Annotated in this window: 56 protein-coding genes and 2 pseudogenes (2 of these 58 running past the window's edge); 35 read left to right on the forward strand and 23 right to left on the reverse strand. The window is 61.6% G+C overall.

Going from position 1 to position 55497, the window contains the following annotated elements:
* Both LB553_RS02195 and LB553_RS02200 read right to left on the reverse strand, forming a co-directional pair.
* Positions 1-395, reverse strand: partial view of a glutathione S-transferase gene (locus LB553_RS02195; protein WP_224510127.1) — the 5' portion only. 217 nt of this gene lie to the left of the window's left edge; the window shows 395 of its 612 coding nt (coding positions 1-395); it begins with the start codon at positions 393-395; its stop codon lies off the left edge, out of view.
* Positions 396-442: 47 nt separating this feature from the next.
* Entirely contained in the window at positions 443-1066 is a 624-nt protein-coding gene (locus tag LB553_RS02200; RefSeq protein ID WP_224510130.1) for a thermonuclease family protein, read from the reverse strand.
* Positions 1067-1142: 76 nt separating this feature from the next.
* Between LB553_RS02200 and LB553_RS02205 the strand changes: the two genes are divergently transcribed.
* Positions 1143-2666 carry an ATP-binding protein gene (locus tag LB553_RS02205; RefSeq protein WP_224510133.1) on the forward strand — a complete coding sequence of 508 codons (1524 nt, stop codon included), beginning with the start codon at positions 1143-1145 and terminating at the stop codon, positions 2664-2666.
* Positions 2667-2684: 18 nt separating this feature from the next.
* On the opposite strand, the gene LB553_RS02210 is transcribed toward LB553_RS02205, so the two are convergent.
* A complete protein-coding gene (locus tag LB553_RS02210; RefSeq protein WP_224510136.1) occupies positions 2685-3680 on the reverse strand; it encodes a nicotinate-nucleotide--dimethylbenzimidazole phosphoribosyltransferase in 996 nt (331 codons plus the stop codon).
* Between the two features lie 167 nt (positions 3681-3847).
* Here LB553_RS02210 and LB553_RS02215 point away from each other — a divergent pair, with 167 nt between their 5' ends.
* Positions 3848-4078, forward strand: a complete 231-nt coding sequence (locus LB553_RS02215; RefSeq protein ID WP_224510138.1) for a DUF1289 domain-containing protein — start codon at positions 3848-3850, stop codon at positions 4076-4078.
* Positions 4079-4088: 10 nt separating this feature from the next.
* Positions 4089-4793, forward strand: coding sequence for a TIGR02281 family clan AA aspartic protease (locus LB553_RS02220; RefSeq protein WP_224510141.1), 705 nt, complete (start codon positions 4089-4091; stop codon positions 4791-4793).
* Positions 4794-4888: 95 nt separating this feature from the next.
* Here LB553_RS02220 and dusA read toward each other — a convergent pair whose 3' ends face one another.
* The gene (dusA, locus tag LB553_RS02225) at positions 4889-5887 is read right to left on the reverse strand and encodes a tRNA dihydrouridine(20/20a) synthase DusA (protein ID WP_224510144.1); all 999 of its coding nucleotides are present in this window, start codon (positions 5885-5887) and stop codon (positions 4889-4891) included.
* Positions 5888-6365: 478 nt separating this feature from the next.
* Here dusA and LB553_RS30750 point away from each other — a divergent pair.
* The 13 genes and pseudogenes from LB553_RS30750 (at position 6366) to LB553_RS02285 (ending at position 18147) form a co-directional block, all read left to right on the forward strand.
* Positions 6366-7122 (forward strand): annotated as a pseudogene (locus LB553_RS30750) (tyrosine-type recombinase/integrase).
* A gap of 354 nt (positions 7123-7476) precedes the next feature.
* Entirely contained in the window at positions 7477-7599 is a 123-nt protein-coding gene (locus LB553_RS30430; RefSeq protein WP_263483882.1) for a hypothetical protein, read from the forward strand.
* A 671-nt stretch (positions 7600-8270) separates the two neighbouring features.
* Positions 8271-8633: a helix-turn-helix domain-containing protein gene (locus tag LB553_RS02235; protein WP_224510147.1), complete on the forward strand. Its 363-nt coding sequence runs from the start codon at positions 8271-8273 to the stop codon at positions 8631-8633.
* Between the two features lie 340 nt (positions 8634-8973).
* Positions 8974-9696, forward strand: coding sequence for a heme-binding protein (locus LB553_RS02240; RefSeq protein WP_224510151.1), 723 nt, complete (start codon positions 8974-8976; stop codon positions 9694-9696).
* Positions 9693-11567, forward strand: a complete 1875-nt coding sequence (locus LB553_RS02245; RefSeq protein ID WP_412033166.1) for a methanol/ethanol family PQQ-dependent dehydrogenase — start codon at positions 9693-9695, stop codon at positions 11565-11567. Before LB553_RS02240 ends, LB553_RS02245 begins: the two co-directional genes overlap by 4 nt.
* The gene (locus LB553_RS02250) at positions 11548-12417 is read left to right on the forward strand and encodes a substrate-binding domain-containing protein (RefSeq protein WP_412033168.1); all 870 of its coding nucleotides are present in this window, start codon (positions 11548-11550) and stop codon (positions 12415-12417) included. Before LB553_RS02245 ends, LB553_RS02250 begins: the two co-directional genes overlap by 20 nt.
* Positions 12414-12947: a c-type cytochrome gene (locus tag LB553_RS02255; RefSeq protein ID WP_224510154.1), complete on the forward strand. Its 534-nt coding sequence runs from the start codon at positions 12414-12416 to the stop codon at positions 12945-12947. The genes LB553_RS02250 and LB553_RS02255 overlap by 4 nt, the downstream gene beginning before the upstream one ends.
* Positions 12944-13957, forward strand: coding sequence for a cytochrome c oxidase subunit II (gene coxB / locus LB553_RS02260; protein ID WP_224510157.1), 1014 nt, complete (start codon positions 12944-12946; stop codon positions 13955-13957). Before LB553_RS02255 ends, coxB begins: the two co-directional genes overlap by 4 nt.
* Positions 13954-15930, forward strand: a complete 1977-nt coding sequence (gene ctaD / locus LB553_RS02265) for a cytochrome c oxidase subunit I (RefSeq protein ID WP_224510160.1) — start codon at positions 13954-13956, stop codon at positions 15928-15930. The genes coxB and ctaD overlap by 4 nt, the downstream gene beginning before the upstream one ends.
* Positions 15927-16532, forward strand: a complete 606-nt coding sequence (locus tag LB553_RS02270; RefSeq protein ID WP_224510163.1) for a heme-copper oxidase subunit III — start codon at positions 15927-15929, stop codon at positions 16530-16532. The genes ctaD and LB553_RS02270 overlap by 4 nt, the downstream gene beginning before the upstream one ends.
* A gap of 1 nt (position 16533) precedes the next feature.
* Positions 16534-16875: a hypothetical protein gene (locus tag LB553_RS02275; protein ID WP_224510166.1), complete on the forward strand. Its 342-nt coding sequence runs from the start codon at positions 16534-16536 to the stop codon at positions 16873-16875.
* On the forward strand, positions 16872-17750 hold the full coding sequence (locus LB553_RS02280) for a cytochrome c oxidase assembly protein (RefSeq protein WP_224510169.1): 879 nt from the start codon (positions 16872-16874) through the stop codon (positions 17748-17750). Before LB553_RS02275 ends, LB553_RS02280 begins: the two co-directional genes overlap by 4 nt.
* Entirely contained in the window at positions 17731-18147 is a 417-nt protein-coding gene (locus LB553_RS02285; protein ID WP_224510172.1) for a c-type cytochrome, read from the forward strand. The genes LB553_RS02280 and LB553_RS02285 overlap by 20 nt, the downstream gene beginning before the upstream one ends.
* Here LB553_RS02285 and LB553_RS02290 read toward each other — a convergent pair whose 3' ends face one another.
* From LB553_RS02290 to LB553_RS02330, 9 genes are all read right to left on the reverse strand, one after another.
* Positions 18148-18954: an ABC transporter permease gene (locus tag LB553_RS02290; protein ID WP_224510176.1), complete on the reverse strand. Its 807-nt coding sequence runs from the start codon at positions 18952-18954 to the stop codon at positions 18148-18150. It lies immediately after the preceding gene.
* Entirely contained in the window at positions 18951-19676 is a 726-nt protein-coding gene (locus LB553_RS02295) for an ATP-binding cassette domain-containing protein (protein ID WP_224510179.1), read from the reverse strand. The genes LB553_RS02290 and LB553_RS02295 overlap by 4 nt, the downstream gene beginning before the upstream one ends.
* Positions 19673-20635, reverse strand: coding sequence for a PQQ-dependent catabolism-associated beta-propeller protein (locus tag LB553_RS02300; RefSeq protein ID WP_224510182.1), 963 nt, complete (start codon positions 20633-20635; stop codon positions 19673-19675). Before LB553_RS02300 ends, LB553_RS02295 begins: the two co-directional genes overlap by 4 nt.
* A complete protein-coding gene (locus LB553_RS02305; RefSeq protein ID WP_224510186.1) occupies positions 20623-21846 on the reverse strand; it encodes an ABC transporter substrate-binding protein in 1224 nt (407 codons plus the stop codon). The genes LB553_RS02300 and LB553_RS02305 overlap by 13 nt, the downstream gene beginning before the upstream one ends.
* 161 nt (positions 21847-22007) lie before the next feature.
* Positions 22008-22517 (reverse strand): ferritin-like domain-containing protein, encoded by a 510-nt coding sequence (locus LB553_RS02310; protein ID WP_224510190.1) that lies wholly within the window; start codon positions 22515-22517, stop codon positions 22008-22010.
* A 74-nt stretch (positions 22518-22591) separates the two neighbouring features.
* Positions 22592-23458, reverse strand: coding sequence for a DUF3618 domain-containing protein (locus tag LB553_RS02315; protein WP_224510193.1), 867 nt, complete (start codon positions 23456-23458; stop codon positions 22592-22594).
* Positions 23455-23847: a phage holin family protein gene (locus LB553_RS02320; protein ID WP_224510196.1), complete on the reverse strand. Its 393-nt coding sequence runs from the start codon at positions 23845-23847 to the stop codon at positions 23455-23457. The genes LB553_RS02315 and LB553_RS02320 overlap by 4 nt, the downstream gene beginning before the upstream one ends.
* On the reverse strand, positions 23844-24452 hold the full coding sequence (locus LB553_RS02325; RefSeq protein ID WP_224510199.1) for a hypothetical protein: 609 nt from the start codon (positions 24450-24452) through the stop codon (positions 23844-23846). Before LB553_RS02325 ends, LB553_RS02320 begins: the two co-directional genes overlap by 4 nt.
* A 242-nt stretch (positions 24453-24694) precedes the next feature.
* Positions 24695-25276, reverse strand: a complete 582-nt coding sequence (locus LB553_RS02330) for a hypothetical protein (RefSeq protein ID WP_224510202.1) — start codon at positions 25274-25276, stop codon at positions 24695-24697.
* A gap of 113 nt (positions 25277-25389) precedes the next feature.
* Between LB553_RS02330 and LB553_RS02335 the strand changes: the two genes are divergently transcribed.
* Positions 25390-25716: a low affinity iron permease family protein gene (locus tag LB553_RS02335; RefSeq protein ID WP_224510205.1), complete on the forward strand. Its 327-nt coding sequence runs from the start codon at positions 25390-25392 to the stop codon at positions 25714-25716.
* 436 nt (positions 25717-26152) lie between these two features.
* On the opposite strand, the gene LB553_RS02340 is transcribed toward LB553_RS02335, so the two are convergent.
* From LB553_RS02340 to LB553_RS02350, 3 genes are all read right to left on the reverse strand, one after another.
* Positions 26153-26356 carry a hypothetical protein gene (locus LB553_RS02340; protein WP_224510208.1) on the reverse strand — a complete coding sequence of 68 codons (204 nt, stop codon included), beginning with the start codon at positions 26354-26356 and terminating at the stop codon, positions 26153-26155.
* A 442-nt stretch (positions 26357-26798) separates the two neighbouring features.
* Entirely contained in the window at positions 26799-27188 is a 390-nt protein-coding gene (locus LB553_RS02345) for a response regulator (protein ID WP_224510211.1), read from the reverse strand.
* 68 nt (positions 27189-27256) lie between these two features.
* Positions 27257-29215: a sensor histidine kinase gene (locus tag LB553_RS02350; RefSeq protein WP_224510499.1), complete on the reverse strand. Its 1959-nt coding sequence runs from the start codon at positions 29213-29215 to the stop codon at positions 27257-27259.
* 469 nt (positions 29216-29684) lie between these two features.
* On the opposite strand from LB553_RS02350, the gene LB553_RS02355 reads away from it, so the two are divergent.
* The 4 genes from LB553_RS02355 to LB553_RS02370 all read left to right on the forward strand — a co-directional run bounded on the left by LB553_RS02355 (position 29685) and on the right by LB553_RS02370 (position 32182).
* Complete coding sequence (locus LB553_RS02355) at positions 29685-30617, forward strand: NAD(P)/FAD-dependent oxidoreductase (RefSeq protein ID WP_224510214.1); 933 nt, start codon at positions 29685-29687, stop codon at positions 30615-30617.
* 5 nt (positions 30618-30622) lie between these two features.
* Positions 30623-30928 (forward strand): hypothetical protein, encoded by a 306-nt coding sequence (locus LB553_RS02360; protein WP_224510500.1) that lies wholly within the window; start codon positions 30623-30625, stop codon positions 30926-30928.
* 180 nt (positions 30929-31108) lie between these two features.
* Positions 31109-31321: a hypothetical protein gene (locus LB553_RS02365; protein ID WP_224510217.1), complete on the forward strand. Its 213-nt coding sequence runs from the start codon at positions 31109-31111 to the stop codon at positions 31319-31321.
* A 288-nt stretch (positions 31322-31609) separates the two neighbouring features.
* Complete coding sequence (locus tag LB553_RS02370) at positions 31610-32182, forward strand: DUF1003 domain-containing protein (protein WP_224510220.1); 573 nt, start codon at positions 31610-31612, stop codon at positions 32180-32182.
* Between the two features lie 385 nt (positions 32183-32567).
* On the opposite strand, the gene LB553_RS02375 is transcribed toward LB553_RS02370, so the two are convergent.
* Together LB553_RS02375 and LB553_RS02380 are read right to left on the reverse strand one after the other, a co-directional pair.
* Positions 32568-32822, reverse strand: coding sequence for a DUF6894 family protein (locus tag LB553_RS02375; protein WP_224510223.1), 255 nt, complete (start codon positions 32820-32822; stop codon positions 32568-32570).
* 365 nt (positions 32823-33187) lie between these two features.
* A complete protein-coding gene (locus LB553_RS02380; RefSeq protein WP_224510226.1) occupies positions 33188-34288 on the reverse strand; it encodes a mandelate racemase/muconate lactonizing enzyme family protein in 1101 nt (366 codons plus the stop codon).
* A 157-nt stretch (positions 34289-34445) separates the two neighbouring features.
* Here LB553_RS02380 and LB553_RS02385 point away from each other — a divergent pair, with 157 nt between their 5' ends.
* The 7 genes from LB553_RS02385 to LB553_RS02415 all read left to right on the forward strand — a co-directional run bounded on the left by LB553_RS02385 (position 34446) and on the right by LB553_RS02415 (position 42668).
* Positions 34446-35192 carry an FCD domain-containing protein gene (locus LB553_RS02385; protein WP_224510230.1) on the forward strand — a complete coding sequence of 249 codons (747 nt, stop codon included), beginning with the start codon at positions 34446-34448 and terminating at the stop codon, positions 35190-35192.
* A gap of 24 nt (positions 35193-35216) precedes the next feature.
* Positions 35217-36878, forward strand: a complete 1662-nt coding sequence (locus tag LB553_RS02390) for a GMC family oxidoreductase (RefSeq protein WP_224510234.1) — start codon at positions 35217-35219, stop codon at positions 36876-36878.
* Between the two features lie 58 nt (positions 36879-36936).
* Positions 36937-37917: an ABC transporter substrate-binding protein gene (locus tag LB553_RS02395; RefSeq protein WP_224510237.1), complete on the forward strand. Its 981-nt coding sequence runs from the start codon at positions 36937-36939 to the stop codon at positions 37915-37917.
* A 59-nt stretch (positions 37918-37976) separates the two neighbouring features.
* Entirely contained in the window at positions 37977-39530 is a 1554-nt protein-coding gene (locus tag LB553_RS02400; RefSeq protein ID WP_224510241.1) for a sugar ABC transporter ATP-binding protein, read from the forward strand.
* A gap of 5 nt (positions 39531-39535) precedes the next feature.
* The gene (locus tag LB553_RS02405; RefSeq protein ID WP_412033175.1) at positions 39536-40531 is read left to right on the forward strand and encodes an ABC transporter permease; all 996 of its coding nucleotides are present in this window, start codon (positions 39536-39538) and stop codon (positions 40529-40531) included.
* Between the two features lie 4 nt (positions 40532-40535).
* Positions 40536-41504: an ABC transporter permease gene (locus tag LB553_RS02410; RefSeq protein WP_224510244.1), complete on the forward strand. Its 969-nt coding sequence runs from the start codon at positions 40536-40538 to the stop codon at positions 41502-41504.
* Positions 41505-41705: 201 nt separating this feature from the next.
* Complete coding sequence (locus LB553_RS02415) at positions 41706-42668, forward strand: manganese catalase family protein (protein ID WP_224510247.1); 963 nt, start codon at positions 41706-41708, stop codon at positions 42666-42668.
* Positions 42669-43272: 604 nt separating this feature from the next.
* Here LB553_RS02415 and LB553_RS02420 read toward each other — a convergent pair.
* Together LB553_RS02420 and LB553_RS02425 are read right to left on the reverse strand one after the other, a co-directional pair.
* Positions 43273-44157, reverse strand: a complete 885-nt coding sequence (locus LB553_RS02420; RefSeq protein ID WP_224510249.1) for an SIR2 family NAD-dependent protein deacylase — start codon at positions 44155-44157, stop codon at positions 43273-43275.
* Positions 44158-45155: 998 nt separating this feature from the next.
* Complete coding sequence (locus tag LB553_RS02425; protein ID WP_224510252.1) at positions 45156-46073, reverse strand: hypothetical protein; 918 nt, start codon at positions 46071-46073, stop codon at positions 45156-45158.
* Between the two features lie 312 nt (positions 46074-46385).
* On the opposite strand from LB553_RS02425, the gene LB553_RS02430 reads away from it, so the two are divergent.
* On the forward strand, positions 46386-47558 hold the full coding sequence (locus tag LB553_RS02430; protein ID WP_224510255.1) for a glycosyltransferase: 1173 nt from the start codon (positions 46386-46388) through the stop codon (positions 47556-47558).
* Between the two features lies 1 nt (position 47559).
* Complete coding sequence (gene glf, locus LB553_RS02435; RefSeq protein WP_224510259.1) at positions 47560-48696, forward strand: UDP-galactopyranose mutase; 1137 nt, start codon at positions 47560-47562, stop codon at positions 48694-48696.
* Here glf and LB553_RS02440 read toward each other — a convergent pair.
* The gene (locus LB553_RS02440) at positions 48693-49859 is read right to left on the reverse strand and encodes a beta-glucosidase (protein ID WP_224510263.1); all 1167 of its coding nucleotides are present in this window, start codon (positions 49857-49859) and stop codon (positions 48693-48695) included. The genes glf and LB553_RS02440 overlap by 4 nt on opposite strands.
* A gap of 521 nt (positions 49860-50380) precedes the next feature.
* Between LB553_RS02440 and LB553_RS02445 the strand changes: the two are divergent.
* Positions 50381-50717, forward strand: a pseudogene (locus LB553_RS02445) (transposase); the annotation flags it as partial.
* Between the two features lie 461 nt (positions 50718-51178).
* Here LB553_RS02445 and LB553_RS02450 read toward each other — a convergent pair.
* Positions 51179-51364 carry a hypothetical protein gene (locus LB553_RS02450; RefSeq protein ID WP_224510266.1) on the reverse strand — a complete coding sequence of 62 codons (186 nt, stop codon included), beginning with the start codon at positions 51362-51364 and terminating at the stop codon, positions 51179-51181.
* Between the two features lie 395 nt (positions 51365-51759).
* Here LB553_RS02450 and LB553_RS02455 point away from each other — a divergent pair, with 395 nt between their 5' ends.
* From LB553_RS02455 to LB553_RS02470, 4 genes are all read left to right on the forward strand, one after another.
* A complete protein-coding gene (locus LB553_RS02455) occupies positions 51760-52335 on the forward strand; it encodes a response regulator (RefSeq protein ID WP_224510269.1) in 576 nt (191 codons plus the stop codon).
* Between the two features lie 519 nt (positions 52336-52854).
* Positions 52855-53640, forward strand: a complete 786-nt coding sequence (locus LB553_RS02460; RefSeq protein ID WP_224510273.1) for an SDR family NAD(P)-dependent oxidoreductase — start codon at positions 52855-52857, stop codon at positions 53638-53640.
* 84 nt (positions 53641-53724) lie between these two features.
* On the forward strand, positions 53725-54903 hold the full coding sequence (locus LB553_RS02465; protein ID WP_224510277.1) for a zinc-dependent alcohol dehydrogenase: 1179 nt from the start codon (positions 53725-53727) through the stop codon (positions 54901-54903).
* 49 nt (positions 54904-54952) lie between these two features.
* Positions 54953-55192, forward strand: a complete 240-nt coding sequence (locus tag LB553_RS02470; protein WP_224510282.1) for a hypothetical protein — start codon at positions 54953-54955, stop codon at positions 55190-55192.
* Positions 55193-55202: 10 nt separating this feature from the next.
* Here the strand turns inward: LB553_RS02470 and LB553_RS02475 are convergent, their stop codons facing one another.
* Positions 55203-55497, reverse strand: partial view of a hypothetical protein gene (locus LB553_RS02475; protein ID WP_224510285.1) — the 3' portion only. The gene runs 11 nt beyond the window's last position; only the last 295 of its 306 coding nucleotides appear in the window; the start codon falls outside the window, past its right edge; the stop codon is at positions 55203-55205.

Below are 55497 nucleotides of genomic sequence, written 5' to 3' on the forward strand. Positions count from 1 at the left end.
TCGCCCCATTCCGGAATTTGCGGCACTTCCCATTCCTTCATCGCCGGATGGATGTGCCGGAATGCGGCTGCGACGCTGGCCATCAGGTTCAGTTCCATGCGTCTTTGCCACATCTCGACGACGGCCTTGCCGAGCGCGCCCTTGCCGAACAGCGCGGGCTCGGGATGCAACTCCTCGAAATAGCGGCAAATGGCAATTGATTCGGTGATGATGGTGCCGTCGTCAAGCTCGAGCACCGGCAGGCGCCGCAGCGGATTGCGCTCAGCCACCTGCCCGCCGCGATGCTCCAGCGCGCCCATGTCAACCGGCACCAGCGGCACCGTCAGCCCCTTCTCGGCAAGGAAAACACGCACGCGCCGGGGATTGGGCGCGCGGCCACCGTCGAACAGCTTCATTCCATCCTCCAGCTTCTCCACCGGATCATAGGGCGCTGGTCCACCCATCACCAGAAGCGAACAAATTCCCGCAACGCATCGCCGAACGAGGCCAGCACGCCGTGCCTTCTCTCGACCGGCGCGTCATGATGGCTGTTGCGCCAGTCCTGCGGCTCCTCGAAAGTGCCTGCCCAGATGCCGAGCTTGGCCGCTCTCGCCACCGCTTCCTCGGTTTCGAAGCCGCCGAAGGCAACCGCCCATCCGGCCTGCACTTGGGCCCGGTTTAGGTCGGTGTCGCCTGCCCTGCAATCGCCGAGCAGCCGGCCATAGCGGTCGCGCTGCCAGCCGCTGCAGAAAACAGGCCTGCCGGCGATCAGCCGCACCAGCGATTGCCGCGCCAGCTTGCCGCAGGGATAGTCGGCGCCCGCCTTTCGGCAGGTCTGGTGATATTCCGGAGCGTCGATGCCGCGCATGCGGATGCGCTCGGTCCCGAGCGTGATCGAATCGCCGTCATTGATGATTGCCGTGCCTTGCTCCTTGCGTGTCTCGAAGCGATCGAGCCGCGCCGCCACCAGGATGAGCAACCCGAGCAAGAGGAAGGCCAGCCCATAATCCAGCAGCTTGCGCCAGAGGCTGCGCGGCGGGCTCGCCACATAGCGGCGGCGCGGTCCTCTCGGCCCGAAACGGCTCATATGGCAAACAGTCTCTTAATCATTCGAACGTAGCTTAACGAACCGGAAGTCGCTGCGCGCAGAAATTGAAGTCTGTATGCCTTTGCAACGCTCGAACACAGCGGATAAATTTATTGTGGACCGCCGTAAACCGCACCGCAACAGCGATGTGGCGCGCGCGGTGCGCAAGACGCGCGACCGCCTTTCGCAGCAGGCGGGCAGCCTCGATTTCGACCGTGAACTGCTGAAGCTGCATGCGCGCGCCATGGCGGTCAGCGCGGTCGCGATCCCGTTGCTCGTGCTCGCCGTGGCAGCCATCGGCCGGCTGGCGGGTCTGGACAGCCAGATCGCCATCTGGGCCCTGTCGACGCTGCTTTGCTACACAATCGTCGCTTTCATGGCGCGTCGCGTGGAGCGGACCGAGGCGGTCGAACTCGACCCGGTGCAGACGCGTCGCGACTTCCTGATTGGCCATTTCCTCTGTGGCCTTGGCTGGGCGTGGTTCGCCTGGTTCGGCTGCGCCACATGCCAGGTCGACCAGTTCCATGTGGCCAAGGCCATGGTGCTGCTGATCGCCATGGCGACGACCGCCGTGATGGCCTCCTCGCTTGGCGGCGCGCTGTTCGCGACCTTTGCCATTCCCGTTGCCGTTTATGCCTACACCGTCATGCGCCTGTGGACGCCTATCGAAGCCACGATGGCGGCCCTGCTCATCGCGGCGCTTCCCTTCTTCGGTTACGTCGCGCGTCATCTCAATCAGGCTTCGTTGATGGTGCTGTCCTTCCGCTCGGAGAAGGACGCGCTGATCGCCGAGCTGGAGACGGCGAAATCGATGTCGGACGAGGCGAGGCGGCGGGCCGAGGACGCCAATCTGGCGAAATCGCGTTTCCTCGCCTCGATGAGCCACGAGCTCAGGACGCCGCTCAACGCCATCCTTGGCTTCTCCGAAGTGATGGCCAATGAAGTGCTGGGGCCGATGAACAATCCGACGTACCGCGACTATGCCCATGACGTGCACGAGTCCGGCCAGCACCTGCTCGACCTGATCAACGAGATCCTCGACCTGTCGCGCATCGAGGCCGGCCGCTACCAGCTCAACGAGGAGCCGGTCGTGCTGGTCACCATCGTCGAGGACTGCTGCCACATGATGGAGCTGCGTGCCCGCAACAAGGACATCCGCATCATCCAGGAGTTCGAGGAGACCTTGCCGCGCCTCTTCGCTGACGAGCGCGCCGTCAGGCAGATCACGCTCAACCTTCTCTCCAATTCGATCAAGTTCACCCCGTCCGGCGGCGAAGTGCGCGTGCGTGTCGGCTGGACCGCCGGCGGCGGCCAGTACATTTCGGTCAAGGACAACGGCCCAGGCATACCGGAAGAAGAAATCCCCGTGGTGCTTTCCGCTTTCGGCCAGGGCTCGATCGCCATCAAGAGCGCCGAGCAGGGAACCGGCCTCGGCCTGCCGATCGTGCAGGGGCTGCTTGCCATGCATGGCGGCGAGTTCGAGCTTCATTCCAAGCTGCGCGAAGGCACCGAGGCGATCGCCATCTTCCCGTTGAGCCGGGTGATGGAGGAATTGCCGGCCTTGCCGACCAAGACGGTTGCCGCGCGCGGGCGCCGCTGAAGCAATTTCCGCCGGGCGCTAAAGCCGGACAGCCATCGCCATGCCGGAACTGGTCAATGCCGCGGCTTTGACGATACCGGCGGCGAGAGCGGCCCCTACCCCTTCGCCATGGCCGATGCCGAAATCGAGCAGCGGCCTCAGCCCGAGCCTTTCGGCCGCCTTGGCGTGGCCAGGCTCTGGCGACAGGCTGGCAAGCAGGCAATGATCGAGCGCGCCTGGATTGCCCGCATAAAGGACAGCGGCCGCCGCCGTCGCCACGAACCCGTCGAGCAGGACAGGGATCTTCTCCATGCGCGCCGCGAGAATGGCGCCGCAGATCGCCGCGAACTCACGCCCGCCGACCCGTCGCAAGGCCTCGAGCGGATCGCTCAGACCCGGGCCATGGAATGCCAGCGCCCGATCGACAACCTCGGCCTTGCGCGCGATCATCGCTGCGTCTGCGCCCGCGCCTGGGCCAACCCAGTCGATGCCGCTGCCGCCGAACAGCGCGGCGCAAAGCGCGGCGGCTATCGTCGAATTGCCGACTCCGAGATCGCCAAGGCACAGAAGGTCGGCGCCGCCCGCGACCGCCTCCATGCCGAAGGCCATGGTTGCGGCGCAGCCGCGTTCATCGAGCGCGGCCTCCTCGGTGATGTCGCCTGTGGGGATATCCAAAGCGAGATCGAAGACTTTCAGGCCGAGATCGTTGGCGATGCAGACCTGGTTGATCGCGGCGCCGCCGGCCGCGCAGAGCTCGACCTCATTGGCGGTTGCCGCCACCGGCAGCGGCGAGATGCCGTGCCTGACGGCACCATGATTGCCGGCGAAGATCGCCATCAGCGGCCGGTTGATCGTGGGCGGCGCGCGCCCGCTCCAGGCGGCAATCCAGGCCGCGATGTCCTCGATGCGCCCAAGCGATTCTTTCGGCTTATCCGCCTTGGCTAACAGCGCGCGGACACGCGTGCCCGCCGCATCATCGGCCGGCGGCAGGGCCGCCAGGAGGCTTCGGAAATCGTCGAAAGGCTTAGCAGGCATTTATATCCGGTCGCGCTTCGTTGCGGAAATCGCAAGCGGCATAGCCGCCTTCTCCAACCGGCACAACCGCCTGGACGATGCCGCGAACGCGCTGCCTTGCGGCGCAATGCGGAGGGCTTGCATTGCTCCGGCGGTTGCACCATGTGGAATAAAGCCAAGAGAACAGCATGACCGCCATCGAATCCCCCTGCATCCTGGTCTGTTCGATCGATATGAAAACCGGTTTCTGCTTCGGTTGCGGCCGCACGCGCGACGAGATTTCCGCCTGGCTCGCGATGACCGCCGAAACGCGCCGGGCGGTGATGGCGGAACTGCCGGCACGGCTCGAAACGGTGGAGCGGCGGCCGCGCCGCGAAACCCGCCGAACCCGCATGGCGCGCGAGCGCGGTGTTTTGTGAGAAGAAACCGATGAACCGGCTGTTCTGGGTCATCATGGCGGTGATCGGCGCCGGGGTTGTGCTGCTCATGCTCAACAATTCGGCCGGCCACACCTTCGGCATGAACAACAACGATTTCGGCCGGCTGATCTGGGTCGGCGTGCTGGTGATGGTGATCGGTGCGAGCCTGCTCCGCTCCGGCCGGCCGCTGGGCGACATGGCACGCAATATCGGTGTCTGGGCCGCACTGATCCTCGTGCTGATCGCCGGCTACCAGTATCGCTACGAGTTGCAGGATGTCGCGAGCCGCGTGACCGCCGGCTTTGTCCCGGGCAGTCCGCTGGCGCTCGGCGTGGAGAATGGCCGCCCGACCGTCACGCTCGACAAAGCCGACAACGGCCATTTCGAAGCTCGCATCCTGGTCAACGGCACGCCGGTGCGCGCCGTGGTCGACACCGGCGCGACCAGCACGGTGCTGACATCGGAAGATGCCCAGGCCGCGGGGTTCAACCCGGCGGCGCTCAGCTACAGCGTGGATGTCGCCACGGCCAACGGCATGGCGCGCGCGGCGATGGTCAGGACCAACGAGGTGGCGATCGGCGGCATCGTGCGCAAGGACATGTCGGTGATGGTCGCGGCGCCCGGCATGCTGGACCAAAGCCTGCTCGGCATGAACTTCATCGGCTCGTTGTCGGGTTTCGACGTGCGTGGCGACCGCATGATCCTGCGGGACTAATATTGCCGAGAAAGTGCGCAGCGGTTCTGCGGCGACGACATGCCTTGCGACACATCGTCTGAATCTGTTTCGGCACAGCGTTTGTTCAGCCGAAGTCAGGCTGCTTCGGCTTCCGCCGCATCGAAATCGACTGCGGAAAACGCGCTCCGCAACACCTCCGCCCCGGCTCCGGGCTTGTTCGCGTCGGTGGAAAGAATCTGCCGGAAGCGGCGGGCGCCGGGCAAGCCGTGGAACAGTCCGACCATATGACGGGTGATGTGGCCGAGCCGCCCGCCCCGCTCGATATGGCGCGCCGCATAGCCGGCCATGGCGTCGACCAGCGCCAAATAATCGAAGGCGGCAGGCGCCTCGCCGTAGAAGGCGGCATCGACGCCGGTCAGGATCCCCGGCGTATGATAGGCCGCGCGGCCGAGCATCACGCCATCGACATGGGAAAGATGCGCCGACGCCCCGGCGAGCGACTGGATGCCGCCGTTGATGCCGATGAATTCGTCCTGCTTTCTGGCCTTCAACCGGTAGACGCGCGGATAATCGAGCGGCGGGATCTCGCGGTTCTCCTTGGGACTGAGCCCTTCCAGCCAGGCCTTGCGGGCGTGCACCCAGAGCGCATCGGCGCCGGCGGCCAGCACGCCGTCGGAGAGCGTGTCGAGAGCGGGTTCCGGGTCCTGATCGTCGACACCGATACGGCATTTGACCGTGACGGGGATTTTCACCGAAGCTTTCATCGCTGCGACGCACTCGGCGACCAGAGCCGGCGTCTTCATCAGGCAGGCGCCGAACGTCCCCGACTGGACGCGGTCGGACGGGCAGCCCACATTGAGGTTTATCTCGTCATAGCCGAAGGTCTCGCCGATCCGCGCAGCCTCGGTAAGTTTTACCGGATCCGATCCGCCAAGCTGCAATGCAACCGGGTGCTCGACATCGTCGAAACCGAGCAGTCTTTCGCGCGCGCCATGCATGACCGCGTCCGCCACCACCATCTCGGTGTAAAGCAGCGCGCGGCGCGTCAACTGACGGTGGAAGAACCGGCAATGCCTGTCCGTCCAATCCATCATAGGCGCAATGGCCAGTCTATGGTCTTGATTTTTCGCCATTTTTTGTTTAACATCAAATTGTTAGCACTTTGCGCGCCAACCCGAATTTACGCCAGAATACGACCCTTTTCGCCACGTTTCGATCTCTCAGTGCACACGGAGCGCACACGAAAAAATGGCCACCTACACAAAGCTCTCGTCCGGTTCCTGGCGCGTGAAAGTCCGTCGCAAAGGTCGCTACGTCAGCGAGACCTTCCTGCGCCGTGACGACGCACGCCGCTGGGCGACCGAAACCGAGCGCCAAGTCGATCGTGGAGAGACGCCGACCAAGTCCCGCATAGCGCGTCTTAAGACCTTCGGCGAGCTCATCGACCTCCATATCGACGACATGTGCGAGGTAGGCAAGTCCCCTCGCCGCTCTAAGGCCGCGGCCCTCGATATGATCCGGAGACATCTTGGCAAGACCAGCATCGCAGCGCTCGATCGCGAACGGCTCATTCAGTTCGGCCGCGAGCGCGCCGCCCAGGGTGCCGGCCCGATGACGCTCGGTATCGACATCGGCTTCATAAAGCTTGTCCTGTCTCATGCTGCGGCCGTCCATGGGCTACCGGTCAAGATCGAACCTGTCGATCTCGCGCGCATCGCACTTAAGCGCCTCGGACTTCTCGGCAAGGGATGTGAGCGCGAAAGGCGGCTGACCCAGGATGAACTCGACAGGCTAATCGCTCACTTCGATGCAAACCCTCTCCAGAGAGGGCCGGTCGGCCAGATCATACGGTTCGCCGTTGCAACCGCGATGCGCCAGGAGGAAATTTGCAGGGTTCGTTGGTCCGACTTGGAGAACCGCACGCGGATGCTTCTCGTTCGCGACCGGAAAGACCCGCGCACAAGAAAGGCAACAATCAGCGCATACCGCTATTCGCGGCAACTGGATACGATGCCTGGGCCATCGTTGAGGAACAGCGCGCAAAGCGAAGCAATGACGATAAGCGAATTTCCCATTCAATCACAAATCAGTCGGCACCGCTTTCCGTCGAGGATGCGCCGACCTGCATTTCCATGACTTGCGTCATGAGGGCACAAGCCGCCTTTTCGAGGCGGATTTCACGATTGAACAAGTAGCTCTGGTGACCGGGCATAAGGACTGGAAGATGTTGAGACGGTACACCCATTTGAGGCCTGAAATGCTTCACACTATTCCAACATCGAGGGTAGCGATGACGCAAGTGATCCGATCGCCTTTGGAGGATGCCATTGAAAACGTGATTCAATGGATATTCGCGCTAGGAAGATGAATTTCAGCGTCGTCCGCTTGCAGGAGATTATGAAGAAGACCGCCATCACAGGGTCCGCTCGGGAGTGGCATCGAAAGTTCCGGAAAAGTCTGTCGCGATGCGACAATGGGTCAGCGCCGCCGTGAAAATCCTACTCTCAAGCTCGCGTTCTATTCTACACTTGCTACAAGGCCGATCAGACCCCTTGATCGAAATGTCGTCGTCTAAATCGCCACGGCGCCCTACGGCCATGTCAACGCCAGCGCGTTCTTTTGCCCTCCTAGCGCCCTCCTGGCGAGCACTACGCGACGACGGTTGCCGGATCGATGTCACAATGGCGAGCAAGGTCATCAAGCACCGAACGGATATGGGGCCATGGAAATCATCTGGAATTCCCACTTTTTCGTGGACCGTCGCGTTGAACTCGGGCGTGTAGAACTGGAAATTGTCGCGGCCGAGCTCCTTGGCCCCGTAAATGTCCACATCGGCATTGGCTAGCAGCAGGTCGGCATCAGCCCGTCCTTGGGGTAGCTCGCCACGCCCATGCTGGCTTTCACCCGCCCAGCAGGGCACAGCCCACGCCGGAAACGAACTCAAAACTGGATAGAAACTGGGGGCAAGGTCATGCTCGTGCCATCAACGAACGCGAGGCTAAGCACGATGTCATGAAGCAACGAGCAATCCTGCGAGACGTCAATTGATCAACGGAACCGGAGCAAATCAGCGCCGACTCCGCACCCTTGGGCCCATAATGGGCCCAAAACGTTTTGGGCCGAGGGCAATTTTCATCAATGAATTTAAAGGTCATGGGCCCGGAGGGGGCGTCGAAGTTCTTGATTTATCGCGGGCGAATATCAGAAGCTCTCCAGGATGGCTACGTGTGGCTCGGCCCTACCTTTTGAATGGCGATTTAGCCATGAAAGCTACCAATGCGTCCCCTGGACCGCACCACACACGCAATTACATACAGTGGCAAATCCTAACAAGGAAAAATACGCCCACTCCATAAGGGATGACGAGGAGTCCGAGGGCGATCCAATAGCCCGGTTGCGCTATTGCCGCGAAATCTGAGCGAAGCTGTTGCATTGCCACCAAACGATGCGCCGACATCGTTGTTCCAAGGGGGCAACGGTCCGAGCGCATCATGACGTTCCCGATTTTTGCCAGCAATGGAACATGTTCTTGAGTTTTCAATTCATGGCAGGATCAAAAAGCAGTGGAGATGTTTGGTGGCTCCTCTAACGCCAGAGCAGGTGACGGCGGCTCGGGCCCTGTTGAACTGGTCTCGGGTCAGCCTCGGGGCCAAGTGCGATTTGAGCGAGGCGGATATTCGCGAATTTGAGCGTGGTGGCCGTCTCCCCTCGCCAGAAAAGCTGCTTGCCGTGCGCCAGGCATTCCGGGCCGCCGGTATCGTGTTTTTCGGCCAGGACAGCTCGGGCAAACCTGTCCTCCGGTTGCAAATACCGGCTCGTGTTCCGGTCACCAATCGTAGTGATGGCGGGGCCGGGATAGTCGGCAACAGCGAAATGTAGCCGCTCTTCATCCCGATCGGGGCGAGCGGTTCGGGGAAATCGCCTCTCAGACAGGTCGAGATAGCTTTGCAAGCCTGCCGCAGCCGCAAAACAGCCGAGCTTGCCAACGCCATGATCCGACCTGTCGCGGACGCATTTGGTGCGGCCGGTGATCCAAACTGGTTCCGCTGCCGCGGCGTCCTTACAGGCCAGCGGACTTGGTCGGCTACAAACCTCTTCATGAAGGAGGAACAAAGCAGCCGGTTGTCAGTTCGGTAACATTCAACAAATGTTCCGGATCATGGCTCATCGTCGGTTTTCGTTGCTAGCTTTGGGCCTTCTGGTCTTGGCGTTTGGCTCGATGCAGCAAAACGCCGCTCACGCGCAGGCGCCCTGCCCTGCCGATCACGACAAGCTGCTTTCGGCCTTGAAGGCCAACGTGAAGGCGAGCGGCGGCCCGGCGAATGGCGGCTTCGACACCAACGAATGGGCGGCAATCGTTGCCCGCGACGGCACCGTCTGCGCCGTTGCCTTCAGTGGACCCGCGGCCGATGCGCAGTGGCCGGGCAGCCGGCTGATCGCGGCCGAGAAGGCCAACACGGCCAACGGGCTCAGCCTGGCGAACATGGCCCTTTCAACAGCCAATCTCTATGCCGGGGTGCAGCCGGGCGGGCCGCTGTTCGGTCTGCAGACCACCAATCCCGTCAACCAGGCAACGGCTTACGCAGGCGACCCCAAGACGTTCGGCAGCGCCAACGATCCGCTGATCGGCAAGCCGATCGGAGGCGTCGTCGTGTTCGGCGGGGGCCTGGCTCTCTACGACGGCAAGGCGATCGTCGGTGGCCTAGGGATCAGCGGCGATTCGTCCTGCGCTGACCACAACGTCGCCTGGCGCGTTCGCGCCGCCCTGGGGCTCGATAAGGTTCCGGCGGGCGTCAATCCCAACCGCAAGGATGCCATCATCTACGATCTCGATCCCGGCGGGAAAAGCGCCTCGGGCTGGGGCCACCCGCTTTGTGCCGGGCACGAGGCCGATATAGCGGCGGAAATCGGTTCCGGCGTCGGAGGTTCGACGCCGAAATGAAGCAAGCAGCGCAACCGGCACGATCCTGCGGGGACGCCCCGATGACCAAACGCTCGTCGGCACTCCGAAGATATTCACCCGGCCTTGCAGCGATGCTGTTGGTCTGCGCCCCCCTGCTGACAGCCGCTTCGGAACCGTCGCCGGCACCCGCGATCTCACCGCCTGCCGCGGCCGCACCGCCCGATGACGGGCAATGGACGATGCCCGCCAAGAACTACGCCTCGACCCGCTATAGCGAGCTCGCCGAGATCAATGAAGGCAACGTCAAGAATCTGCAGGTCGCCTTCACCTTTTCCACCGGGGTGAACAAGGGCCAGGAAGCGGCGCCGCTGGTGGTCGGCAGCACGATGTACATCGTGAGCCCGTTTCCCAACATCGTCTACGCGCTCGACCTTTCCAAGTCTGGCGCGCCGATAAAATGGAAATACGAGCCCAATCCTGAGCCTGCCGCGCAAGGGGTTGCCTGCTGCGATGTCGTCAACCGCGGCGCTGCCTTCGCGAATGGACGCATATTCTTCAACACGCTCGACGGCCATACCATCGCGCTCGATGCGAACACCGGCCAGCCGGTCTGGAACGCCCATGTAGGCAACATCAATATCGGCGAAACCATCACCATGGCGCCGCTTGTGGTGAAAGGCAAAGTGCTGGTCGGCAATTCCGGTGGCGAGATGGGCGTGCGCGGCTGGGTCAAGGCGCTCGACGCCGGCGACGGCCATGTCGCCTGGACGGCTTACAACACGGGCCCCGACAAGGACGTGCTGATCGGCCCGGACTTCAAGCCGCATTACGACATGGACAAGGGCAAGGATCTCGGCGTCACGACATGGCCGCCTGAAGCCTGGAAGATCGGCGGCGGCAATGTGTGGGGCTGGATTTCCTACGATCCGGATCTCAACCTTATCTTCCACGGCACCGGCAATCCCGGCCCCTGGAATCCCGATCTGCGGCCCGGCGACAACAAGTGGACATCGGGCATTTTCGCCCGCGATCCCGATACCGGAGCGGCGAAATGGTTCTATCAGTGGACCCCGCACGATCTGCACGATTATGACGGCATCAATGAGCAAATCCTGCTCGACATGAACTGGCAGGGCAAGCCGCGCAAGGTGCTGGTCCGGCCGGAACGCAACGGCTATCTCTACGTCCTTGATCGAACCACCGGCGAGGTCCTGTCTGCAAAACCTTATGGCCCCGTCAACTCCAGCAAGGGCGTGGACCTCAAGACCGGCAGGTTGATGGAAAACCCGGACAAGGTGACGGGCACCGGCAAGGTCGTCCGCGACATCTGCCCGACCGCGTCGGGCCTCAAGGACTGGCAGCCTTCCGCCTTTTCTCCGAAGACCGGCCTAGTCTACATCCCGCACAACAATCTGTGCATGGACGAAGAAGGCGTCGAGGTGAACTACATCGCCGGCACGCCCTATGTCGGAATGAACGTCCGCATGATCCCGGGGCCGGGCGGCAATCGCGGCGCCTTCACGGCGTGGGATATCGCGGCCGAAAAACCCGCCTGGAGCCTCAAGGAGAATTTCCCGGTGTGGAGCGGCGCTGTCGTCACCGCCGGCGACGTGGTCTTCTACGGAACGATGGACGGCTGGTTCAAGGCGGTGAGCGCCAAGACCGGCGACCTGCTCTGGCAGTTCAAGACCTCGTCCGGCATTATCGGCCAGCCCATCACCTATCGCGGCCCGGACGGCCACCAATATGTCGCTGTATTGTCCGGCGTCGGCGGCTGGGCTGGCGCCATCGTGTCGGGCGACCTCGACCCGCGCGACGCCACCGCCGCGCTCGGTTTCGTCAATGCGATGAAGGACCTGAAGAACGCAACCACGGCGGGAGGCACGCTCTATGTGTTCCGTCTGCCCTGATGTATTCGGCGTGATCCACAACGTGGCGCGAAAGGCTTTCCCGCCGTTAGCGCTCGGCATCACCGCGCTCACCTTGCTGCTCTTTCCGGCGGCGGCCGGCGCTCGTGAACTCAGGGTCTGCGCCGACCCGAACAATCTGCCCTTTTCCAATGCAGCCGGACAGGGATTCGAGAACAGGATCGCCGAAATCATCGCCGCCGATCTCGGCGCGAAGCTGACCTACACCTGGTGGGCGCAGCGCCGCGGCTTCGTGCGCAACACGCTGAAAGCGGATCTCTGCGACCTCGTGCCCGGCACGCCGGCCAATCTCGAAATGCTGCGCACCACGAGGCCTTACTACCGCTCGTCCTATGTCTTCGTGACCCGCCAGAACGACCCCGACGTCGCCTCCTTTAACGACCCGCGGCTGCGCGACATGCGCATCGGCGTTCAACTCATCGGCGACGACGGCGCCAACTCGCCTCCGGTCCAGGCTCTCGGTCGTCGTGGCATAGTCGGACACCTCGTCGGCTATCCGGTCTATGGCGATTACTCCGCCCCCAATCCGCCGGCCCGCATCGTCGAGGCGGTGGCGAGCGGCGAGATCGACCTAGCCGTGGTATGGGGCCCGCTTGCCGGCTATTTTGCCCAGAAGCAGAAGGTCCCGCTGCGGATCACGCCGGTTGCGCCTCGCATCGACGGACCGCAATTACCCATGATCTACGATATTTCGATGGGCGTGCGGCGCGAGGACGACGCGTTGCGCGGCGACGTGAACAATGCCTTGGCCAAGCACAAGGCGGAGATCGACGCATTGCTGGCGCAGTATGGCGTACCGCGCCTCGATGCCTCGGGGAGCACGGTGCGATGAGGTGCGCTGTCGCTGTGCTCTTTCCCGTGGTGCTGATGCTCGTCGCCTGCCAGCGCGAGGAGCGGGACACGCGCCCGCAATCGGCCCTCGGCTCGGGCGAGCAGCCGACGCCGGTGACAACTCTGGTACCCGGCGGGCAGCGGCCCTCTCCCACAGACAACAAAGCGGCGAGCTTCGAGGCCAATGCCTTTCATCTGAGCGAAGGCAAGCGCCTGTTCGGTTGGTTCAACTGTTCAGGATGCCATGCCAATGGCGGCGGCGGCATGGGCCCGGCGCTGATGGACGAGAAATGGATCTATGGCAGCTCGATGGAAAGCATTCACGCCACCATCCGTGACGGGCGGCCGAACGGCATGCCCAGCTTCCGCGACAAGATCCCGGACGACCAGATCTGGGAGCTTGCGGCCTTCGTTCGCTCGTTGAGCGGCAAAGCGCCTTCCTCCGCCGCGCCGTCGCGCAATGACGACATGATGGCGCACCCATCGGAAAACCGTATGCCGAATGCCGCCACGCTGGGGAAGTCGCCGTGAAGCGCTTCGCCTCGATTGCGTTCGTCACGGCAATCGCCCTGTTTCTTCAGGGATGCGCCGGCTGGCAATCGGCGCTCGACCCGAAAGGTCCCGCGGCAAGCGAGCTCGCATGGCTGATCTGGTTCTTCACCGGCCTGTGCGCGGCGGTGTGGGTGCTGGTGATGATCGCCCTTGCCTTGCCATTGATGATGCGGCCACGAGAGCGCGCCGAGCCGCTTGTAGTCGACGCCGATGCCGACAATCGCAAGCTGCGTGTGGTGTTGACCGCGGTCGGGCTGACCGCCGTGATCCTGGTCGGGCTCACGCTGCTCAGCTTCTTTGCCAACAGGACGCTTGCGGCGATCGGCTCGGATGCCGCGTTGACCATTCGCGTCACAGGTCATCAATGGTGGTGGGAGGTGCGCTACGAGGATGCCACACCGAGCCACATCCTCACCACGGCGAACGAGATCCATATTCCCGCCGGTGAGCCGGTGCGGCTTCTTCTCACTTCGACCGACGTGATCCATTCCTTTTGGGTCCCAAGCCTTTCCGGCAAGCTCGACCTCATTCCCGGCCGCATGAACGTGCTCGACATCAAAGCGGACAAGCCCGGCGTCTACCGGGGCCAGTGCGCCGAGTTCTGCGGCGCGCAGCACGCCAACATGGGCACCTTCATCATCGCGGAACCGCGCGAAAAGTTCGACGCCTGGTGGAACGATCAGTTGGAGCCGGCCGCCGCGCCAATGAGCGACGAGGCCAAGACCGGCGAGAACCTCTTCCTCAAACGCCCCTGCGTGATGTGTCACAAGATCGGCGGCACCCCCGCAGGCGGAACGGTCGCGCCCGATCTCACCCATATAGCCAGCCGGCAGACGCTTGCGGCCGGAACATTGACGATGAGCCGCGGCAATCTCGCCGCCTGGATAGCCGATCCGCAGGGCGTGAAGCCTGGATCGCATATGCCGGTGGTCGATCTCAACGGCGACGAGCTCAACGCCATCGTCGCTTATCTTGAGGGGCTGAAATGAGCAGCGCCGATATCACCAGCGAACGCGATCTGCCTCCCGAAAGCGAAGCGTCCGCCAAAGGCGATGTCGCCCCCGAACGTGACGGACCGCGCGACACCGGCTTGGACGATGCCAGCCTGCATCGGTGGCTGGCGCGGACGTGGCGCACGCCTCCCGGTATCATCGGCGCGCTATCGAGCGTCGACCATAAGGTCATCGCCCGCCGATACCTGATCACCGCCTTCCTGTTTCTGTGTTTGGGCGGCCTCAACGCCGTTGTCATGCGCATCCAACTCTCGGGTCCGCGGCGCGGCCTGATCGGGCCAGATCTCTACAACCAGCTGTTTACGATGCATGGCGTCACCATGATGTTCCTGTTCGCTGTGCCCATCGTCCAGGCGACAGGAATCTATCTGGTGCCGTTAATGGTCGGCACCCGCAACATCGCCTTCCCGCGCCTCAATGCCTTCAGCTATTGGGTCTATGTCTCAGGAGGCCTCTTCGCCTGGGTGTCCTTCGCCCTGTCGATGGCGCCGGATGTCGGCTGGTTCGCCTATGTGCCGCTGTCCGGGCCGGAATACGCTCCAGGCAAGCGCGCCGACGTCTGGGCGCAGATGATCACCTATACAGAGGTGTCATCCCTGGCGGTCGCCGTCGCGACAATCGTCACCGTGTTCAAGCACCGGGCACCCGGTATGTCGCTCGACAAGATCCCGCTCTACGTCTGGGCATTGCTGGTCACGTCCTTCGTCGTCGTCTTCGCCATGCCGGCGGTAATGGTCACCTCGACCTTCCTGATTCTCGACCGGCTGGTCGGCACGCATATCTTCAACCCGGCGGAAGGCGGTGACGCGCTGCTGTTCCAGCATCTCTTCTGGTTCTTCGGTCATCCCGAAGTCTACATCATTTTCCTGCCCGCGACCGGCATGGTCTCCGCCATCATCCCGGCCTTCGCCCGGCGCCCGATGTTCGGCCATCTCGGCTTGGTCCTGTCGTTGATCGCCGTCGGTTTCCTGTCGTTCGGCCTCTGGGTCCACCACATGTTCGCGACCGGGCTGCCGAAACTGGGGGCCAGCTTCTTCACCGCCTCGAGCATGATGATCGCAATCCCCAACGGCGTTCAGATCTTCTGCTGGCTGGCGACTCTCTGGGACAGCAGACCGGTGATCCGCACGCCGCTGCTGTTCGTCTTCGGCTTCTTCTTCATCTTCGTCATCGGCGGCCTGACTGGCGTCATGCTTGCCTCCGTGCCGCTCGACCTGCAGGTGCACGACACCTATTTCGTCGTCGCTCACTTCCATTACGTTCTGATCGGCGGCTCGGTCTTTCCGCTGCTCGGAGCTGCCTATTTCTGGTTTCCCAAAATCACCGGCCGCATGATGAGCGAGCGCCTCGGGCGTTGGCACTTTTGGCTGGCGATGGTCGGCTTCAACGCGGCTTTCTTCCCCATGCACATCGTCGGCCTGTGGGGCATGCCGCGCAGGGTCTACACCTATCCGGCCGAGCTCGGCTGGGGGAACATCAATTTCTTCATCAGCGCCGGCGCGGTGCTCTTCTTCCTGAGCTTCGTGCTGTTTGCCTTCAACCTCGTCCACAGCGCATTGAGGGGTGCGCCTGCCGGCGACAATCTCTGGGACGCCGGCACGCTTGAATGGGCGACGTCTTCGCCGCCGCCCAGCTACAATTTCGCGCGCATTCCGATCGTGACGAATGTCGAGCCGCTCTGGGCCGAACGCGAGGCGCTCCCCGTCGCGACCGGGCTTCGCGTCGACGTGCGCGAGTTGGTCGTCTCGACGGTGGCGGAAGCCCATCCCGACATCCGCGAGAAATCGGCGACGCCGTCGATCTGGCCGCTGCTGGCGGCGATCGCCGTCGGCGGCACTTTCCTCTACTCGATCTTCACGCCCTGGGCGATCGTGTGGGGCGCCGCGCCGATCGCCATCACCTTGATCGGATGGTTCTGGCCCAAGGGCGATCCGGAGGACGAGGAATGAACCAGCGCCCCGCGATGGATCTTTCCGGCCTCCCGACCTTTGGACATGGCCCGCGCAGCCCGACCTGGTGGGGTACGCTTGGCTTCATGGCGTTGGAGGGCACCGGCTTTGCGCTGGCCGCCGGCGCCTATCTCTATCTCGCGACCTTGTGGCCCAACTGGCGGCTAAGCGCTCCGCAGCCCAACCATTGGCCCGGAACGATCGTGACGCTGCTTCTCATCGCCAGCCTGGTTCCCAACCACATACTGAACGGCTACGCGAAGCAGTGCGCTATAGGACCGGTGCGGATCGGCATGGTGGTGATGTCGCTGCTCGGCATCGCGCCGCTCGTCGTGCGCTGGTTCGAGTTTCCGGCGCTGAACATCTATTGGGACACGAACGCCTACGGCTCGATGCTGTGGGTGCTGCTCGGTCTTCACACGACGCATCTCATCACCGATGTCGGCGACACAATCGTTCTGACGGTGCTGATGTTCACGCACCATGGCTACAGCGGCCGGCGCTTCGGCGACGTCGGCGACAATGTCTTCTACTGGGATTTCGTGGTCCTCACCTGGATCCCAATCTACCTGCTCATCTACTGGCTACCAAGGTGGGGCTGAGATGCGCGCGCTGCGACTGGGCACGTCCTGGGGAGGTTTGTTGTCGGGGCCCTTGGCCTGGGCAATCTCGACGCAGCTGAACTACGCACTCGTGCACTGGCAGTGCAATCGCCAGGTGCAGGTCGTGCTCCCGTTGGCGCTGTTGCTCGCGCTGTTTTCGCTGCTCGGCGGCGCGCTGTCATGGCGGGCGAAGCGGCAAGGCGGCGCCGCCTTCAAGCCGGAGCGCACGCGCAGTACCGAGCGTTTCGTCGCCGATCTCGGCATGCTCGCGGCACTGCTGTTCGCCCTCGTCATCCTCATGCAGGGTAGCGCGGCGCTTATTCTCGACGAGTGCCTGCGATGAGCCTCGAGGCCTTCTTTTCGACCTCGATCTGCTATGGCGCCGGCGCACCCGAGGCCGGATGGACGTTGGCGTTTCCCATCACGCTTCCCTTGGCAATGCTCGCGCTTATTTATGCGCTCGGCGCAAGCCGGCTATGGCGTCGCAGCGGCCGCGGCCGACCCGAGCGGCTACGCCAAGCTCTATTGTTCGCCGCCGGCTGGGGAGTTTTGACGGGAGCGCTGGTCAGCCCGATCCATGCGCTCGGCGAGCGGGTGTTCTCAGCCCATATGATCGAGCACGAGTTGCTGATGGCCGTAGCGGCGCCGCTTCTTGTCGCCGCCTGCCCCGGCGCGGCCTTGATGTGGGCGTTGCCGGCCACACTTCGCCGAGGGACGGGAAAGCTCACCCATGGCAATGTGCTGCAGGCGCTCTGGGCCCTCGCCGCGCGCCCGCTCAGCGCGACGGTCCTTCATGGGATAGCAATCTGGACCTGGCACGTTCCGGCGCTGTTCGAGGCAGCGCTGCAGCAGGGGGTGTTGCACTACGCGCAGCATGCGAGTTTCCTCGGCACTGCCTTGCTGTTCTGGTGGGCGCTTCTGCCACGCTCTGGCCGACGGCAAACCTATGGCAGCTCCGTCATGCATCTTTTCTTCACCTCGCTGCATACCGGCCTGCTCGGCGTCCTGCTGCTGTTATCGCCAAAACTCTGGTATCCGGCGAATGCCTCCGGCGCGGCGCTCTGGGGCCTGAGCCCGATCGAGGACCAGCAGCTCGCCGGGCTAGTAATGTGGGTTCCGGCCGGCTTGATCTATGGCGGAGCGGCCTTGCTGCTCGCCGGCCTTTGGATAAGCAACAGCGGAACCAGGGAGGCAACGCATGCGCTCCGACCTGGCTAGGCTGATCGGCGGCGCCCTTGCCGCGATCCTCCTGCTGGCCGCGGCAGTCGGCGCAGCGGCCTTATGGACCGACCGGCGCGAGCGCGTCCGGCACGAGTCGGATGTGGCGACCGGCGGCGTGGGCGCACGCGCCATTCCGATCATGACCGCGAATGGCTGTTCCGGCTGCCATACGATTCCCGGCGTGCCGGGAGCGCAAGGCCAGGTCGGGCCGCGCCTCGACGGCAGCCTAGCCGGCCGTGTCTATATCGGCGGCGTTCTGGCAAACAATCCGGAGAACCTGATCCGCTGGATCCGGTCGGCAAGGGAAATCAACCCGCACACCGCCATGCCGTCGACAAGGATCACCGAGCAGCAGGCGCGCGATATCGCGGCCTATCTCTATGCCCTCAGATAATCAGCCTTCGCCGCCGCGCCGGGACCACAGGCCGCGGCCTGGATCGTAGCCGACCACCGCCGCCAGGAAGAATGCCCCAAGGCAGGCAACAACGACGAGCATGGAAACCACATCGAACCGCAGGTAGAGCGCGAAGCGGATCAGTTCGACCGCCGAGCTGAATGGGTTCCAGGCGGCGATCGTCGCCAGCACCGGGCCGGCTTCGGCGAGCCGCCAGATCGGATAGAGCGCCGTCGAGGCAAAGAACATCGGGAAAATGACGAAGTTCATCACGCCGGCGAAGTTCTCCATCTGGGTCGAGATCGAGGACACCAATAGGCCGAACGCACCGAGCATCAGACCCGACAGCACGAGCGCCGGAAACACGGCGACATAGCCCAGGATCGGCGGCCGCACGTCCCAGAAGCGCGCCACGAAAAGGAACAGGTAGATCAGCGGCAGGCCGACGATCACGCTGGCCAGCAGGCGCGCGGCAAGCAGGTACCAGCGCGGCAAAGGTGCCGTCAGCAGCAGGCGCATGCTGCCCATCTCGCGGTCGTAGACCATGGCCAGCGAGCTTGCCATGGCATGAAACAGCAGCATCATGGCCACCAGCCCGGGCACAACATAGACCTCGTAGAGGACATAAGTCTGGTAAGGCGGCGTAATCGACAGGCCGAGTACCGAGCGAAAGCCGGCCGCGAAGATCGCCAGCCAGACAAGCGGACGGACCATCGCGGAGAACAGGCGCGCGCGCTGCCGCAGCGTGCGCAGCATTTCCCGCTGCAAGATGCCGTGGAGCGCCCGCAATGCGTGATGCGTCTTCATGGCGACCCCGTCAGCGAGGCGAATGCCTCCGCGATGCTTTCGACCCCAAGCTCGGTGGAGATGCGATCAGCGCGACCGGCCCAGCGCACCCTGCCCTGATCCAGCACGACGATGTCGTCATCGGCTCCCACTTCTTCGAGGAAATGCGTCGCCCACAAAACGGCAATGCCGCGCTCGCGGCAAAGCTCTCTCACATGCCGCTCGAGCGCGCGCCGTCCCGGCACGTCGAGCCCGGCGGTCGGCTCGTCGAGCAGCAGCAGGCGCGGACCATGCATCAGCGCCCTTGCGATCTCCACGCGTCGGCGCTGACCGCCGGACAGCGCGCGGGTGAGATGATCGATCCTGTCCAGCACTCCCAGGCGGCTGAGTTCCTCCCTGGAGCGCTGCTTGCTCAAGTCTGCGGGAATCCCGTGCAGGGCCGCGTGGTAGCGCAGGTTCTCCCCCGCCGTCAGGTCGAGATCGAGCGTCGGCAGTTGGAAAACGATGCCCATTTGCGCGAGCGCGGCGGATGGGTTCGCCTCCATCGCCTGGCCAAAGACATGCACAGATCCTGCCCGCGCGTGATAGAGACCAGTGATCAGCGAGAACAAAGTCGTCTTGCCGGCCCCGTTGCGTCCAAGCAGGACGCACATCCTCCCTTCAGCCACAGCGAACGAGACCCCCTGGAGAACCGGCCGGTTTCCGAAACTGTGGCCCAGCTCCTCGACCGACAGCGCGTTCATGGGCCGATCACGACGCTCCATGGGCCGCGCCCCACCGGCAGCGATTTCACCACCTCCTGATTCTCCAGGTCAATGAAGGAGATATCGCCCGAGTTGCCGTTGGCGCTGATCAGGCGCTTCTGGTCGTCCGAGAGCGCGACATGCCAGGGCCGCTGGCCGACGAGGTAGAGGTGCCGGACCGCGAGGGTCTTGGTATCGACCTCGGCAATCCTATTGGCCGGACCGAGCGCTACATAGGCGTTCGCGCCGTCGCGCGACATCACGATACCGACCGCCTGCACGCCCTCGCGCCGAATACCCGGCACCTCGAACTCGATCTTGCCCGTTTGAGCGCGCGTCGCGGCGTCGAACACCGTGGCGGTGCCGCGGATTTCGGACGACACCCACAATTGCTTGCCGTCCGGCGAGAACGCCGCCGCGCGCGGCCGCGTGTCGATGAGCAGGTTGTCGATGAGCTCGAGCGTGGCGGCATCGATAAGATGGACCATGCTCGTGGTCTCGGAGGTGCAGGCGACCGTGCGTCCGTCCGCACTAACCGCCATGCCTTCCGGCTCCACCCCGACATCGACGGTGCCGATAACCTTGGCCGCCGCGATATCCACGACCGAAACCAGATTGTCGTTCTCATTGGCCACAAAGAGCCGTTTGCCATCCGGGTGGACGACGAAGAATTCCGGGTCGGCGCCCGAAGGCAATCGACCGACCACTTGCCGCCTGGCGAGATCGATCATGTCGATGCGGTTGTCGTCGCCTTCGGCAACGAACAGCGTCTTCTTGTCGATCGAAAGCGCCATTCCGCGCGGACGCCGGCCGACTTCGATCGTGTCCTGAAGGGTCATGGTCGCCCCGTCGACGACCGCGACGGTGTTGTCCTGCTCGTTGGAGACATAAATCGTCTCTGCCGAGGCGGAACGAGCGAGGATCAACATCGAAAGGACGAGCGCGATCAGAACTTGCACGTGCTCTCCTCCAGATCGATGCCCAGAGTGTCCAGCGTCGAACGCTGGTGCAAGAAGCCCGGCTGTGGCGAGCTCGAGACGAGCAGGCGAGGACCAGCGATCAGGATGGGCTGGCGCATCTGCCCGTCCCACGGACGGAAACTCAGCCCCTGTCCCTTGAAGCCGGCGAGAAGGAAATCGTCGCTGCGCAGATAGTTTCCGATCGCGGTTGGATCGAGACTGTGCAGCCGCGTTGCCGCCTCGCCAACGCTTTTGACGGCAAGCCAGGCGGCGTAGTCGCTGGGCAGCATCCAGCGCCCAGCCAGCTTGTGGAAGCGATCCTGGAGCTGCGTAGCGCCCCACTCCTCGTTGACCGCACTCCAGCCGGTTGCGACCAGCCCTTGCGTCCCGGCCACCGGTCTCGGAAGAGCGGTGCGCCCCTCGAGATAGGCGCCGAATTCATCGGCTTCGTCGGCAATGACGAGCACATCATAGTCGCTAACTTGCGTGGCGGCGGGGATCTCGGTCTGCAGCGTGACGTGCCCCGTGTCCGCGCGGCCATTGGCGGGCCGGAACGTCCAGGGCTGGTCGACCGTGATTTCGGCTCCGAAGCGCGTCGCGGCGCGCCGGAAGGCGGCCGCCATCGCCTGATCCTGCGGATGCGGGCCGACCAGCAGGAACCAGTGCTGCCAGCGTTTCCAGACCAGATATTGCGCCAGGGCGTCGGCGAGCATGGCGTGGCTCGGAATTGTGTGCAGCACGTTCCTGCGGCAATCCTCCTGACGCAGGCGATCATCGGGTGCGCGGCTGTTGAACAGCGTCATCCGCTCGGCGCCAGGAGCTGCGCTCGCCTGCAGCAATTGGAGCGCATCCAGATCGGCAACCACAAAGCTGATGCCGGCGGCCGCGAATTCCTTGATCGCTTCGGCTGGCGTCTCGCCGAACTTGAGGATGACTTGCTGTAACCGGAATTGCTGGCCGAGAAAGCGGCCAGCGCCCGCGTCGTCGCCAATGCCCAGCCGGGCACCTTGGAGGCCATCGTCGGTGACCGTCTGATCGAGAGGTCCCAGCGGCAAAGGCGGAGTCCGCTGTTGGCCAAGATAGCCGATCACCATAGTATGCGGCTCGGCAAGCCCTGGGACGGGTGCCGCGAGGAGGAGCATGACCAATGCCAGCGCCAGCCTTATCCGGCTCAGGTCGCGCAAGCGAAGCTGAATGTTCGAAATCGCCACGGGCACTCCAGGACGGCAGCGACCCTAATGCTTTGGATGAAGGAATGTTCCTGGATTCAAGCGAGCTGAGCCCGCCCCAGTCGCACAACGGGGCGGCTCCAAGCCTTCGACCGGTGGGGGAGCGCCGACGGCGGCCCTAACTCATTGTTCCTGATCCCAGGTCAGCGTTTCGCGCTGTCGCTGTCTACGTCTGCCCGCGTCAGGAACTGTTCCGTGACCTGCGGCAGGTTGCTCTTCAGCCACTCGGCCATGGCTTCCTCCTCACGCAGGTTCTGTTCGCACACGCGGGCAATCTCTGCCTCGCCCGCGGCATTGGCCGCGGCGATGAGGATCGTATAGGACGCGATTTCCATGTGTTCGAACGTGTAGCTCGCAAGCGAGCCTTTCATGACCTCGTCGCCGGCGAACACGCCGCTGATCGACTGCGCCGTGGCGGTCAGCTTGCCGCCCGCGTCCTTCAGCATGGACGATCCTTCGTCCATGCCGTCCAGGCAGGTCTTCAGCCGCCTGGCCTGCTCTTTCGTTTCTTCCAGATGAGTGCGAATTCGCTCGCTGAGTTCAGGGTAGCTCTCAATCCGGCTCAATTGCCCCGACAGCATCGTCTCTGCCTGTTCCTCCATGGCGTGAGCGTCCCTCAGCCATTGGACAAGCCATTCGCGCGATTCAGCCATTGCGGTGTCTCCATCTATCTGACGCCGCCCGAACCGAGGGAGGCGCGCATTGTTCCTTGGTGTTGCAAAAGCGGCTACGATTTCCCGGACGAGGACGCGTCGGAATCGGAAAGTTTCTCGCGCACCGATTCGTCGGCCTTGTCGGCCGCGGCTTTGAAGACCCCGCCGACCTTGTCGGCCAGCCTGCCCTCGCTCGACGCCTGCCGTCCGGCTTCGTCGCTTGCCGACTGGTAGGCTTCCGCCGCGACTTGCGTTGCCGCGTCGAGGCCTTCTTTCAAAGTGTCTTGGGCACTGTCCCTAAGCCTCTCGCGATAGGCGCCCAATCGCTCATCCTCGACTTCAGTGTGGGGCAGCATGGCGCCGATCGCAGCTCCGATGGCGAGGCCTATGGCGGCCGCGGCGAGAGGTTGCTCTTGGAGCAGACTATGCGCCGATCGGCTGGCGCCCGTCGCCATATCGGCCGCAGCTGCCGCCGAACTCGCCAGTGCGTCGGCTGCGCTGCTTGCCATGTTCGACACTGTGCCGGCCGCTTCGCTTGCCACTCCCGAGACAGTTCCGGCCGCCCCGCGCGCCGCTTCGGCGACAGAACCTGCCGCATCCGAGGCGGTCGAACCCATCCTAGCGCCGAACGCTCCATGATCGAGGCCAGGACCGCGCCGCGTCACGCCATCGGTACCAGCCGGGGTGGCGGAAGCGCCGCTGCCCAACATCAGCCAGGCCAGGCCCGCGCCGATCACCGTCAGCGGCAACGGATTGTCCCGTACCTGGGCCTTGAGGTTGTGAAGCATGTCGGAGCCCGCGCCGCCTTTGAAAAGCCCAGTGAACTCATCGAAGAGCTGCCCGGGGGTCATCTTGTCGCGAATGGAGTCGGCGGTCGCCACCACCCTCGCGCGCGTGGCTTCGGCCTCGCGTTCGAGCTCGGCTGCGGATCTCTCGGTCATCTCGCTTGTTCCTTAATCACGTTCACGTCACGCTTGAGCTGTTCCTGTGTGCGATCCGGCGCGAGCTCGGAAGGCGCCATGCTCGCCATGCCCGTCCGCAACAGGATCACGCCCAGCACGGCAACGACCACGCCGACGAGTAAAGCGGACCACCCGGCGCCCAGACCAAGGCGGGCCAGGGCGATCACAAGCGCCTGCAATAAAATCAGCAGCGCTGCCAGCAGGCATATCGCGCCGCCCAGCACCTCGACGGCGCCTGCGCCAGCCTTGGTCGCGTTCTCCGATATCTCTGCTCTTAGGAGCCTCGCCTCCGTTTGCACGAGCGTGCTCACCTCTTGCGCCAGATCGGCGACCAGCGTGCCGAGACTTGGATTATCCTGAGTGCTCATTTCTTCAGCTCCGCTGCCTTGCCGGGTATGCCGCCGTCGGAACCCCAATTTGCTGGAACGCTACCCCGGCGCGCGCTCGTTTCCGTTTGTCCGGGGTATTCGGGCGTGGTGGCACCCTGCGTCGGGTGGCGCGAGCCGGGCGGCGAAGCCTTTATGAAGCGGCCAAGTGCCAATCCCGCCAGAACCGAACCGGCAAGAAGCGCTCCAGGATTCTGGCGGCCAAAAGACTGAACGTCTTCGAGCACTTGTCCGAACGGCTTCTCCTTCAACGAGGAGGACAGCCGCTCCAGGCCGCTTGCGGCCTCTTGCATGAACTTCGAGGCCGCACTCTGGTCGCTGTTAGCCAAGTGATCGCTCGCGGCGCGCAAAGCGCCGCCGAAAGCAGACAGACTCGATCCGATATCGCGCTGCGTCTGCTCGGCCTTTTCGGAGACGGCTTGCTGGGCTTCGGCGGCATAAGTTCCAGCCCTGCGGGCAACCTCGTTGCGGGCGTCGTGGAGAGCTTCGCCGGCGCTTTGCGTTTCTTGCCGGATTCGGTCGGAAACTTCGTCCTTCGCTTTGGCAAAGTCGGCGGACTCGGGGCCCCGATCAGTCTCGCGCTGCATGGTGCCCTCCTAGTGAAAGCCGAGGAAGGAAAGCACTGCTAGCACAACGACAATCAGACCTATGAGATAGATGACACTGTTCATGGTGCAGCCTCCTCTATTTAGTTCGAACTTCCTGCCGGCTGCGATGTTCCCCTGGACGAGCAGCTTTTTAGCAACTCGTCATTTGCCCTGGGCTTTGGCCTCAAAGCGGCAGGCCCTCGTCTGGGCAAAGCAGCCTGGGCCGCGTCGGAGGAGAGCCGCTAACCAGCCGGCTTCGGGCGGCCCTCTGCGTCGCCCGAAGCCTTGGGCTCGGCGGCTTCCAGGGCATCGACAACCGGGGCCAGTGAATTCTCCTCGTCGGGACTGGATTCCACCTCTCCGGTTCCCGCGGCGGTTTTATCGAGAGCGCGTTGGATTGCGTCCTCGATATTGCCGACCTCCTGCTCGCGCACCTCGCGACCGTAGCCGGCGGCATCGGCGTCTTGCTCGAATTGCTGCGCCAGCATCGCAACGCTGATCTCGGTGTCGGTCGGCAAGTTGCCGACATTCTCTGCCAGCCAGCTTCGCAGGAATTCCTTTGTCGCGTTCATGGAGCACCTCCTCGCAGCGAGATAACCGGACCGTGGTGCCGAGGTTCCCGCAACGCCGAAACCGCGAGGGACGAATGGATCGATGGATGATCGCTCGGCATGAGCGACATCACGGCTGGCGGCGCGCCGCGCGATCCGTATCGGCTGGGCCGCAGCCACGGCCCTGCTCTCGGCAGCCGGGCATGGCGAGGAAGGCCCCACCTCGAAGTTCGTCACGGTGGGCTTCTGGATCTTCCTCTTGCCCATCCTCATCAAGTTCTCGGCTCTCTTTGCCGCTTACGCTGTCCTCTCCAAGGCGACGGCTGACGGACCACCGCCAAGCCGACTCGGCGGGAACCCGGATTGCTCTCAGCCGTTCGCAGGCCATGGCAGCATTGCAGTTTCGAGAAGCGCTGACCAAGGTCGGCACGTTGACGTCCCGACCGGCAGCCTTTTTGATTTTGGGCGGCTACACTATTTCCTGGTTTGTCTTCGAGCGGGAAACGCTTGACTGGCACGGCTTCGCGACGCTGATCACCTGGGCAATGACGCTGCTTATCCAAAGGGCCGAGCATCGCGACACCCAAGCCCTGCAGGCGAAACTTGATGAGCTGATCATGGCGACCGATAAGGCTCACAACGAGATCGCCGAAATAGACGACAAAGAGCCGGAAGAAATCGAGGAAATGCGAGATTCCGGCGAACAAAGCTGAGCCGACACGCCGCATGACAGCTGGCCAGGCCTAGAAGGTGGCGCCATGCAGGTAACGCCACACTGGAAGGGCTTGCGCCACTCGGCCCGGTTTTCGACCGCTCCAAACCATTGAGGCGTCCGTTGCGAAACGGGAGCATTAGGATCATCTCGCAATTCCGGTCGGGCGTCACCGAAGAAGCCAAGCTGATGAAAGCGACCCAGGCGCCTTTGGATCGCGTTCAGCATCCTGATGGCAGGGTTGATGGTTATCCTTCTCGTCGGGCCGCCGACTCGCTGTTCCGACAGCCAGTAGGCTAACTGGCGGCCGAGGTGTATTGGAATTGGGGATCCGGTGTTGAAAGCGTCGGGCGAGACGCTCAGTTGACGCAGCACAGATCAGGCGGGTGGAACGCGCCTCCAATTACGATGCCCTGATATGGTGAAATCGGGCGTTACTATCCACAGGCCTTGAAGGCAAACCGATATACAACCTTGTCTGCCTCATCGGTAACTCGAATCCAGCGCTGTTCGTCGCCACGTGTGTTCACGACCTCACTGCCCGTTGCCGTTTCAGCTGCCACCCATGGCGTATCGGCGTCGATGGCATGTTCAGCCACAACTCTGTCCCGGTCCATCTCTTCCACTCGATAAGCCTTCATGCGCGATCTCTGCTCCGTTCGTTCCCTCTCCGAACACAGAGCGTGCGAGCTTTGTTCCTGCCCCGTGCGGTCGGCGTCTACGCGCAGCTAAGGCAGATAGGTGATCGGGAACGTCCTCGCCGTCAGCCTTTCTCGATCGTGGAGATTGCTGGGTCTTAGTTCCGCCTTGCCGGCAGCCCACCGGCCTCCGCGCCGGCCCGATTGCGGCCCAATCTGTTCGGAATCAGGAACGCTCGGTATCCCGCCTCGCCGGCGGCGACTTCGCCGCCTTCTTGCTCGGCAGCGGTGGCGCCTTGTCCCTGGGTCTCGTTTCCTTGATCGCCTTCTTCATCGTGCGGTTGAAGTTCTCCTGGGAGACGTTCCCAGCGGCGCCGCGGCTTCTTCCTCGGCTGGTTGCAGGCGATCCATCTTTAGGCATCGGCGTTAGCTCCAACGGCTCGTGTTAGGATGGGTCGATGGTCGACAGGCGGTTGAGCAACCTGGATACCGCCGTGACTATCTGTGGCATGAAGTACGGCTTGGCTATCATGATGCTGTTCGGGACACCTTCGTGAGCCCAATGTGCCGCACTGTCGCCGCTTATGTAGACCACCGGCAAGACATTATTGGTATGGCGAAAACGTCGAGCCAGCTCCCATCCCGTCTCGCCAGGGCCCAGACGAATATCCGTCACCAGCGCTTTGAATTTTTCTGGGTTGGCATTGTAGGCGGCCACGGCGCTCGCCGCGTTATTTGCCCCGACGACCTCGAAGCCCGCTTCTTCAAGCGCAGACTCCAGGTCGAGCAAAATCATTGTCTCGTCTTCAACGATTAGGACCGCACCACCGCCCATATTTGCGAGACCCCCGAGCGAACCCCAACGCCCGATCGGAACTTATGTTCCGTGAGCGTTGCGGGATGTTATCTTTCCTCGCTCAAGTTCACCCGGAACGCACAATGTAGACCAGCCCGATCGTAGGTGATCTTCACCCCACCAGCGTTCTTTCCCTCGAATACCCGCTGGAGCAGTTGCGTACCAAATCCGGTTTTGCCAGGGGTGACAGGTGGACCGCCCTTCTCACGCCAATCGAGCTCAAGAATCCGGTCGCCTCCAGCCTCCTGCAGCTTCCAATTGATCGCGATCGATCCCGTTGCGTTGGAGAGCGATCCATATTTGATCGCGTTTGTCGTCAGTTCATGAAACGCTAGGGCGAAAGAGAGCGCGATGTTGGGTGGAAGCCAGACTTGCTCACCGCTGAAGTCGAAACGGTCGAGAGATGCATGCGGCTCAACGGCGGCCGCAATCAGAGCGCTGAGGTCGGCGCCGCTCCAGTTCTCGCGGGTCAAGATGTCGTGCGCCTTTGCCAGGGACACAAGTCGGCTGGAAAGCGCCTGACCCGCCTGTGCCAGGCTGCTGGCGTTGCGCATGGTTTGGGCGGCTATGGCCTGAACCACAGCAAGGGTGTTCTTGACCCTATGGTTCAGTTCATTGACGAGCAACTGGCGCTGTTCCTCCCCCCGTTTGCGGTCTGATATGTCCAGGCTGATCTGCACTGCGCCCACCACCGACCCTTCCGAGCTGCGAATGGGCCGCGCGCTGGAAAGCAAATATCGCTGCGCCCCTGATGGCAGAGTGTATGCAAATTCCTCGTTGGTGGTCTCTTCGCCTCGCATTGCCCTGCTAAGCGGGCGGTCCTCCCGGCTGATGGTTTGGCCGTTTTTGTAGGCAAGAGTATCGATCACCAGATCCGGCTTCCCAAATGGCCTGTGAGGCGGAGGCGACAGACCCATAAGTTCCGCCGCAAACCGGTTGCGGATAACCTGGCGGGCCTGCGGGTCATAGGTAAACCAGACCGCAGCGGGAACCGTCTCTAAAACTGTTTCCAACTCGCGCGTGCGCTCCGCAATTGCATGCTCTGCCGTGATCATGGCCTGGCCAATCGTGTCGAATTCCGCGACCGAGGTAAGGATCGGCTCCACGGCGCGGCCGCTGCCGAGCGCATCGGCTCGCCCGACGAGATCTGCGGTGGCCTTGGTGAACCTCCTGCCGACGAAGTAGGCCAGAGCGAGCGAGAAAAGCAGCGCCGAAAGGCCGATTCCTCCGATCTGCGCGAGCGACCACCAGAGCGGTGCCTGGACCTGGGATAGTGGAATGTTGGCGGTGTAGAACCAGCCAGAATAGGGTGATCGGTAATACCCAGCCAGCAATCTGCTCCCTTCGAAATTCTGAGACTGGAAGGTTCCGGAGCGGCCCACGACCTTATCCACGTATTCAGGCAAACCGGGCCTGCCGGCGACCTGATCATGCATTTTGGATCTGGCGACATATTTTCCCTCGCGGTCCCCGACACCGACCGTCCATCCCTGCGGAACCGCTGGCAGCATGGCAAGGCGGATGCGTTCGGTAGGAACTGATACCGAAAGGAACAACGGTTCGCCGCTGAAGCCCGACACCTGCGCAGTGACGGCGACGCGATACTCGTTAGCCCTGTGCCCGGCGAACACGTTGCCGACGAGAATTCCAGCCAGTTTCAGTTGCTCGCGTTCGTCAACTGTGAGCGGGGTTGTTAAAGGTATATCGGAGGCGAGCTCAGGTCCGGTGCTTGCCAACTGGCGACCGTCGAGATTGCGCAGTGTGATTACCTCGTCCGTCCCTTGGACAAGGCGGCGCGCCTCGGCGCCAAAGGCCAGCAAGTCTCCATTGGCCAGAGCGGGGGACCTGGCGAGGCCATCAAGAACCGTCTTGAGATTAGAGAGTTCGCCTTCGACCACCAGCGACACCTGTCGAGCGGTCCACAAGGCTTCCTGCCCGATCCGTGACCTTTCATGCAGTGCGTACGTCACCAGCAGATAGGCAGCAAAAAGCCAGACGGGCAACACGGCTGCCGCGATTAGTCCAAGCAGATGGGCTCGTGCCGATCGACGAGACAATCTTATCCCCTGTTCACCCTCAAAGGTACCTTAATCCCATACGCGCCAACGACAAGCGCGAGGAAGCAGCGCGCAGCGCTGCATTTGAGGCGTGCGTTGCGTGTCGACGGTATCGAGGACGCCAATCGCGCACGATCCAGACAAGCAGCGGCGCGTAGCGCGGAAATTCCTGAACCAAACAGCGGCCCGCGCTTTAACAAGTGAAAGTGGATGCATAGGACTGTATCGTTATGAACAGACCAACGGGAAAACTTCCATTCCGTAAGGGCAGCTTGAGGAGGAGAGCCCCCTCGCCTCGAATGCGTTTCCTTATAGACAGGTGCGAAGAACAAGGCAGTCCTAGGCACCTCAATCCGCAAGCCCGCACCCTGTCACGATCCACTCTCAGCGGTTCGAGTGAGCTCGTTGGGATTAAGTCATGACCGATCAGGGACATCATCGCGCCGAGCAAATTGACTGCTTGATAGTTGGAGGTGGCCCCGCTGGGCTCGCGGCCGCGACTTATCTCGGCCGCTTCCGTCGTCGAGTCGTTCTTTTCGATGCCGGTGAAAGCCGCGCGAAGTTCATTCCGATTACCCGAAACTGTCCCGGCTTTCCCGACGGTATATCCGGCCCTGACTTGCTAAGTCGTTTGCGGCAACAGGCCTTGCTGAGCGGCGCGGAGCTTAGGGACGAAGCAGTCCACGAAATTAAGCGCGACGGGGCCGAGTTTATTGCTGCCGGTCCAACATCCGTTCGAGCCCGTGCGGTGCTCCTGGCAACGGGTGTGGTCGACACGCTTCCTGACATTCCACTGGCTACCGACATGATTAGAGGAGGGATAATGCGCCTTTGCCCGATCTGCGATGGCTACGAGGTCATCGATAAGCGTGTCGCGGTAATGGGCCCTTTGAAAGAGGCGGTGAAGAAGGCGTCGTTCATGCGAACCTACACCCGCGACCTTACCGTACTTGCGACCGATGGGGCGTCTCGAATGGATGAATGCTCAGGCCCACTGATCCGGGAAGCTGGAATCCGGGTTGAGGCCTGCATTCCCAATTCGCTCCGCCCGCTCGGTGAACATGCCGTTGTCCTACTCTCCGGCGGAGCGACCTCCACATTCGATGCGGTCTATCCGGCGATGGGATGCAGGACAGGGGCTAAGTTTGGAATAGACCTCGGGGCGACTTGCGACGACCTCGGATACCTTATTGTAGATGCGCACCAGCGAACCGTTGTGCCCGGTCTCTATGCCGCTGGTGATGTGGTGAACGAAATCAACCAGATCGCGGTAGCGTTCGGCCACGCTGCGATCGCGGCCACGGACATGCACAATCATCTCGCAGACCCCAACCACGGCTTTCGTCATTGACCGCCATGCACCTTGTCCAAATACTGCTTCCCTGCATGGATAATGACGGTCAGCCTTTCGCCCAAGAAGACTTCGAGAGGGTAAAGGAAGAACTGGCGAGCCGCTTCGACGGCGTTACCGCCTATCTTCAGGCTCCTGCGGATGGTTTGTGGAGAAAGGGTGCCGAGTCAAACGCCGACAAGATCGTCATCTTTGAAGTCATGGCCAAGGAGATCGACCTACGTGAGTGGCGTGATCGCCGTACGGCGCTGGAGCGGCGTTTCCGGCAGGAGAAGGTGATTATTCGCCATATGCCGATCACGCTGATTTAAGCCGCGAGATCCGATAGATCTTTCAAGTCAAATTACTTGCTAACTGCCGTTCACGCGCGCAACGGCAAGGGAAGCCGACCTGCACTGCTCTCGGCCTGAATTGCGATGGTCAGTCACATGAACTGAAACCTTACGGACCTCCGCACGTTGCAGTGCTGCCAACCACAAGTGGGAGCTTTCATGCAGAGTGTGAACCGAACCGGAGATCAGTGGAACCAGGCGTATGACCCGGTCGAATTCGCAGAAAAGCACGGGTTGACGGTAAGGCAGGCCATCGTCGTCATCGAAAGCAACGGTCCTTCTCGCGAAAAATGCGACCAGGCAGGTCACGCCTTCGCCGCAGCTTTAAAGCAATTTGGCCGCAGCCGTCATCCGCGCAAAAGGTCCGCTTGACCATCCCTTTTCCTGGAGATGACGCTAGCGCCGTTGTCGGATATCCCCTCCTTATCTAGCGCTTGGAACCTCCGTCGGCCATCGGAGTTGATGACGGCCAACGGGGGGCGCTGGTTGCAAATATACGGGCATCCAACTCACCCCCGGGGAATGACGAGCGGTGGTCCGCAGGATCGCCAATGCGGCGGCAGCATTGCAGACAGGACGTGGACCCGCTCGTTCGAAGCCGAGCAAAATGGAGCGAATTGTCGAACAGGGAGTTAGGCAGCCTAGATGGGAGAGACAAGAATGGGTCCCACGGCCGCCCCCGACAGCAAGGGCTACGTCACGCCAACCACCCCGGCGGCAGAAGGCCTCAGCCCTGCCCTGGCGCGGAACATAGAGGCGCTGGTCGCGAGACGGAAACGCGATGCCGAGGCTGCATCCTTGGAGCAACGCATGGCCGCAGCGATCAGCAGTTTCGCCGGCAGCATGATGTTCGTGTATATCCACCTTCTCATCTTTGGGGCGTGGATCGCACTCAATCTCGGCGTCATAACCTTCATAAAGCCGTTTGATCCATCGCTGGTCATCCTGGCCATGTTCGCCTCGGTCGAAGCGATCTTTCTGTCGACGTTTGTTCTGATCAACCAGAACCGCATGGCGGCCGAGGACGACGCCAGGGCAGACCTCGATCTGCAGGTCAGTTTGCTGAATGAACATGAGACGACCAAGCTCATCAAACTGGTCGAAGAGATTGCCAAGCGCCTGGACGTGGATACCAAAGGTGACGAAGAGCTGAAGGAGCTCAAGCGCGACGTGGCACCCGAAGCTGTTCTGGACAAAATCGAAGAGGTGGGCGAGCGGGGGACGCCAAGTTGATCCCGCAGCATGTGCTGGGGCTTCGGCTCTCGCCAATCCGCGCGAAGCTCGCTTGAGCTACTACTTTGCCAAGCGCATTACCCGGCTGTCGCTGGGCGTTGTCCGTGGCGCACCCTCCGTCGCAGCGGTCAATCTACCGTCCTGCCGGGACGCCCTGTCTCCGGGTTCCTGCAGGGCAAGAGGTGCCTGCTGACGCATCCCACCAGCCGCAAATGAATATTTTCGCACCTCCATGACAGATGCGATAGTTCTGTCATTTCAACATCGCTAAGGCACATCTTGCCGATTTGGTGAATTAAGCGCCTTCGGCAATATCTTTTGATAGATGCACCCAAAAACGTCGGCGGCGGCGGACCCACTTCGACGCAACCTTCTGCGACGCCTCTCACCGGCCAAATAGGTGCAAGAGCGGCAACGATTGTGAGATCGTGAGAGTTGCTGAATATATCGCCCTGCCGGTTTCATCATGGACCGAGATCGCCAGGGTTTCATCGATGTCGCTCTCAGCCATTTCGTCGACGGCGATGTCGTGCAGCGCCTTAAGCGCTTCTCGTCGCATGTCGCGCAGGCTGTCCAGTTCAACCCACGCATCGGCAAATCGCTGCCCGTTTCTCGTAACTTCGAAAACGTACCGTGGCATTCAGCCATTGTGAGCACTTCGGATGCTAGCGCATTTAAATTTGAGTGATCGCAATGGGCTGAGGGACGATGTCTCGCAAAAAAGTTGATACCTTGCGCGATAGTAGCAGTCGGACATTTGCCTCATTCGCGAGGTGCTCCGCTTCCGCCTGCGACAGCCCAATCAGCGATATGTCATTCGCTTCTGCCGGCAGTCACTTGGTCGGCCGCCGTAGACCAGCCACTCGCCGTTCGGCGGGTGCTGCTTATTCGCGGCACGCTCCCTTTTCCAGCGCGATAGCCTCTCGACGCTCCAAAGCGACTGGGGCTGGTCCGCTCGGCAAGCTGGCTCTTTCCGGCCATGTCCGGTCCGTTACCGAGCTTGGCTTAGACCCTCTCCTCAAAGCCATCCAGCTTCTGCCAGTCAAAGCTGACCCCAATGCCTGGCTCGTCTGGGGCGACTGCCAGCCCATCCTGCAACCTGAGCGGACGAGTGGTGTACAGATCGATGTCGAAACTGTGCGCCTCCACCCAACCAGCGTTTGGTTGGCCTGCGACCAAACTCACATGCAGTTCCTGCATGCCGTGGCTGCACACCGGAATTCCAGCCTTGCGCGCAAGCTCGGCGACCCGCAACCAGCCTGTGATGCCGCCACAATTCGACGCGTCTGGTTGGATGTAGGATAGCTTCGACCAGGCGAAGGCATGCTCGAACTCCTCGATCACATGCAGGTTCTCGCCCATGGCCAGCGGCATGCCCGTCGCCTCGGCAATGGCAGCGTAGCCCTGGTAATCGTCAGGTATGAGGGGCTCCTCGAACCACAGCAGCTCGTAAGGCGCGAATGCTTTCGCCGCTTCGATCGCCCGATCAACGTCGAGCGCGTAATTGGCGTCCACCATGAAGGGGGTGTGCGGCCCGATGCGCTCGCGGATGGCCTTAACTCGGGCGACATCCTCCGCGAGGTCGTCTTTGCCGACCTTGATCTTCACAGCATTGAACCCGGCGGCGAGATAGGAGTCGATGCTGGCCTGCAACTGATCGAGCGAGAAGTTCAGGTCGATGCCGCCGCGATATGCCTTGGCTGTTTTGCCGGCACCGCCGGCCATTTCCCAGAGTGACCGGCCGACGCGCCGGCCCTTCAGATCCCAAAGCGCTATGTCAAGCGCAGAAATCGCAAACGACGCGATGCCGCCGCGTCCGACATAATGGATGTGCCATAGCATCCCTGCATAGAGCGCCCCGATGTCAGTCGCGTCCCGTCCTTTCAGGAACGGCGCCAGGTCGTGCACGATCATGGCTCCGATCGCATGCCCACCTTTACCGCCAGTGTAGGTGTATCCAGTCCCTTCGCTGCCGTCCGCCAGCCTCAGGGTCGCTGTCACCAGCTCGAAATGCGTGTGAGCGCCATGCTTCGCGTCGGTCATTACTTCACGCAGCGGCACTCGGAAAAGCCGAACCTCAACGTCCGTGATTTCTGTATCGCCCATTGCAAGGCTCTCGCCGCCTGACCTATTTTCGTCATACCATAATTGCACTCTATCTGGCTGACCGCAACCAGATCGCTGATCCATCGCGCTTTTGGTCCGATGATAACTCGCCGGACCTTGTGCTTTGGTCCGATCTGCGCATTAATGACCGCGTGAAGTGGAGGACGGCTTGTTAAGTACACCACAGCATCTTGGAACGCGGGCCACGAGCGGAGCTGCTCGCGCCGCGGACGCCATGGTGATTGGAATCGAAGCGGATATCGCCTCCGGCAAGCTCGGCGACGGCAGTTTCCTGCCGGCTGAGCGCGAATTGATGGCCGAGTACGGCGTCGGCCGCGGCGTGGTGCGTGAAGCAGTCGCCCGCCTGGCAAGCCGCGGTCTTGTCGAAGCGCGTCCGCGCTTTCGCCCGGTGGTGCGCCGGCCGGGGCTGGACGCGGCGCTCGGCGCTTTGGAAGGTGTTGTCGGCCACCTGCTGAGCGCCCAGGCGGGAGTGAAGAACCTCTACGACACCCGGGTCTTTCTTGAAGCCGCTCTTGCGCGCAACGCCGCCATCCATGCGCGCAAGGACGACGTAGCCACGCTCAGATCAGCGCTCGAAATGAACGAGGCGGCGATACCGGATTCGGAAAAATTCTATGCCACCGACGTAGGATTCCACGCCGTGCTCTACCAGATCACGCGCAACCCGGTGATGCCCGCCGTGCACAAGGCCTTCACCGCGTGGCTGTCGCCGCATTGGATGCGCATGCCCCGATCGCCCGAGCGCAACCGGATCAATTTCCTGAGCCACCGCGAAATCTGCATGGCGATCATCGAGCGAGATCCAGATGGCGCAGAGCGGGCGCTGCTCAATCATCTTTCCGCGGCCTGGGAGTATGTCCGTGGCACATTTGAAATACCGTGAGGGCCGGAGGGAGGACCGGCGAGAATGACGCAGACTTACGATCATATTGTGGTGGGCGGCGGAGCAGCGGGCTGCGTGGTCGCGGCGCGGCTGGTGAAGGCAGGACGGCGGGTCCTGCTTCTCGAAGCTGGGCATTCGCATCACCACCCGCTGCTCGATATGCCGCCGGGCATCTTCAAGATGATCAATGGCTCGAAGTTCATGCGCTATTACCGCACCGAGCCGCAGCAGCATCTGGATGGACGCCAACACGAAATCTCGCAAGGCAACGTGCTGGGCGGCGGCACCTCGGTCAACGCCCAGGTCTATATGCGCGGCCGTGCCTCGGACTATGACGAATGGGATGAGTTGCTGCGCGGCAACAATGCCGGCATCCGCTGGAACTGGCAGGCGGTGCTGCCCTACTTCACGGGCATGGAAGGCAACGACCGCCTCGGCGGCGACTTGCATGGCAGCGAAGGACCCTTGCTTGTCTCCGACCCCGGTCACATTGACGACGTTTCGCGTTGGTTTGTACAGGCGGTCCAACGGCTTGGACTGCCCTACAATCATGACTTCAACGGGCCGTCGCAACGCGGAGTGGGCTTCTATCAGTTCATGAACCGGCGCGGGAAGCGCAGCAGCGCTGCCTATGCGTTTATCGAGCCATTGGCTAAGGATCCCAGGCTGACGCTGAGGCTGAATTCTGCCGCGAGGCAGCTGCTGATCCAGAACGAGCGCGCCAAGGGTGTAATCTACACTGACCAATCGGGAACCGAGCACGAGGCCTATGCGGACGGCGACGTGATCGTCTCGTCGGGCGCGCTGGTGTCGCCGAAACTCCTTATGCTGTCAGGTATTGGCCCGGCCGAGGAACTTTCCAGACATGACATTGCCTGCGTCGTCGACCTCCCGGGCGTAGGCCAGAATCTGATCGACCATCCGGAAGTGCCGATCATTGCCACGGCAAACGGGCCTTACGGCTACTTTAAGCAAGGCCAGGGTTGGCGGATGATCAAGAACGGCTTGCATTTCAAGCTGTTCGGCGCCGGTACGATCCTGTCCGCCGGGGTCGAGGCTGGGGCTTTTGTCAATCCGACCGATCCTAATGACGAGCCGACGATCCAGGCGTTTTGCGTGCCACATGTGTACCTGGACCGCGATATCCTGACCCTGGTCGAGAATACCTACGGCCTCACTGTGACGACCGTGGTCGTCAAGCCGAAGTCCCGTGGCTTCGTGAAGCTACGTTCGGCAGATCCGAACGACATGCCCGTCGTCTCTCCGCACCTGCTCAAACATCAAGACGACATGAAGCAGATGATTGCCGGCCAGCGCTATTTCCTGAAGGCATTCCACGCGAAGCCGCTGGCGGACCGCATCAAGGCTGTAGCCGTCCCCCGGGAAGACGACCTCAGCGACGCGGCGCTCGAAAGGCACTGCAAGCGCTTCGTCAAAACGAATTACCATCCGGCCGGCACCTGCCGCATGGGTCCGGACAGCGATCGAATGGCCGTTCTGGACGCGGCCATGCGGGTGCGCGGGATAGAGAACCTGCGCGTTGCCGACATGTCGGTGTGCCCTAACATCAACGCCGGCAACACCGCTGCACCCGCCATGATGCTGGGCGACCGCTGCGCCGACTTCATTTTGGAAGCGGGCGCAGTGACTCAATCGAGGGCGGAGTCTGCAAGTGAGCTGACCTAGCCCGCTATACGCGAGGAATATTCAACGTCGTCAAAACGCGACAACCAAGGAGGAAAGCATGATCATTACCCGTCGGAAATTGTTGGTAGGCTCCGCCGTCGGCGTGGCCGCTCTTACCCTCGCCTCACGCGCCTTCGCCGCCCTCCCGCCGCTTGCCAAGAAAGACAAGTACAAGGTCGGCTTTGCCCAAACCGAGAGCAATAATCCATGGCGGCTGGCTGAAACGAAAAGCATGCAGGACGAGGCGGCAAAGCTCGGCCATCAGCTCGTCTATACTGATGCCGCCGGATCCTCGGCCAAGCAGGCCTCCGACGTAAACTCCATGATCGCACAGGGCGTCGACGCGATTTTCCTGCCTCCCCGCGAGGACAAGCCGTTGGTGCCGGTCATCCTGGCCGCGCGTGATGCCGGCATCCCGGTCTTTCTCATTGACCGCGACGTGGATCACACCATGGCCAAGCCTGGGCAGGATTACGTCACCTTCATTGGTTCCGACTTCATCAACGAGGGTAATCGCATCGCCGAATGGGTGGTGAAGAACGCCAATGGAAAATCGAAGATCATCGAGCTGGAAGGCACCACCGGTTCCTCGCCAGCCAACGACCGCAAGAAGGGATTTGACGACATCATCGCCAAGCATTCGGAATTCAAGATCGTCGCTTCACAGTCGGGCGACTTCGCTCGCGACAAGGGCCGCCAGGTGGCGGAGACGTTACTGCAGGCGCATCCCGAAGCCGATATCATCTATGCCCATAATGACGAGATGGCGCTCGGCGCGATCGCAGCTCTCGAGGCCGCCGGCAAGACGCCCGGAAAAGATGTGCTGATCGTCTCGATCGACGGCGAAAAGGACGGCGTGCAAGCAATCGTCGACGGCAAGATCGGCGCCATCTGCGGCTGCAGCCCGCTTTTCGGTCCGAAGGCTTTCGCGACGATGGCTGACTATGCCGCGGGCAAGAAAATCCCGCCCTTCATCAAGAACGACGACGACTTCTACGACGGCACGAACGCAAAGGATAAGATCAGTACGGCGTTCTGATTTATCTGGTTAAAGGCGCCTCCCCGCCTCGGCGGGGAGGCTTTTTCGGAGCTTTGCCGATGACGCGGCCGCCCGACGGACTTTTCCCCCTGCTTCTCGAGATGCGCGACATCCAAAAGCGTTTCGCCGGCATACCGGCGCTGGCGGACGCGTCGCTTTCCGTGCGCTCAGGCGAGGTCCATGCCCTGATAGGCCAGAACGGCGCGGGCAAATCGACGCTGATCAAGGTCTTGACCGGATATCACCGCAAGGATGCCGGGCAAGTGCTGTTCGAAGGCGAGCCCTTCGAGGTCCACTCGCCCCATCAGGCACAAGTCAACGGCATCAGCACGATTTATCAGGAGATCAATCTGGTCCCGCTACGGTCAGTGACGGAGAACATTTGCCTGGGCCGGGAACAGCGCCGTTACGGCCTGCTCGACTGGAATGCCATGCACGCGGAAGCCGAGCGCCTGCTGAGCCGCTTCGCAATTGGCATCGATGTTCGCCGTCCGCTTGGCGAGTTCAACACTGCAACACAGCAGATGGTGGCGATCGCCCGGGCTATAGGGTTCTCCGCTCGCCTTGTCATTATGGACGAGCCGACCTCGTCCCTCGACGAACGCGAGGTGGGAGTGCTGTTCAGCGTCATTCATCAGTTGAAGGCTGAAGGGGTGTCCGTCATTTTTGTAAGCCACAAGCTCGACGAGTTGTATGAGGTCTGCGACCAGGTCACGATCATGCGCGACGGCCGCACCGTGCGCAGCGCCGCAATGAAAGAAATCGGCAAACTGGAACTTGTCGCAGCTATGCTCGGCCGCGATGTCGCGGCTGTCGAGGGTCACGCCACAGCCTTCGGCGAGCGCGACCGCTCTAGAATCGGGGATGTGATGTTTTCGGCCCGCGGGCTTGGGGCCGGGCAGGCTGTCCGCAATGTGAGCTTCGATCTCCGGCGCGGCGAGATCGCGGGCTTTGCCGGCCTCCTCGGCGCGGGTCGCACCGAAACCGCACGGCTCGTGTTCGGCGCCGATCGCCCAAGCGCCGGCCAGATGACGATGGAAGGTGCCGCGTACCACCCCGACCGTCCCGCCGACGCGATCGCCGCCGGCATGGGCTTCTGCACCGAGGACCGCAAGGGCGAAGGTATCGTGCCGGAGATGACGGTGGCAGAAAACCTCACCCTTGCGTTGCTTCCGAAAATCAGCCGCAACGGCGTGCTGGACGACTCGCGCCAGCGCGAAATCGTCGAGCGGTTCATCCGCGAGCTCGGCATAAAATGTTCCGGGCCCAATCAGAAGGTGCGAGAGCTCTCGGGTGGGAACCAGCAGAAAGTGCTGCTTGCCCGCTGGCTGGCGATGAATCCGAAGCTACTCATACTCGACGAGCCGACAAGGGGAATAGATGTGGGTGCCAAGGGCGAGATCCAGCGTCTGATCCGGAGACTTGCAGATCAGGGCCTCGGTGTGCTCATGATCTCGTCAGAGCTGGAGGAAGTGATCGAAGGTGCGGATCGCATATTCGTTCTGCGCGATGGTGTCAGCGTGACCGAGTTGGAAGCTGAAGCCGCTAACGAAGAAAAAGTGCTGACCGCGATGGCGCACGGGACGAGCGCTTCCTCGGAGGTCACGACGTGACCGAGCTGCCGAGGTCATATGCGGATCGGGATGCAGTCGCGCGCACCTTCGATCTCTTCGGCTTTCTGTCACGCTACGGGACCGTGATCGCACTTGTCTTGCTGGTTGCGTTCAACCTCGCCTTCACACGCAATTTCGCGACAATGCAGACGCTGAACGTCAACCTCACTCAGGTCTGCACCATCGTCATCGTAGCCGTCGGAATGACGCTCGTCATAGCCACGGGCGGCATCGATCTCTCCGTCGGATCGCTAATGGCTATTTCGGGTGCGCTGGCGCCGATGATCTTCATGGGGAAGATCCTTCCGATCGGAAGCATCTACCTGGGCGTGGCGGCCGCGATGATCGTCTCAGTACTGGTGGCCGGGCTGTTGGGACTCTTCAATGGCTGGTTGGTCGCCCGCTTCCGAGTCCAGCCCATTGTTGCGACACTGGTTCTGTTCATCGCGGGCCGCGGCATCGCTCAGGTAATGACGAACGGGAACCTGCAGACCTTCCGCGTACCGGAATTTCAATGGATTGGCCTTGCCCGACCCTTGGACATCCCGGCCCAAGTCATCATCATGGCTGTCATTGTCGCGGCAGCTGCATGGGCATTGAAAAAAACGCTGTTCGGGCGATGCATATTGGCGGTCGGCGGCAATGAAAAGGCTTCCGAACTCGCTGGTATTGCAGTCTCCAAGATCAAGCTTGCTGTCTATGGCATCAGCGGCCTTTGCGCCGGGCTGGCCGGGCTTATCGTTATTGCAATCAACTCCTCCAGCGACGCAAACCTGGTTGGCCTTGGTATGGAGCTCGATGCCATCGCGGCGGTTGCAGTGGGCGGAACTCTGCTCAGCGGCGGCAAGGCCACCATCATCGGTAGCCTGCTGGGCGCGCTTACCATTCAATTGGTGCGCTACACCCTTCTTGCAAACGGGGTGCCTGACGCCGCTGCCCTTGTGGTCAAGGCGGGGATCATCGCGCTCGCTGTGTGGCTGCAGCAGCAGCATCGCGGGTAGCCCTATGAATCGTGCCCGCCTCGTCCGCATTATTGGCACCTACGGCGTATTGATCGCCCTGGCTGCGCTCATTCTATTCGGTTTCCTGCGTTATGATCGGTTCCTTAGCTTCTACAACGTGATGACTCTCCTGCGTTACAATTCCATGTTCGCGCTGGTGGCGCTTGGTATGTGCTTCGTCATCATGACAGGGGGAATCGATCTTTCCGTGGGCTCCGTCGCTGCCTTGGGCAGCGTGGCTTCGGCGTTGGCAAGTCCTTATGGAATCGTTCCTGGTCTCGCGGCCGGTATAGGCGCTGGGCTGGCCGCCGGGCTCATCAATGCGACCCTTGTCACACGCGCCAATCTGATGCCGTTCATAGCCACTCTCGCCACGATGCAGGCCGCCAGTGGCTCGGCCCTCCTGCTTGCGGGTAACCAAACCGTTTCGGTCTCCTATGAATCGGGCTTCACTGCCATCGGCCAAGGCAATTTCTGGACGTTTCCGATCCCGGCGGCTATCGCCGTCGTGGCATATCTCATCGGTTCCCTTGTCCTGAATTACACCGGCACCGGACGGGCGGTGCTGGCAATTGGCGGCGGCGAGGATGCTTCGCGTCTCATGGGCCTGCGGACCGATCGCGTGAAGTTTTTGGTCTATGTCGCGAGCGGGGGATTGGCAGGACTCGCCGGCGTTATCCTCGCATCGCAGTTTGGGGCGGGACAGCCCATTGAAGGAGTGGGTTGGGAATTGTTCGCCATCGCAGCCGTTGTGGTCGGCGGGACGCTACTCACTGGCGGCTCCGGTTCGGTTGTGACCACGCTCGCCGGCGTGCTCCTGCTCGGCATCCTGTTCAATGTTCTGAATTTCGAGAACGGGATGGGATGGATCTCGCTTTCGGCCTACTGGCAATCAGTGATCCGGGGACTGTTCCTCCTGGTGGTAGTCCTCCTTCAGGCCCGACTGACACGTCGGCGTCTCAACGCGCTCTGAACGTCTCGGTCCCTCCCGCTCAAGTATTGCATAGGTTAGCTTGCAGCAATTTTTCTTGGCAAAGACGGATCCGGGTGAGCACGCGACGTCGACGCGGCTCGGCGGATTCAGAAAACGCACGTTTTAAGTCATTCTGTCTTATACGCAGGAACATTCCAGGTGTTGGGAGGTTACGGAACGCCAACCCTTGGAGGAAGCCTCATGTTCATGCACAATAAACGACTGCAATACACCGTTCGTGTTTCCGAGCCGAATCCGAGGCTGGCGTGCATGATCATGGAGCAGTTCGGCGGCGCCGATGGCGAGCTTGCCGCCGCAATGCGCTATTTCACCCAAGGGCTGGGCGAAGACGATGTCGGCCGCAAGGACATGTTGCTCGACATAGCGACCGAGGAGCTCAGCCATCTCGAGGTCGTCGGCTCGATCGTCACGATGCTCAACAAAGGCCTGAAGGCGCAGCTGGCCGAGGGGCAGATGAAAGAAGCCGAACTGTACTTGATGGTCGGCGCAAGCGGCACGACGACCAAAGAGTCCATCTTGTTTGGCGGCGCACCTGCGTTGTGCGACTCGGCCGGAGTCCCGTGGACTGCCGCCTATGTCGATTCCCGCGGCGAGCCTACCGTCGATCTGCGGTCTAACATTGCCGCCGAGGCGCGTGCCAAGATCGTCTATGAGCGACTGATCAACATCACCGAAGATCCCGGCGTCAAGGACGCCCTCGGATTCCTCATGACGCGCGAAATCGCGCATCAAAAATCCTTCGAGAAAGCGCTCTACGCGATCGAGAACAACTTCCCGACGGGCAAGCTCCCCGGCATTGAGAAATATGCGAGCATGTACGTCAACACGTCGCAGGGTGAAGGGGACACGAATGGGCCATGGAATTCGGGAGACGAATGGGACCGCGTGGACGATCTTGAGCAAGTCATGCCGGCGGACGATGGCGATGGGACAGCAACCGTCAAGCTGGCGGCCAAAGACATGAAAGTGGTTGCAAAAATGGGAGAGCGGACGCTCTCGGATCCCTCCTCCGATCCGACCACAGGCGCGGATATAGGCGCCGGGCCGGGGGCCGGGCGAACCAAGAATGGCGACATGGGCGGCGCGGCCAATATCAACGAGGCGCCTGTGCGGGCCGAGGCCGCCGCTCGCAAGAAAAAGTAGGCAGCGAGTGAGCCTACCAGCTGACCAAGTTCAAGTTCATCTGCCTATCAGGACTGCCGTAGAGTGGCACCAGGCTTCAAGAGCAGAGACGCGCAGTCGGCTCCCGCACCTCTCGTTACCTCGAACCGCAGAGTGCAGCCGGTCTATTTTCGAAAGTCCCTCGACGATCTCAAAGGACAAATCACCAAAGAGATAAACCCGCTCCCCAGCGGGTTCGTCGTGGACGTGCATGTCGAATCGGGGCGCTGTCCTCCGGTAAAGGCAGGGCGGACCTCTTTAATGCTTTGCCAGCTAAGGCCGCAAGTACGCAAATAATTGAGGGAGCGGTCCTTGGGAATCGAGGCACGTCAGTTCCTCGACTGTGCCCCCCCGTGCTGAGGTGCACATAGCTGCTGCAGCGGCGTTTCGTGCCACCCGGCCAGCAGTCTTGGGATTCTGTCGACAAGGCCGGGCGCCTCTCGGCGGGCAAGCATGTTGCGTGGGATCTTGTGAGATCCATTCGGAAGCGTACACAAAGGCAAGCCATAACGTAGCCAGCGTACGCTGAACCAGCACCCCAACTTGCGAACTACAAGGTGTTCCAGCCCGTCGGGCCGGGGCGCTATCACTCGGTTGAGGTAGGCCCGGCCGCAGGTCGCCTCCGGACGGCAGACCCGGCCCGACTCGTTCCGTTGGCGTATACAAGGTCAGCGAGGCGAGAAAGGAAATTGACCAATCCCGTCTCAGGATCTGGATCGTCGCCCATCACCGCCGTAATGCCCCAACGCGCCAGCACAGCTTCCTCGACAGGATCACGATGTGCCATGAAGATAAACGAGGGGGGCCGATCCGCCTCGTAGCCCGACCGGCTCCAAGTCTGCCAGAGCCGATGCAGAAGCAGCCGGATGTTCAGGTCGGAAAGGCTGTAGCCAATAAACAGAACCGTACTGCCCAATGCGTCCGAACGGAACCTCACGTCGAGCGGCGAGTCGAATGACAGTCGATCAAGATAATCGGTTTCCGTGAGGACTAAGGAGGAATCGTCATCGAAGTCGCCATGGAACTTCACGATGTAGGGGACGTCCCTGCGAGCCTTGGAGACATCCCTCGCATTGGCCACCTTCACATATTCGACGCCATGTATTTCAAAGGCAACTTCAAGGTTTCGATCATAGTTCGTCGTATAGATCACCGGGAAGTTCAGCGCGACGATGAGACGGTGCAATTCGGACTGTTCGATCTTATCGCGGCTGACGGTCCAGTGCCGGTCCATCCAACTGCGCAGTGGTCCGATGCTGCCATGCTCGATACGGTAATACTCGGCCAGAGTCTGGAAGCGGCCGCGCTGCCTGCTAAGGTCCATTTCCAAGCCGAGTTCATCCGCCATTCGCTCGATCAGCTTCTCCCAGGAGGGCAGGCCGACGCTCATCGAGACGCCTGCCCCAACAAACAGCACCGCGTCGCGCTCTCGAATGGATTTCGCGAGCGGGATAAGAGGATCGCTGGTCATTGCCGACCCAAGAGAGGATGATTGCCCGCCACTGGATCGGCAGTCGTCTCAACGGCAGCATCGACACCTTGCACGCTAACGCGCCAATCACGTCCTGCACAGCTGTTGCTCTTCCCGGATCGACGCAATTTTACCTACCAAGCGGCTTATGCGAGAGCTCCCTCAACTCCCGCTCGTCTGACATGCCAGTCATGCAATTGGCGACCAGTCGCGATGAGCGCGCCTCTCTCTGGGCTTCGCTTTCGTTGGCCGTCCCACCAGATTCGAGCACGTGGGTCAAAAAAACCTCGCCTCATGAGGCGTGAACGGGCCCTTCGAAACTCTTGTGATTGGCATCGCCTTCTCCATAACACCGCACCAACGCCCGACCTGAGGTCTCGCATTGATGGCATGACAGATGAACAGCCGACCTCCATCTCCTGGACATCGGCCGGGCCTCCGCCGCAGAAGCCGGCCCATGCATACCGGGGCGCGCGAAGCTTCTTGTGAGCCGGGGTAAATTCCATCAGGCTTGGTCATTTGGGTTCTCGCAGCTTCCGAGCTTCCTTGACGAGCACGGCAAGATTGCCTCCGTGGTTTTGGATCAGTTCCCGTGCCTGTTTCCTCTGTGATCCCATTTACCGCGGCGAAATAACCGAGCTGATCTGCATCGCTTGTCGAAATCCGATTTGGATCGCGCACTTCGCTTTCAGCGCTGTCACGTGCGAAATTGAAAACATTCATACGGCGGCGCACGAGGTCCTCGCATCAGCTTGTGGGTCCAGCCCGCTTGCCGACAGGGTCGTGCAAGGAATGAAAACTTGCCCGATCCGCCGTCGGGGCTTGGGCCGCGAATTTCCGGTTTTTGCTGTCAACACATGCTTGGCCGCTCTCCGCACGAACGCGACCGAACTATGCCAAAGAGACATTGTTCCCGACGGCAATGTTACCGCGGGGGCGCCCGTGGAGGCCAAACGCAACGAAACCTCGCAATAGGCCCGCGAGCTTGTGAGAGCCGGTCAGGCCACTTTCGAGAGCAGGGACACGTCGAAGCTCGCCAACCCATAGCGCCAGCGATGATTCGTCGCCGCAACGCGACTCTGGTAGAAGAGGGTCAGTCGCTCGCCGTCGATCATCACTGTCGAGTGGCCGTTTTCTCCAGGTCCGTCCGGATCAAGCACAGGACCTATCGAGACGTAAGGTCCGGTAACGGCGTCCGCGATGGCGAAGAACACCCGCTGCCGGCTACCCCTCGGTCCGTGCGGAAGGAAGCAGGTGGCGTTGAGGAGCACGCGACCATCCGGAAGCTCCACCAATTGGGCGCCTTCAATTCCCCATTCGTAGTCGGGGTCTTCCCGTGTGTTGTGGTGAGGGATGTCGTTGTGATCCAGGATTTTGCCCAAGCGCTTCCAAGGCCCGAACCATGAATCGGACTGGCTTCGCGCCAGATAGATATCCGGCTGCGGGACGCGGGTGAATTTCGGCATGCCGGAATAAACCATGTAGCGTTTGCCGCCGACGAGAGCCGGATGCGGATCATAGATGCCGTCTTCATCCGTTCCCGGCAAGGACAGGATTGCCGGGTTGAGCACCACCCAGTTGAACCCGTCGTTGGAGACCGCGTGTTCGCAACGGCCGCCTGATTTCATGAACTCCGTTTGGATGAACATATGGAAGACGCCGTCTTCGTGCACGACACCCGGCGCCGCAACGCCCGAACCCGTGATAGGCAGTTCGATCGGCGCGTGCTCGGTCCAGGGTCCCTGCAGTTCGGGCGCGGTGGCGTGAAGGATCTTCCAGCTCTCGCTGGTTACCGTGCCGCTCGACCCGAACACATGCCAGAGCCGGCCATCATAAACCGGGCACGGGTCCTTCAGATCGTCCACCACCTGAGGGTGGAACAACGGGAACACATTCGTCTCAAAATCGATCTTCATTTTCTGCCCCAGCGATTGCCGGCCGTAACGCCCCTGGCGCTTCGGTCCGACGAATCAATTCAAGCCGTCGAATATTTTAGCTGCTCATTCAACGGAAATGCGGCATCCGAGCGGCCGTCCCCAGGAAGCTGCTTGCAAACGATCACCGCACCGTCTGATGCAATGCGCCGGCTTGCATATATCCCGCGGTCCGCGGCTGGAACAAGTTATTCGGCGGACAGTTAGACACATGGCTGCAAACGATTTTTGCAGCTCGCGAACAACAAATTTTATTCGCAGTCTCAACGGCAATGTCATCAGGGAAAAGCTTACATGGATGCGGCGATAAGAATACCGGCCACCACCAGAACCAGAAAAGGACAAGATTTACTGATATGCTTTTCCCATTTGCGATGGAATTTCGTTTATCAACGCCCACAGCACATTCTCACCCTTGCCTCGCAAGAGCATCAGATCATCTACTTCGAGGAACCGATCTTCGAAGAATGCTCACATTCGTCCATTCGGTTTTGCGACGTGGCGCCGGGCGTCCGGATCGCGACCCCCTTGCTGCCGATCGGCACCAGCCCCGCCAGGGCGGACGCGATCCAGCGCAGATATCTTGACCGGATCATCGCGTCGACGCCGCACGCTCAGTTGACCGCCTGGTATTATACCCCGATGGCCTTGCGGTTCAGCGCGCATGTCAACTTCGACGTATGCGTCTATGACTGTATGGACGAGCTTTCGGCATTCAAGAATGCGCCGGCCCAACTTGCGCTGATGGAACGGGCGCTCTTCGAGCGCGCCGATGTCGTCTTCACTGGCGGCCTAAGCCTGTTCGAAGCGAAGCGCTGCCAGCATCGGGCAATCTATCCCTTCCCCAGCAGCATCGACGTCAGCCACTTTCACAAGGCGAGGACGCCAGGCGAGGAACCAGCGGATCAACTGGCCATCCCACACCCTCGGGTGGGCTTCTTCGGCGTCATCGACGAACGCCTCGACATGGGTCTCGTGGCGCAGGCTTCAAGGACGATGCCGGACGTGCACTTCGTGATGCTCGGTCCGGTTGTGAAGATCGATCCTGACCGCCTGCCGAGAGCCGAAAACCTGCATTGGCTCGGCAACAAAGCCTACACGGATCTGCCCGAGTACCTCCGGCATTGGGAAGTGGGCTGGATGCCGTTCGCGCTCAACGAAGCCACGCGCTTCATCAGTCCGACGAAAACTCCCGAGTTCCTCGCCGCGGGTCTGCCCGTGATCTCGACTGCAATCGTCGATGTCGTGCGGAGCTACGGCGCCGCGGGCCTCGTCGATATTGCGGACGCCGAAGATATCGAGCCCAAGCTGCGCGCACTGCTGGCGCAGCCGCGCGACGCGCGGCTGCCAGCGGTCGATGCCTATCTCGCCAACATGTCCTGGCAGCGAACATGGGAGGCCATGGCCGCCCACATCAAGCAGGCCGGTGCAAGCAAGAAGGTCGTGCCCTTCCGCAGGAGCGCATGACATGTTCGACTGGCTGATCGTCGGAGCGGGCTTTGCCGGCAGTGTTCTCGCGGAACGGATCGCCTCGCAAAGGGGCGAAAGCGTTCTCCTCATCGACCGCCGCAGCCACATCGGCGGCAACGCGTATGATTGCTATAACGAAGCGGGCATCCTCATTCATCGTTACGGACCGCATATATTCCACACCAACGCCCAGTCGATCGTCGACTATCTGTCGTACTTCACCGCATGGCGGCCTTACGAGCACCGTGTCCTCGCTTTCGTCGACGGCAAGCTTTTGCCGATTCCGATCAATCTCGACACGATCAACCGCCTTTACGGTCTGCAGCTGAGCTCGGCAGAGCTGGAAGACTTTTTCGCGTCGCGTCGTGAAACCATTGACGAAGTCAATACTGCCGAGGATGTGGTTGTCAGCACCGTGGGCAGAGAACTCTATGAGAAATTCTTCCGCGGCTACACCAGGAAGCAGTGGGGGGTCGATCCCAGCCAGTTGAGCAAGTCCGTGACGGCCCGCGTTCCGACCAGAACGAACCGCGACGATCGCTATTTCGGCGATAGCTTCCAGCAGATGCCGGCGGCCGGCTACACGCGCATGTTCGAACGGATGTTGGACAATCCTAACATCAAGATCATGTTGCAGACCGATTATCGCGAGGTCCGAGAGCGAATTCCCTTCCGGCGGCTGATCTACACCGGACCGATCGATGAATTCTTTGACTGGAAGCTTGGCCGTCTGCCTTATCGTTCATTGCGCTTCGAGCATGTCACCCTCGACTGCGAGCAGTTTCAGCCGGTGGCCGTGGTCAATTATCCCCAAACGGAAGCCTATACGCGCATCACCGAGTACAAGCATTTGACTGGTCAGAAGAATGTCCGGACGAGCCTCACCTACGAATATCCGACAGACATTGGCGACCCCTATTACCCGGTGCCGCGTTCGGAAAACGAAGCGCTATACAAACAATATGAAGCGCTTTCTGCAAATTGCCCCGACGTGTGGTTCGTCGGCCGTTTGGCAACGTATCGCTACTACAATATGGATCAGGTCGTAGGACAGGCCTTGGCCACTTTCGCGCGCATTCAGAAGACGGTACCGATTGCGGATGATTTGCAGACGGCCATCGCGACGCCCGCTTAGCCGCCACTGCGGTCGTCCGGCACCGCCAGGTCGCGCGAGTCAAAAATGTCAGCGAATAGCTTCTGCTGCCTCCCGAGTTCATCGGCCATCGGTTGACGAACGCGGCGTAAACCATCCGCATGGATGACGGAAAAAAGGCCAACCTCGGCGTGCCGAGAATTGTCCCATCCAGGATAAGCCGTGATCGGATAGAGGCAGATTCCTTCGACCGGAGCTCCTTGACTGATCGCGGTCCGAACTTCATCGCATACGTAGTGAAGCCATGCGGGTCCTGCGGATCCTTCGGCGCCGGTCTCTGCGATATATAGGGGTTTGGCATAGCGTCGGGCGACCTCGACAAGCATCTCTGATAGAGCCCGGTATTCATGGTGGCCCATCGGGATTGTCGGCCCATGCAGGTACCATTGGTTGTGCGGATAGAAGTTGAGGCCAATCACATCGATCAGATCCTCGGCTCCTCCCAGCCCTGGCTCGATACGGCCCATCAGCATGTCATATGCTTCGAACTGCCCTTGGCGGGCCCTCTCCGCACGACGGACCTCCTGACGAGTGCGGTCGCGCGGCGCGATGTGGATGAGCGGTTCTGCCCACACGAAACGGCATTCGGGGTCTGCTTCACGCATTGCACGGATACCCTGTACGGCCGCCTTGACCAGATGCCGCTTGAACCACCCCCTCTTTCTAGGTCCGGCTGGCGGAAAATATCCGACTTCGACCGCCCATGCGAAGAACGATATTTCGTTGATGGGACAGACCACCGCGGCTTTCCCGGTCACCGCTCGGTGCAGTCGGATCGCTTCGGCTGCGAAGGAAGCATAGCTCTGGATCATCTGTTCGCTGCCCTGGTCGAGGTGATCGGGAGAGCCGTAGTGAAAGATATCCCAAATGACCTGAACGCCGGCGGCACTCGCGGCATCCAGCATGGACTTCCAATTCGACCAATCGTAGACGCCCGGCGCCGTTTCGATCAGATGCCACCGCAGTCCATCACGAATGGTTCTCAATCCCAACTTCGAGCATCGACGGTAGTCGTCCTCAGCGTGGATGTCGTGGCTAGTGGCCCGGACAAGGTCCAGACGTAGGCCATCTTTCCGATGATGCGAAGAACACTCGAACCCCGCCATGAAGAAGCTGTCGAAACTGAGCGGAAGAAGATCAGGCATCAAACTTTGTCTTGCTCCGCCGTGCGCCGCCGGATGTTGCGCACCGAAATTGATATTGAATTCCTTACGGCGCTCTCGGCGATGAAACGTTTGCTCCCACGCGACGGGGGCCCAACCCAGAACAGCGTTAGATGTTCCAGGCTTCGATCGCGGCGGCACTCCACGATGCCCTGAGTGACACGGGCTTGCAAACTGGCCAGACCGGTTTTGGCTCTCGTCCAACGCTACCCATCGAGCAGCACCGCGGTTTACGATGCACACGCCATGGCAACTGCTCCGCAGTTCCGCGGCCGCATAGGCCAGCACCGCAGGTCTTCGATTTCGCGAATTTCGAAGCGCTTCTGTTTCTGCTCCGCGATCGCGTGAGATAGCCCCCATGCCATCCCCAAATCACCGAAGCCGATAAATGCGCAGGAGCGTAAAGAGTCCCTTTAGGAAGTGCCCATCGCTTTAGGCTGCGTCAGTTCCAATTTCGCTTCCCGAGGAACAGCGCCTGATCGGCAAGATCAGGGTCACGCGGCGCGACGACGGTCACCCAATGGCGCGCCGTCGCCGACCAGATCCGGCCAGAGGTCCCTAAGCTCGCCGCCATCACGGACGACGCCGAACCTGACGTGGTGGCCTACATGACCTTCCCCAAGGAGCATTGCGCCAAGCGGCACTCGACCAATCCGATCGCGCGTCTCAACGGCGAGATCAAGCGCCGAACCGACGTGGTCGGGATCTTCCCGAACGAAACGCCATCGTCCGCCTCGTCGGCGCAATCCTGCTCGAGCAGAGTGATGAATGGCCGTGCAGCGGGCCCGCTACATGACACTGGAAACCATCAGACGGATGAGCGATGATCCGCTCATCAGCCCTGCCAGCCGTGGCTCGCTGATCAGCCCGGCTTCCTGCGGAAGAGCGCGGCGCCAGCGCCGTCGGCTACACCACTTCCTGAGACACGATCCCCATCAAAAGGGCCCGTCGCCCTGCAGGGCGACGCGCCCTTGCTTGAATGGGACCGTGATTGCTGGAGGAGCAATCTGATTTCGAACCGGCGGGCAGTCGAAAGGGCCGGCGAACCGCTATTTGCGAGAGCCTTGTGATCCCCTGCGTCGCTTGAGCGCTTGGCGGTCCGGACATCAGATCTTGTGTCCGTCGACACAAGGGCCGAATCTTGCCTCGGCGTCAAGACTCCTGCCTTTCGCCGCGGCCAACCGGGCAGAATCTCGGCAAGGAGGCTTCGCATTATACGTCTCATTCGATCGCCTCCGTACAGCTTCCAGATCGAACGAACACCGGGCTCCGATCGTCTCGCTATTACCGGCGTCAGCGTCTCAGCTCGGCTTGGCTTTGCGCGCGCGCAACGCAATCGCGGTGTCGAGCTTGCGCGCCAGCTCCAGCATTCGAGAAGGTGCATCCTCGTATGTCAACGAGTCCAACCGGCCACTCATGCTGCGATCCAGTGTGGTCCCGGACGGTTCCTGTTCGGATAGCAGTGCTTCACGAATCTTTTGCGCCACGGCCGTTCCCCTAACATGGGTTAATGCCTGCCCACTAACCCACCCACGGAAAAAAGGTTCCTGCTCGGGTGGTTTGCTGGACTGGCGAACTCCCCTTGTTCGGCGCAGCTGTCGCTAATGTGGAAGCCGACGCCGCCCTCTGCCTTCCGAAGCCGATCAGGAATCTCTCCAGCGCCTGTAGGATTGCGCGGGAGCAGTCAGTAAAGCTGCCAGATCGGGTCGAAGCGCACCCAGCGAACTGCTGGAACGGTTCACCCACAGGCGCGTTCTATCGTTTTGCTTCCGACCTTGTTGATACGTGCGCCAGTGTCGGCGCGGTATGCCTCCGCGACTGAGGTCCGCGACCGGTTACGAAAAAGGAGCTTTGTGTGCGAAACCTCAGGGGACTTCATCTGTTGATCGCGGAAGACGAGTGGCTGCTGGCCAGCGATCTAGCGGATTTCTTCGCTCACATGGGTGCTATCATCCTCGGACCGGCAGCGACGGTGGAGCAGGCCGGCCGGCATGCGCAGGCGGCGGAGGCCGCTATCCTGGACATCGACCTGCATGGCTGCCACGTTTTTCCGGTTGCGGACGAATTGATGCGGCGCAACGTGCCCTTTGTGTTCTTCAGCGGCTATGACGAGATTGCCATTCCCGAGCATTTGCGTTTTGCGAGCAGCCTGAGCAAATCTTCAAGCCGCGTCGCCGTAATCGATGCATTGTTTGCGCCGGAGCCCTCCGCAGAGCCATTGACCGTCGCACAGCCGGCGTCCACAGCGGAGGACGCGGTCGCGCTGCTCCCCAAGCTTCGGCTCACCGCGCGCCTGCTGCTGGACGATGCCGGCGCTTCCGACCGTCTTGTCGAGCTCACTTTGGAACAGGCGCTCGAGGATATCGACGAGAGGCCCGAGGGGTCTTCGATCGCAGACTGGCTCAACGCCATCATGCGCAAGATAGCGCAGCTGCGAGGCGACCGTTTGCTGCACTGATTGTAGGCAGCTGACCGCCGGCGGCCTGCCGTTCTCAATTTTCTATGTCGAGAACTTGCATCCCTGCCTCTTGGTCTTGGTGCCGACGATACAAAGCTCCCCTGCCCAAAAGTTCCGTCAGGTTCCAGAATCGATCCCCGTAGCCGCGCCAGCGGGTCGAGCGGTCGCCGAGTCAGTCCTGTTCATAAATATGTTCGTGGATAATCCCGAGGATCTGCAGCTTACCGTTTCGCGCCAAAGGCTACACGAAGAGTATGAGAAAATTCGACGATCTCCTTCACCCGCCCGCGGCGCGTCGGCGCTCGGATCGCTCAACAACTGCCATGGGCGTGCAGGTTTTCGGTCAGCTTCTTGTTCAGGTCCGCAAGAGTCCCATGGCCATTGCTCTTGGCTGATCAGCCGGATTGCCCCACGCGGTTTGCTCGGCGATTGCATGGCAGTTCGAGCGCCAGGAAAGCCTCCTGCCCGAGGAACATTCTGCTCAGCCGGATGTTCGGCCGAACCACTCAGGAGCATCCAATGGACAACGGGAAACTGGCGGTCGTCACCGGCGCCTCGAGCGGCATCGGCAAGGAGCTCGCGAAACTCTGCGCCAAGGACCGCTATGACCTTGTCATCGCCGCCGACGAGCCGGCCATAGAGCAGGCCGCTGATGCGCTCCGGTCGCATGGCGTCTCGGTCGACGCGGTGGAGGCCAATCTTGCAAGCGAGGAAGGCGCAGACAAATTGATCGCCGAGATCGGCGACCGCGACATCGATCTTCTGTTCCTCAATGCGGGGCGCGGCCTGGGCCGGGGCTTTGTCGACCAGGACTGGAGCGAGGCACGCCGCGTCATCGATACCAATATCACCGGCACGGTCTATCTCGCTCATCGGCTCGGCCGCAAAATGGTCCGGCGCGGTCGCGGCAGGATCCTGTTTACCGGCTCGATCGCCGGCTTCATGCCGGGCACTTTCCAGGCGGTCTATACCGGAACCAAGGCATTCATTGATTCCTTCGCCATCGCGCTGCGTCATGAGCTGAAGGATAGCGGCGTGAGCGTGACAGTGCTGATGCCGGGCGCCACGCAGACCCGTTTCTTCGAACGCGCCGACATGATGGATACCGAGATCGGGGTACAAGAAAAGGACAATCCTGTCGATGTGGCCAGGGACGGCTATGACGCCATGCTGGCCGGTGAGGAACAGGTTGTCAGCGGTTGGAAGAACAAGATGCAAGTTGCCGCCGCACACGTCACGCCGGCCGGCACGTTGGCCGAACAGCACCGCAACATGGCCGAACCGGGCACGGCGAAAGATCACTGAGAGCGCGGACGCGATCCGGAACATTCCAGCCCAGCGCCAGTTCGGCCACATCCGCTAGCATCGACACTCATAGAGAACGACCCGATGAAAGCCCTGACCTGGCATGGCAAAGGCGACATTCGTTGTGAACAGGTCGCCGATCCAACGATCGAGGACGACCGCGACATCGTCATCAAGGTGACCTGCTGCGCCATATGCGGCTCGGACCTGCATCTGATGGACGGCTACATGCCCACGATGAAATCGGGCGACGTGCTGGGTCATGAGACCATGGGCGAAGTGGTGGAGGTTGGCCGCAACCATACGAAATTCAAGAAGGGCGATCGAGTGGTTGTTCCCTTTAACATCTCCTGCGGAGAATGCTGGTTCTGCCAGAACGGACTGTTTTCGCTCTGCGACCGGTCGAACCCTAATGCCGAGCAGGCCGCCAAGGTCATGGGCCAGTCGCCCGCGGGCCTGTTTGGCTATTCGCATCTGGTCGGCGGCTATTGGGGCGGACAGGCCGAATATCTGCGAGTGCCGTTTGCGGATGTCGGCCCGATCAAGGTGCCTGACGGCATCGATGACGAGCAGGTGCTGTTCCTCTCCGATATCTTTCCCACCGGCTATATGGCAGCCGAGAACGCCGGTATCCAGGAAGGCGACACCGTCGCCATCTGGGGCTGCGGTCCGGTCGGTCAGTTCGCAATCCAGAGCGCGTGGATGCTCGGCGCCGGGCGCGTCATCGCCATCGACAAAGTGCCGGAGCGGCTCGCCATGGCGCGCGACCACGGCAAGGCAGAGACACTCGATTTCAGCAACTCCGATATCTACGATGCGCTGATGGCCATGACGGACGGGCGCGGCCCGGACAGTTGCATCGACTGTGTCGGCACCGAAGCCGATGCCACCGCCACGCCCGATTCCATGCTCGATAAGGCCAAGACCACCGTTTATCTTGGCACCGACCGGCCGCATGTGCTGCGCGAGGCGATCTATTGCTGCCGCAAGGGCGGCACCATCTCGGTGCCTGGCGTCTATATTGGCCTCGTCGACCACATCCCGTTCGGCGCGGCGATGAACAAGGGGCTGACGTTTCGTATGGGCCAGACCCACACGCAGCGTTATCTCCAGCCGCTCCTTCAGAAGGTGCTGAACGGCGACATCGATCCGACTTTCGTCATCACGCACCGCGCCGGTCTGGACGAAGGACCCGGCCTCTACAAAACGTTCCGCGACAAGCAGGATGGATGCATCAAGGTGGTGATGCGCCCGCACGGCTGATCACGCGGGTCGCCTAGCATATCTCTTGCTGAACCAGAAAGGATTCGAAATGGCTCAAGCGAAAGACCCGTCCAAGCCTGCGGTGAAGACGCCCGGCCCCGAAGGCCTTCCGCATCCGCGTCGCGATGCGCAGGACAGCGATGCGGGCGCGAGACCAACTGTTCCAAAGACTGCTGGCGCCCGGGAGCCGGCGACCTCGCCGCTGGACAGCCGCATTGCCAACCGCAACACTGGCCGCCGGCGCGAGACCGGACCGACGCCGAGGCCGACGGATAAGCCGTTCGATTGAGCGCAGCCTACTAATGCGGCAGCCTGACCGCCTGCCGCGGCGCCGCTGCGGGCCTCCTCCCCCTCAGCGGCGCCATCATCTCGGCCTGCCGACATATTTGGCTGCGCTCTGACGCAGGAAAGACGAGATCGTTCTCGTCGAAAATGCGGAAGAATTCGTCCCATTCGATCAATTCCTGGGTGTCTTCGGACTCACCGAAATCATGCGCAGGGCGACGCCCCTGCCTTTCGTGCGAACGACGACCGGCCGGCCGTCTGCTTCCCGACGGGGCCGAACTGATCGCGGCGTGCTGTCCGCCATAGCTT

The organism is Mesorhizobium sp. CA8 (assembly GCF_020164955.1).
Taxonomy (GTDB): Bacteria; Pseudomonadota; Alphaproteobacteria; order Rhizobiales; family Rhizobiaceae; genus Mesorhizobium.

What these genes read in the sequence shown, in the direction of transcription:
- LB553_RS02335 (WP_224510205.1), top strand. Translation starts at nt 25,390, where the DNA reads ATGGCAGCATTGCAGTTTCGAGAAGCGCTGACCAAGGTCGGCACGTTG.
- LB553_RS02255 (WP_224510154.1), top strand. Translation starts at nt 12,414, where the DNA reads ATGAGGTGCGCTGTCGCTGTGCTCTTTCCCGTGGTGCTGATGCTCGTC.
- LB553_RS02375 (WP_224510223.1), bottom strand. Translation starts at nt 32,822, where the DNA reads ATGCCACGGTACGTTTTCGAAGTTACGAGAAACGGGCAGCGATTTGCC.
- ctaD (WP_224510160.1), top strand. Translation starts at nt 13,954, where the DNA reads ATGAGCAGCGCCGATATCACCAGCGAACGCGATCTGCCTCCCGAAAGC.
- LB553_RS02275 (WP_224510166.1), top strand. Translation starts at nt 16,534, where the DNA reads ATGCGCGCGCTGCGACTGGGCACGTCCTGGGGAGGTTTGTTGTCGGGG.
- LB553_RS02285 (WP_224510172.1), top strand. Translation starts at nt 17,731, where the DNA reads ATGCGCTCCGACCTGGCTAGGCTGATCGGCGGCGCCCTTGCCGCGATC.
- LB553_RS02355 (WP_224510214.1), top strand. Translation starts at nt 29,685, where the DNA reads ATGACCGATCAGGGACATCATCGCGCCGAGCAAATTGACTGCTTGATA.
- LB553_RS02430 (WP_224510255.1), top strand. Translation starts at nt 46,386, where the DNA reads ATGGATGCGGCGATAAGAATACCGGCCACCACCAGAACCAGAAAAGGA.
- LB553_RS02235 (WP_224510147.1), top strand. Translation starts at nt 8,271, where the DNA reads ATGGAACATGTTCTTGAGTTTTCAATTCATGGCAGGATCAAAAAGCAG.
- LB553_RS02290 (WP_224510176.1), bottom strand. Translation starts at nt 18,954, where the DNA reads ATGAAGACGCATCACGCATTGCGGGCGCTCCACGGCATCTTGCAGCGG.
- LB553_RS02310 (WP_224510190.1), bottom strand. Translation starts at nt 22,517, where the DNA reads ATGGCTGAATCGCGCGAATGGCTTGTCCAATGGCTGAGGGACGCTCAC.
- LB553_RS02215 (WP_224510138.1), top strand. Translation starts at nt 3,848, where the DNA reads ATGACCGCCATCGAATCCCCCTGCATCCTGGTCTGTTCGATCGATATG.
- LB553_RS02240 (WP_224510151.1), top strand. Translation starts at nt 8,974, where the DNA reads ATGCAGCAAAACGCCGCTCACGCGCAGGCGCCCTGCCCTGCCGATCAC.
- LB553_RS02460 (WP_224510273.1), top strand. Translation starts at nt 52,855, where the DNA reads ATGGACAACGGGAAACTGGCGGTCGTCACCGGCGCCTCGAGCGGCATC.
- LB553_RS02320 (WP_224510196.1), bottom strand. Translation starts at nt 23,847, where the DNA reads ATGAGCACTCAGGATAATCCAAGTCTCGGCACGCTGGTCGCCGATCTG.
- LB553_RS02380 (WP_224510226.1), bottom strand. Translation starts at nt 34,288, where the DNA reads ATGGGCGATACAGAAATCACGGACGTTGAGGTTCGGCTTTTCCGAGTG.
- LB553_RS02280 (WP_224510169.1), top strand. Translation starts at nt 16,872, where the DNA reads ATGAGCCTCGAGGCCTTCTTTTCGACCTCGATCTGCTATGGCGCCGGC.
- LB553_RS02205 (WP_224510133.1), top strand. Translation starts at nt 1,143, where the DNA reads ATGCCTTTGCAACGCTCGAACACAGCGGATAAATTTATTGTGGACCGC.
- LB553_RS30430 (WP_263483882.1), top strand. Translation starts at nt 7,477, where the DNA reads ATGGAAATCATCTGGAATTCCCACTTTTTCGTGGACCGTCGCGTTGAA.
- dusA (WP_224510144.1), bottom strand. Translation starts at nt 5,887, where the DNA reads ATGGCGAAAAATCAAGACCATAGACTGGCCATTGCGCCTATGATGGAT.
- LB553_RS02470 (WP_224510282.1), top strand. Translation starts at nt 54,953, where the DNA reads ATGGCTCAAGCGAAAGACCCGTCCAAGCCTGCGGTGAAGACGCCCGGC.
- LB553_RS02420 (WP_224510249.1), bottom strand. Translation starts at nt 44,157, where the DNA reads ATGACCAGCGATCCTCTTATCCCGCTCGCGAAATCCATTCGAGAGCGC.
- LB553_RS02440 (WP_224510263.1), bottom strand. Translation starts at nt 49,859, where the DNA reads ATGCCTGATCTTCTTCCGCTCAGTTTCGACAGCTTCTTCATGGCGGGG.
- LB553_RS02395 (WP_224510237.1), top strand. Translation starts at nt 36,937, where the DNA reads ATGATCATTACCCGTCGGAAATTGTTGGTAGGCTCCGCCGTCGGCGTG.
- LB553_RS02345 (WP_224510211.1), bottom strand. Translation starts at nt 27,188, where the DNA reads ATGGGCGGTGGTGCGGTCCTAATCGTTGAAGACGAGACAATGATTTTG.
- LB553_RS02400 (WP_224510241.1), top strand. Translation starts at nt 37,977, where the DNA reads ATGACGCGGCCGCCCGACGGACTTTTCCCCCTGCTTCTCGAGATGCGC.
- LB553_RS02315 (WP_224510193.1), bottom strand. Translation starts at nt 23,458, where the DNA reads ATGACCGAGAGATCCGCAGCCGAGCTCGAACGCGAGGCCGAAGCCACG.
- LB553_RS02330 (WP_224510202.1), bottom strand. Translation starts at nt 25,276, where the DNA reads ATGAGGATGGGCAAGAGGAAGATCCAGAAGCCCACCGTGACGAACTTC.
- LB553_RS02210 (WP_224510136.1), bottom strand. Translation starts at nt 3,680, where the DNA reads ATGCCTGCTAAGCCTTTCGACGATTTCCGAAGCCTCCTGGCGGCCCTG.
- LB553_RS02465 (WP_224510277.1), top strand. Translation starts at nt 53,725, where the DNA reads ATGAAAGCCCTGACCTGGCATGGCAAAGGCGACATTCGTTGTGAACAG.
- LB553_RS02200 (WP_224510130.1), bottom strand. Translation starts at nt 1,066, where the DNA reads ATGAGCCGTTTCGGGCCGAGAGGACCGCGCCGCCGCTATGTGGCGAGC.
- LB553_RS02245 (WP_412033166.1), top strand. Translation starts at nt 9,693, where the DNA reads ATGAAGCAAGCAGCGCAACCGGCACGATCCTGCGGGGACGCCCCGATG.
- LB553_RS02295 (WP_224510179.1), bottom strand. Translation starts at nt 19,676, where the DNA reads ATGAACGCGCTGTCGGTCGAGGAGCTGGGCCACAGTTTCGGAAACCGG.
- LB553_RS02390 (WP_224510234.1), top strand. Translation starts at nt 35,217, where the DNA reads ATGACGCAGACTTACGATCATATTGTGGTGGGCGGCGGAGCAGCGGGC.
- LB553_RS02415 (WP_224510247.1), top strand. Translation starts at nt 41,706, where the DNA reads ATGTTCATGCACAATAAACGACTGCAATACACCGTTCGTGTTTCCGAG.
- LB553_RS02340 (WP_224510208.1), bottom strand. Translation starts at nt 26,356, where the DNA reads ATGAAGGCTTATCGAGTGGAAGAGATGGACCGGGACAGAGTTGTGGCT.
- glf (WP_224510259.1), top strand. Translation starts at nt 47,560, where the DNA reads ATGTTCGACTGGCTGATCGTCGGAGCGGGCTTTGCCGGCAGTGTTCTC.
- LB553_RS02360 (WP_224510500.1), top strand. Translation starts at nt 30,623, where the DNA reads ATGCACCTTGTCCAAATACTGCTTCCCTGCATGGATAATGACGGTCAG.
- LB553_RS02220 (WP_224510141.1), top strand. Translation starts at nt 4,089, where the DNA reads ATGAACCGGCTGTTCTGGGTCATCATGGCGGTGATCGGCGCCGGGGTT.
- LB553_RS02410 (WP_224510244.1), top strand. Translation starts at nt 40,536, where the DNA reads ATGAATCGTGCCCGCCTCGTCCGCATTATTGGCACCTACGGCGTATTG.
- LB553_RS02370 (WP_224510220.1), top strand. Translation starts at nt 31,610, where the DNA reads ATGGGTCCCACGGCCGCCCCCGACAGCAAGGGCTACGTCACGCCAACC.
- LB553_RS02365 (WP_224510217.1), top strand. Translation starts at nt 31,109, where the DNA reads ATGCAGAGTGTGAACCGAACCGGAGATCAGTGGAACCAGGCGTATGAC.
- LB553_RS02250 (WP_412033168.1), top strand. Translation starts at nt 11,548, where the DNA reads ATGTGTTCCGTCTGCCCTGATGTATTCGGCGTGATCCACAACGTGGCG.
- LB553_RS02270 (WP_224510163.1), top strand. Translation starts at nt 15,927, where the DNA reads ATGAACCAGCGCCCCGCGATGGATCTTTCCGGCCTCCCGACCTTTGGA.
- LB553_RS02325 (WP_224510199.1), bottom strand. Translation starts at nt 24,452, where the DNA reads ATGCAGCGCGAGACTGATCGGGGCCCCGAGTCCGCCGACTTTGCCAAA.
- LB553_RS02425 (WP_224510252.1), bottom strand. Translation starts at nt 46,073, where the DNA reads ATGAAGATCGATTTTGAGACGAATGTGTTCCCGTTGTTCCACCCTCAG.